A 55,985-nucleotide genomic window follows, 5' to 3' on the forward strand; every position below is an offset into this window, starting at 1 on the left:
CCGAGCGATCGCACGGTTCAGGCGCCCGATCCGGCCGTCGGGTGGCACGAAGCGAGCGATCGCACGGTTCAGGCGCCCGATCCGGCCGTCGGGTGGCACGAAGCGAGCGATCGCACGGTTCAGGCGCCTGATCCGGCCGTCGGGTGGCACGAACCGAGCGATCGCACGGTTCAGGCGCCCGATCCGGCCGTCGGGTGGCACGAACCGAGCGATCGCACGGTTCAGGCGCCTGATCCGACCGTCGGGTGGCACGAACCGAGCGATCGCACGGGTCAGACACCCGATCCGACCGTCGGGCGGCACGAAGCGAGCGATCGCTCGGTACAGGCCCTCCGGCGCTCGGGCGCGTGGCCGATCCGGTCAGTAACATGCCCGGGGTGGGGCGGCTGCTGCTGGTGAGACACGGCCAGGCGTCGTTCGGGGCGGCCGACTACGACGTGCTGTCCGACGTCGGGCACGAGCAGGGACGCCGGCTCGGGGCGTGGCTGGCCGGGCAGGGCGTGCGGCCGACCGCGGTGCTGCGGGGCGGGCTGCGGCGGCACCGCGAGACGCTCGCCGCGATGGTCGAGGGGGCCGGTTGGGGTGACCCGGACGTCGTCGTCGACGAGGGCTGGGACGAGTTCGACCACCTCGCCGTGGTCGAGGGCTACACCGACCTGGCGGCGTCGGGGCTCGACCGCCGCGCCTTCCAGCGGGCCTTCGAGGAGGCGACCGCCCGGTGGGTCGCCGGCGTCGGCGAGCACGCCGAGAGCCACGCCGAGTTCACCGCCCGGATCGACGGCGCCCTCGCCCGCGCCCTCGAGCACGCCGGACCCGACCGCACCGCGGTCGTCGTCACCTCGGGTGGGCCGATCGGCGTCGTCGCGGCGCGGCTGGCCGACCCCGACGCGGACGCCGCCGGGCGTGGCCGCCTGTGGGGCCGGCTCAACGCCACCCTGGTCAACGCCGGCGTCACCCGCGTGCTCGTCGGCTCCACCGGCGCCCGGCTGCTCACCCTCAACGAGCACTCCCACCTCGCCGGCGACCACCTGACGTACCGATGATGGCCCGATGAGGACCGCCCGCGCCGTCGCCCGCGTGCTGCTCGGCGCCTTCCTGCTGTTCGCGGGCGTGGCGCACCTGGTGGTCCTCGACGAGTTCCTCGGCCAGGTGCCGACCTTCCTGCCGTGGCGCGAGGCGATCGTCGTCGTCTCGGGCCTGGTCGAACTGGTGCTCGGCGCCGCGCTGCTGGCGGTGCCGCTCGTCGCACCCCACCGGCTGCGCGCGCTCGGCTGGGTGGTCGCGGCGTTCTTCGTCGCCGTCTTCCCGGGCAACGTGTGGCAGGCCGTGAACGACTCGACGTCGTTCGGTCTCGACACCGACGCCGGCCGCGTCGTCCGGCTGTTCTTCCAGCCCCTGCTGGTGGTCTGGGCGCTCTGGTGCACCCGGCAGCCCGACCGAGAGCGCTAGACCAACAAAGAGTCAGCCTTGACTGTTTGTTGTCGCGTGGGGGAGGGTCGAGGGCGTGACGGCGACCCGCGTGCCGCAGGAGGAGCGCACCCGCGCCATGCGGGCCCGCCTGCTCGAGGCCACCGTCGAGCTGCTGGTCGAGCGTGGCTTCGCCGGGACGTCGACCACGCTGGTCAGCGAGCGGGCGGGCGTCAGCCGCGGCGCCCAGCTGCACCACTTCCCGACCAAGAACGACCTCGTGCTGGCCGCCGTCGAGCACCTCACCGTCGTCCGCGGCGCCGAGCTGAGCGCCGCCGCCGCGGCCCTGCCCGGCGGCCCGCGACGCACCCGCGCCGTGCTGCGGATGCTCGGAGACCACTTCACCTCGCCGGTCTTCACCGCCGCGCTCGAGCTGTGGGTGGCCGCCCGCACCGACGCCACGCTGCTCGCCGCCGTCGCCCCCCTCGAGCAGCGGGTGGGCCGCGAGACCCACCGCCTCACCGTCGACGTGCTCGGCGCCGACGAGTCCCGGCCCGGCGTCCGCGAGCTCGTGCAGGCCACCCTCGACCTCGTCCGCGGCCTCGGCCTGGCCGCCACCATCACCGACGACGCCAGCCGCCGGCGTCGCATCCTCGACCGCTGGGCCGACGTGCTCGACACCCGGCTGCAGGAGGCCTCGTGACCCGACCGACCGACGGCCTGCTGGACGGCCTGCTCGCCGACCTCGACGCCGAGTCGGGCGCGCTCGCCGCCGTCGTCGAGCGCGCCGGCGACCAGGGCTGGACGACGCCCACCCCGGCCGCCGGCTGGACCGTCGCCACCCAGGTCGCCCACCTCGCCTGGACCGACGAGGTCGCCACCCTCGCCGCCACCGACCAGCAGCGCTGGGACGCCGTCGTCCACCAGGCGCTGGCCGACCCCGACGGCTTCGTCGACGCCGGCGCACACGCGATCGCCGCCGAGCCCCGCGAGCTCGTGCTGGCCCGCTGGCGGGAGGGCCGGGCCGCGCTGGCCGCGGCGCTGGCCGCCCGTCCCGCCGGCGAGCGCATGCCGTGGTTCGGCCCGCCGATGTCGGCCACGTCGATGGCCACCGCGCGGCTGATGGAGACCTGGGCGCACTCGGTCGACGTGCACGAGGCGCTCGGCCTCGAGCCGCCCGTCAGCGACCGGCTGCGCCACGTCGCGCACCTCGGTGTGCGCACCCGCGGGCACGCCTTCGTCACCCACGGCCGGACGGTGCCCGACGGCGAGGTGCGCGTCGAGCTCACCGGTCCCGGCGGCACCACCTGGGCGTTCGGCCCGGACGACGCCCCCGAGCGCGTCACCGGCAGCGCGCTCGACTTCTGCCTGCTCGTCACCCAGCGCGTGCACCGCGCCGACACCGACCTCGTCGCCGAGGGCCCCGGTGCCGACGCCTGGCTCGACGTCGCCCAGTGCTTCGCCGGCCCGCCCGGCGAGGGCCGGAGCCCCCGATGACCACGGTTCCCGAGCCTGCCGACGTGCTGCTGGTCGGCAACTGCTCCGGCTTCTACGGCGACCGCCTCTCGGCGATGCGCGAGATGCTCGAGGGCGGCCCGCTCGACGTCCTCACCGGCGACTACCTCGCCGAGCTGACCATGCTCATCCTCGGCCGCGACACCATGAAGGACCCCGCGCTCGGCTACGCGCGCACCCACCTGCGCCAGCTCGAGGACTGCCTCGGCCTGGCGCTCGAGCGCGGCGTCCGCATCGTCAGCAACGCGGGCGGCCTCAACCCCGCCGGGCTCGCCGAGCGGGTGCGGGACGTCGCGCGCGGGCTCGGCCTCGACGTCGCGGTCGCGCACGTCGAGGGCGACGACCTGCGCGACCGGGCGGGCGAGCTCGGCATCGAGGGCGCCCTCACCGCGAACGCCTACCTCGGCGGCCTCGGCGTCGCCGCCGCGCTGCGCGAGGGAGCGCAGGTCGTGGTCGCGGGCCGCGTCACCGACGCCTCGCTGGTGGTCGGCCCGGCCGTGGCCCACCACGGCTGGGCGCCCGACGACCACGACGCCCTGGCCGGCGCCGTCGTCGCCGGGCACGTGCTCGAGTGCGGCACCCAGGCCACCGGCGGCAACTTCAGCGGCTTCACCCGGCTGCCCGCGGGCGCGCTCGACCGCCCGCTCGGCTTCCCGCTCGCCGAGATCGCCGCCGACGGCTCCTGCGTGGTCACCAAGCACCCCGGCACGGGCGGCGCGGTCACCGTCGACACCGTCACCGCGCAGCTGGTCTACGAGATCCAGACCGCGCGCTACCTCGGCCCCGACGTCACCTCCCACCTCGACTCCGTGCGGCTCGAGCCGGCCGGCCCCGACCGCGTGGCCGTGCGCGGCGTCCGCGGCAGCGCCCCGCCGCCGCGGCTGAAGGTGTGCGTCAACACCCTCGGCGGCCACCGCAACCGCGTCGAGCTCGTGCTCACCGGGCTCGACGTCGAGGCCAAGGCCGACTGGGTGCGCGCCCGGGTCGAGCCCCGGCTCACCGCCGCGTCGGTCACCTGGGAGCGCACCGCCGTCGCGCGGGCCGGGGGCGAGACCGAGGAGGCCGCCTCGTGCCTGCTGCGGGTCACCGCCCGCGACGCCGACGCCGACCCGGTCGGCAAGGCGTTCACCGAGCCGTTCGTCGAGCTCGCGCTGGCCTCCTACCCCGGCTTCACGCTCACCGCGCCGCCCGCGCGGCCCACCCCCTACGGCGTCTACCGCGCCGCCCACGTCGACCGGGCCGAGGTGACCCAGACCGTCGTCCACGCCGACGGACGGCGCGAGGTCGTGCCCGACCCGCCGACGTCCGAGCACGCCGCGCCGACCCCGCCCGCCCCGCCCGCCCCGTCCGGCGCCACCAGCGCCACCGACGGCTCGACCCGCGACCTGCCGCTCGGCACGTTCGTGCACGCCCGCTCCGGCGACAAGGGCGGCGACGCCAACCTCGGCCTGTGGGTCGCCCACGACCTCGGCGCCGACCCCGGTCTGCACGCCGCCCGGGTCGCCTGGCTCACCGCCTTCGTCACCCCCGACGCCGTCCGCGACCTGCTGCCCGAGGCGCGCGACCTGCCCGCCGACACCGTCGAGGTGCACCCGCTGCCGCACCTCGGGGCGGTCAACGTGCTGCTGCGCGGGCTGCTCGGCGAGGGCGTCGCGGCCTCGACCCGCTTCGACCCGCAGGCCAAGGGGCTGGGGGAGTGGGCGCGCTCGCGCGTCGTCCCGGTGCCGGAGGCACTGCTGTGAGCGGCATGACCGCCGTCCGCGAGCTCGGCGCCGAGTTCACGCGCCGCGAGGTGGTGCCCCACCTGCAGCGCTGGGAGGACGACGGCGCCGTCCCGCGCGAGCTGCACGCGGCCGCGGCACAGCAGGGCCTGCTCGGCGTCGGCTTCGCGGCCGAGGTCGGCGGCGAGGGCGGCGACCTGCTCGACACGATCGACCTGCAGGAGGGCATGCTCGCCGCGGGGGCGTCGTCCGGGCTGATGGCGGCGCTGTTCACCCACGGCATCGCGCTGCCCCACCTCGCCGTCACCGGCGACGCCGACCTCGTCGACCGATTCGTGCGCCCCACGCTCGCCGGCGAGACCATCGGCTCGCTCGCGGTCACCGAGCCCGGCGGCGGCTCCGACGTCGCCGCGCTGCGCACCACCGCCGTGCGCGACGGCGACCACTACGTCGTCAACGGCGCCAAGGCGTTCATCACCTCCGGCTCGCGCGCCGACTTCGTCACCACCGCGGTACGCACCGGCGGGCCCGGGCACGGGGGCATCTCGCTGCTCGTGGTCGAGAAGGGCACTCCGGGCTTCACCGTCGACCGGGTGCTCGCCAAGACGGGCTGGCACTGCTCCGACACCGCCGACCTCGGCTTCGCCGACGCCCGCGTGCCCGTGGCGAACCTGGTCGGCGCCGAGGGCACGGGGTTCCTCCAGATCGCCGAGCAGTTCGTCGTCGAGCGCCTCGCCCTGGCCGTGCACGCCTACGGCATCGCCGGCCGCTCGCTGGCCCTCACCGCGCAGCACTGCCGCGAGCGGGAGACCTTCGGCAAGCCGCTCGTGGCCAACCAGGTCGTGCGGCACACGCTGGTCGAGATGCACCGCCGGGTCGAGGTGGCCCGCACCTACGTGCGGGAGGTCGCCCGCCGCCACGTGGCCGGCGAGAGCGTGATCGCCGAGGCCTGCCTGGCCAAGCAGACCGCCTGCGAGGCCGCCGACGTGGTCACCGACCGGGCCGTGCAGCTGCACGGCGGCACCGGCTACCTGCACGGCACCGAGGTCGAGCGGCACCACCGCGACGCACGCCTGCTGCCCATCGGCGGCGGGTCGACCGAGGTGCTGACCGACCTGGCCGCGAGACTGCTCGGCTACACGACGTGAACGACTGAGACGGAGGACCCATGGGACTGCTGAAGCCGCTGGGCAGCGAGGTGTCGCTGACCATCGAGGCGCCGGTGCGCGAGGTGTGGTCGCTCGTCAGCGACGTCACCCGCATCGGCGAGTTCTCGCCCGAGACCTTCGAGGCGAAGTGGACGAAGGGCTCGACCGGCCCCGAGGTCGGCGCCACCTTCGCCGGCCACGTCAAGCGCAACGGCGTCGGGCCGACGTACTGGTCGCCGTGCCGGGTCACCCGGTGCGTCGAGGACGAGGTCTTCGAGTTCGCCGTCGGCACCGAGAAGGTGACGGTCAACAACTGGGGCTACCGGCTCGAGGCGCAGGGGCAGCGGACGGTGGTCACCGAGTACTTCCGCATGGAGCCGTCGCTGCCGACCCGGCTCTACTGGCTGGTGCTCGGCCGGCTGCGCGGCCGCACCAACGAGAAGGGCATGCGCACCACGCTGGAGCGCATGAAGAAGGTCCTGGAGTCGTGACCACGACCCACCGCGAGGCGATGCAGACCCGCCTCGCCGAGCTCGACGAGCAGCACGCCGTCGCCGTCGCCGGCGGTGGCGAGCGCAGCGTCCGGCGCCACCACGACCGCGGCAAGCTGCTGCCGCGCGAGCGCATCGAGCTGCTGGTCGACGAGGGCTCGGCCTTCCTCGAGCTGAGCCCGCTGGCCGGGTGGGGCTCCGACTTCACCGTCGGCGCGTCGGTGGTCACCGGCATCGGCGTCATCGAGGGCGTGGAGTGCGTCATCACCGCCAACGACCCCTCGGTCAAGGGCGGCGCCTCCAACCCGTTCACGGTCAAGAAGGTCTTCCGGGCCGCGCAGGTCGCGGAGGAGAACGGGCTGCCCACGGTGGCCCTCGTCGAGTCCGGCGGCGCCGACCTGCCCACGCAGAAGGAGATCTTCATCCCCGGCGGTCGCCTGTTCCGCGACATCACCCGCGCCAGCGCCGCCAAGAACCCGACGATCGCCATCGTCTTCGGCAACTCCACCGCCGGCGGCGCCTACGTGCCCGGCATGAGCGACTACACCGTGATGGTGCGCGAGCGCGCCAAGGTGTTCCTCGGCGGCCCGCCGCTGGTGAAGATGGCCACCGGCGAGGACGCCGACGACGAGGCCCTCGGTGGTGCCGAGATGCACGCCCGCACCAGCGGGCTGGCCGACTACCTCGCCGACGACGAGCACGACGCGCTGCGCATCGGACGCCGCATCGTGGCCCGGCTGAACCACCGCAAGCCGCTGCGACCGGCCCAGGGTCCGTCCGTCGCCTGGGGAGCGACCACGGGCCCTGGGCCTGTCGACGGGTTCGCCGAGCCGGACGCCGACCCCGACGAGCTGCTCGACCTGGTGCCGGCCGACCTCAAGGAGCCCTTCGACCCGCGCGAGGTCATCGCCCGGGTCTGCGACGGCGTCAGCGCCACCAACGGTGCGGTCTTCGACGAGTTCAAGCCGCTCTACGGGCCCTCGCTCGTCACCGGCTGGGCGCGCATCCACGGCCGGCCGATCGGCATCCTGGCCAACGCCCAGGGCGTGCTGTTCAGCCAGGAGGCGCAGAAGGCCACGCAGTTCGTGCAGCTGGCCAACCAGAGCGACACGCCGCTGCTGTTCCTGCACAACACCACCGGCTACATGGTCGGCGAGGAGTACGAGCAGGGCGGCATCATCAAGCACGGCGCGATGATGATCAACGCCATCAGCAACTCCACCGTGCCGCACCTGACGGTGATCATGGGCGCCTCCTACGGGGCCGGCAACTACGGCATGAACGGCCGCGCCTACGACCCGCGGTTCCTGTTCACCTGGCCCAGCGCGAAGTCGGCGGTGATGGGCCCGGCGCAGCTGGCCGGCGTCCTCGAGATCGTCGCGCGCGGCTCGGCCGAGGCGAAGGGCGAGACCTTCGACGCCGAGGGGTTCGCCGCGATCAAGGCCGCCGTCGAGCAGCAGGTCGAGGAGCAGTCGCTGCCGTTCGTGCTCTCGGGGATGCTCTACGACGACGGCGTCATCGACCCCCGCGACACCCGCACCGTGCTGGCGATCTGCCTGTCGGTGATCGAGAACAGGCCCTGGTCCGGGGCCGGCGGCTACGGGGTGTTCCGGCCGTGACGGTGGTCGAGGCGCTCCGACCGAGGAACGAGGGAGGAGCCTCGAGACCTCGCAGGGTGCACGCGAACGTCCGCACCGACGGTGCGTGGTCTCGAGGCTCGTCGCCAGGGCTCCTCGCACCTCGACCAGCGTCGGGCGCACCTCGACCAGCGTCGAGCGCACCTCGACCACCGTTGACAGGAGCCAGCCGATGATCACCCGACTCCTCGTGGCCAACCGGGGCGAGATCGCCAGCCGGGTCTTCCGCACCTGCCGCCGTCTCGGCATCGAGACCGTGGCGGTGCACTCCGACGCCGACGCCGGGCTGCCCTACGTGCGCGAGGCCGACCACGTCGTCCGGCTGCCCGGGGTCAGCCCCACCGAGACCTACCTGCGCGCCGACCTGCTGATCGAGGCGGCGAAGCGGGCCGGGGCCGACGCCGTCCATCCCGGCTACGGGTTCCTCAGCGAGAACGCCGACTTCGCCCGTGCGGTGATGGCGGTGGGGCTCACCTGGGTCGGCCCGCCGCCCGACGCCATCGAGGCGATGGGCTCGAAGGTCGAGGCCAAGCGGATCATGGCCGAGGTCGGCGTCCCGGTGCTGCGCGTGCTGCGCGAGCCGACGGCCGACGACCTGCCGCTGCTGGTCAAGGCCGACGCAGGCGGCGGCGGGCGCGGCATGCGCGTCGTCCGCACGCTCGAGGCGCTGGACGCCGAGCTGGAGCAGGCGCGCGCCGAGGCCGAGTCGGCCTTCGGCAACGGCCGCGTCTTCGTCGAGCACTACGTCGAGAAGGGCCGTCACGTCGAGGTGCAGGTGCTCGGCACCGAGGACGGCGTCATCGTGCTCGGCGAGCGTGACTGCTCGCTGCAGCGACGCCACCAGAAGGTCGTCGAGGAGACCCCGGCGCCGGGCCTGTCCGACCCCACCCGGCAGGCCATGCACGAGGCCGCGCGCCTGGCCGCCGCGGCCATCGACTACCTCGGCGCCGGCACGGTGGAGTTCCTCTACGACGTCGAGCGCGACGTCTTCTCCTTCCTCGAGATGAACACCCGGCTGCAGGTCGAGCACCCCGTCACCGAGGCGGTGCACGGCGTCGACCTCGTCGAGCTGCAGCTCGCCGTGGCCGAGGGCCTGGTGGTCACCGGCCACCCCGACCCGCTCGGGCACGCCATCGAGGTGCGGCTCTACGCCGAGGACCCCACCGCCGACTACGCGCCGCAGAGCGGCCGGCTCACCCGATTCGAGATCCCGGACGACGTCGGCATCCGCGTCGACGCCGGCGTCGAGTCGGGCAGCGAGGTCGGCACCCACTACGACGCCATGCTGGCGAAGGTGATCGCGCACGCCTCGACGCGCGAGCAGGCGGCCCGCAAGCTGGCCGCGACGCTGCGCCGGGCCCGCATCCACGGCCTCGCCACCAACCGCGACCAGCTCGTCGGGCTGCTCACCCACCCCGACTTCGTCGCCGGCCGCGTCGACACCGCCTTCCTCGCCGAGCACCCGCCGGTGGTCGAGGTCGAGCCGCACCCCGAGACCGCCGTGGCCGCCGCGATCGCGCTGGCCGAGCGGGCGCGGGCCGCGCGCGTCGTCCAGCAGGGCGTGCCGGTGGCGTGGCGCAACGTGGTGAGCCAGCCGCAGCGCACCGAGCTCGAGCGCGACGGCCACACCACCGTGGTGGAGTGGTACGGCGGCCGCGACGGCTACCGCCTCGACGGGTTCACCGTCGCCGAGGCCTCGCCGGAGCGGGTCACGCTCGAGATGGACGGCGTCATCACCGCCTACGACGTCTCCCTCGACGCGGACGACGAGCGGCGCGTCGACGTCGACGGCCCCACCGGCCACACCCGGTTCACGGTGGTGCCGCGGTTCGCCGACCCCGCGGCGAGCCACGCCCGCGGCAGCCTGCTCGCCCCGATGCCCGGCACCGTCGTCTCGATCGCGGTCGAGGCGGGCGCCGAGGTGAGCGCCGGCGACGCCGTCCTGGTGCTCGAGGCCATGAAGATGCAGCACACCGTCACCGCGCCGCACGACGGCGTCGTGGCGCAGGTCGGCGTCACCACCGGGGCGCAGGTCGCCGCCGGCGAGGTGCTGGCCGTGGTCGAGGCAGCAGGCACAGGCACGGACACCGACACCGACGCAGCACCGAGCGCAGGGGAGCAGTGATGACCACCTTCACCGAGACCGAGGAGCGGCAGGAGCTGCGCCGTCAGGTCGCCAAGCTGGCGGCGTCCTACGGCCGCGAGTGGTTCACCGAGCGCGCCCGCGCCGGCGAGAAGACCACCGAGCTGTGGCTCGAGATCGGCCGGCTCGGCTACCTCGGCATCAACGTGCCCGAGGAGTACGGCGGCGGCGGGGGCGGCGTCGGCGACATCGCCGCCGTCTGCGAGGAGCTCGCCGCCCAGGGCTGCCCGCTGCTGCTCATGGTCGTCAGCCCGGCGATCTGCGGCACCGTCATCTCCCGCTACGGCACCGAGGAGCAGAAGCGGCGCTGGCTGCCCGGCATCTGCGACGGCACCGGCACCATGGCCTTCGCCATCACCGAGCCCGACGCGGGCACCAACACCCACAACATCACCACCACCGCCCGCCGCGACGGCGACGGCTGGGTGCTCAGCGGCCGCAAGATCTGGATCTCCGGCGTCGACGAGGCCGACCACGTGCTCGTCGTCGCCCGCACCGAGGACGCCCGCACCGGCAAGCTCAAGCCCTGCCTGTTCGTCGTCCCCACGAGCGCCGAGGGCGTCGAGTACACCGCGATCCCGATGGAGATCGTCAGCCCCGAGCGGCAGTTCACCGTCTTCCTGGACGACGTGCGCCTGCCCGGCGACGCGCTCGTCGGCGGCGCCGAGAACATCGACGGCGGCCTCGTGCAGCTGTTCGCCGGCCTCAACCCCGAGCGGATCATGGCGGCGTCCTTCTCGACCGGCCTCGCCCGCTACGCCCTCGAGCGCGCCACCGCCTACGCCAAGGAGCGCACCGTCTTCCAGGGGCCCATCGGCGGCCACCAGGCCATCGCCCACCCGCTTGCCCAGAGCCACATCGAGATCGAGATGGCCCGGCTGATGACCCAGAAGGCCGCCGCCCTCTACGACGCCGGCGACGAGGCCGCCGCCGGAGAGGCCGCCAACATGGCCAAGTACGCCGCCGCCGAGGCCGCCTGCGACGCCGTCGACCGCGCCGTCCAGACCCACGGCGGCTACGGCGCCAGTCAGGAGTACGGCATGGCCGGCCTGCTCGTCGCCGCCCGCGTCGGCCGCATCGCCCCCGTCAGCCGGGAGATGATCCTCAACTACGTGGCCATGCACTCCCTCGGCCTCCCGAAGTCCTACTGAACCCCGTGGTAGCTGCGGGGTCGGCGAGTGCCGGGCTCCTCGGATCCGTGCGCCCTGGGGTCCGGCCCCGCTCGGGTCGGGGCCCCTCCCGGCGGTCCGGTCCATGCGTCAGCTCGGGGCTCCGGGCGGCCTGATCCGCGCGATCGCTCGGTTGGTGCGCGGGATCGGGGCTCCGGGCGGCCTGATCCGTGCGATCGCTCGGTTGGTGCGCGGGATCGGGGCTCCGGGCGGCCTGATCCGTGCGATCGCTCGGTTGGTGCGCGGGATCGGGGCTCCGGGCGGCCTGATCCGTGCGATCGCTCGGTTCGTGCGCGGGAACCGGCCTTCGGGCTACCTGATCCGTGCGATCGCTCGGATCGTGCGCGGGAACCGGCCCCCGGGCTACCTGATCCGTGCGATCGCTCGGATCGTGCGACCGACAGAACCCCCGCCGGCGCGCCACACGGATAACATTTTCCCCATGGGTGCCGCATGGGGGTCGTGAGCGGGGTCGACCGCACCCAGCGACGCTTCTCGGTCTTCGGCTTCCCGCTCGCCGTGATCTACAAGTTCTTCGACGACCAGGGCAACTACCTCGCGGCCGCGATCAGCTATTACGCCTTCATCGCGATCTTCCCGCTGCTGCTGCTGGCGTCGTCCATCTTCGGCTTCATCCTGCAGGGCAACCCCGAGCTGCAGGACCAGGTGCTCAACTCTGCGCTGAGGCAGTTCCCGATCGTCGGCGAGCAGCTCGGCCGGCCCAAGGGGCTGCAGGGCTCCACCGGTGCCGTCGTGCTCGGGGCGACGGCTGCGCTGTACGGCGCGCTCGGGCTCGGCCAGGCCATCCAGAACCTCATGGCCACCGCCTGGGCCATCCCGCGCAACAGCCGGCCCAACCCGTTCCTGCTGCGGCTCAAGAGCCTGCTGCTGCTGTTCTTCGCCGGTCTCGCCGTCATCGGCGTCTCGGTGTTCTCGGCGCTCGGCAGCAACACCGAGGTCTTCGGGGCCGGCATCAACACCACCATCAAGCTGGCCATCTGGGCGGGCACCGTCGTGGTCGTCGGGCTCGTGCTGACCTTCCTGATGCGCTTCGCCGCAGCCGGACGCCTGCGCTACCGCCAGGCCCTCCCCGGCGGGTTCACCGTGGCCGTGCTGTGGCAGGGCCTGCAGTGGCTCGGCACCTACTACGCCACCAACGTGCTCACCGGTCCGACCTCGCTCAACCAGACGTTCGGCTTCGTCCTCGGGCTCATCGGCATCATCTACATCGCCGCGGTCATGGCGGTGCTCGGCGTCGAGGTCAACGTCGTCCGCACCCGCCGGCTCTGGCCGAGAGCACTGCTCACGCCGTTCACCGACTCCGTCGACCTCACCGAGGCCGACCGCCGTGCCTACGCGATGTACGCCCAGATGCAGCGGCACAAGGGCTTCGAGACCGTCACGGTGCGCTTCGACGGCCGCGACGGCGGCACGCACGAGATCGTGCTCGACCCCGGCGCCCGCGAGCCGACGCTGCAGGGGGCGTCGGTCGCCGTCCCCGACCCGGCCGACCGGCCCCGGGACGACGTCCGCCCCACCGCGCCGCGGGCCTTCGACCCCCCGCCCCCGCCGCCGCCGCCGACCGCGCCGTTCGCGGTGCGCCCCGACGACCGCGCGCCCCACTGACCGGTCAGAGTCGTGCCACCCGAGATGACTAGCCCGGTCTAGTCACTTCGGACCGGCCCGACCGGGCCATACCGCGGGCTCGGAGCACCTGACACGCTTGTGCCGGCGGCACTGGGGAGAGTCGCCAACCAGGGAGGAGTTCCGCTCACGCGGACTTCGATGTCCCAGGCCCGCGAGGCGCATCCGGGTCCTGGGGGGTGACGCCGGCTCGGGCCGGGGTCCCTCCTCCTGCGCCCTCTGTGCCGGCGTCCTCGACGACGGCGCGCAGTCGTGCGCCCAGCGCCCGCATCCGGTCCAGGACGTCGGGCGCCTCCGCCTCCGGGCCGTTCCACAGCACGGCGTAGGCGAGGTTCCGCTGCGTCCCGCGCACCAGCCCGACGTCGGCGCGCACGCCGTCGTCCGTGCCGGTCTTGCTCACCAGCCGCGCGTCGGCGACCAGCGGGTCGCGGGCCAGGCCTCCGGCCACCATCGAGTGGTCGACGCCGCCCGCCAGCCACCCGAGCACCCGCGCCGAGACGGCCGCGCCCGACCAGGTGCCGGCGTGCAGCCGCGCCATCACGCCGGCCCAGGCGCGCGCCGTCCCGGTGCTGAGGGTGGCGACGTCGCCGGGGCCGCGCGCGTCGCGCACGAGGTCCCAGAGCTGGGTGTCGTCGAGGCCGGACGACGTGGCGACGGCCTGCACCCGCGCCAGGCCGAGCCGCGCGACGAGCACGTTGGTGGCCCAGTTGTCGCTGACCGTGCCGACGAGCAGCGCGACGTCGTCGACCGGCAGCGTCGTGGTCGTCATCCGGTGCCACAGCCCCGAGTCGGCGACGCGCGGCGTGACCGAGCGGTCGAGCGGCTCGTCGGGCTCGACGTCGCCGGCCTCGACCGCCTCGGCGAGCGCGGTCAGCAGCAGCACCTTCGCGACGCTGGCCGTGCGGCGCACCGCGTCGGCGTCCTCGCTCAGCAGCACCTCGCCGGTGCCGACGTCGACGACGTGCGCCGACCAGCCCGGCGCCGTGGCGGGGGGAGCGTCAGGCACGACGCGGGGGCCGCGGGAAGAACATCGGCACCCGCTCGGCGTACTCGGGGAAGCCCTCGCGCTTCATCATCGTCTTCTCGAGCAGCTTGGCGCCGGTGACGTTGCGCAGGAACAGCGTCATCGCGATCGGGCACAGCACCGTGGCGAGCCCGGCGACCCAGCCCGACGCGAGACCGCCGACCAGCCACAGCCCCCACCAGACCGCGGCGTCGCCGAAGTAGTTGGGGTGGCGGGTCCAGGCCCACAGGCCCTGGTCCATCACCTTCGGGCGGCTCTCGCGCGGCTGCGCCTTGTAGGCGGCGAGCTGGCGGTCGCCGACGGTCTCGAAGAACATGCCGACCGCCCACACCACGACGCCGACGACGACCGCCGGCCACCACGGCGCGTCGAGCACGACGCCCGCGGTCACCGGCAGCGCCACGAACCACTGGGCGAACCCCTGCACCAGGAAGACCCGCTTGACCGCGGTGCCCATGCCGACCTCGGACGGCGCCCCACCCAGCATCTCGGCGTAGCGCGGGTCCTCCTTGCCGCCGTGCTCGCCGATCGCGCGCGAGCGCACGTGCCAGAACAGCCGGCCGCCCCACAGCGCCACCAGGACGACCAGCAGCCAGCGCCGCCACACCTCGCCCTCGTCGACGATCGTGCCGACGACGGCGCCGACCACCGCGACGAGCACGAAGCCCGCGCCCCAGGCGACGTCGACGACGGCGACCTTGTCGAGCTGCTTGGCGCGCACGGCAGCGGCACCCATCGAGACGACGACGGTCAGCAGCGCGACACCCGCGGCGACCAGGCAGACGACGAACGGATCGTTCACGTGCTGAAGTATCTCGGGGCCCGCGTCCGCGGCAGCACACCCCCTGCGGTCAGGGGCGAGGTCTCCGGTCGACGCGGGGTCTGGACGGGCCACGACAGTCGGGACGGCCGAGGTCGTCGGGCGCCAGGCGCCGGGGTCGTGTGGCCCTCGACGACGCGGGGACCGGCCGCAGGCACACGACCCGCCAGCCGACCGAGCACCGCCCCACCGCCCGCCGGTCGGCGCGATGAAACTGCGGGTCCTGCGACGAACCTTCGTCGCAGAACCCGCAGTTTCACCACTTAAGTGGTGAAACTGCCGCCGGTCACCACGACCGCACGAGCGGCAGCGAGTGCGGGCCGCCGGGGCGGACCATGAGGATCTGGTCGACGCCCATGCGGCCGTCGCGGAAGGCCATGGAGCCGCCGACGAGGTAGAGCCGCCAGACCCGCACGACCTCCTCGCCGACCAGCTCGGTGAGGCGGTCGAGGTTCAGCTCGAAGCGCTGCAGCCAGCCGGCGACGGTGAGCACGTAGTGCTCGCGCAGGGCGTGGACGTCGCGGACCTCGAGCCCGGACTCCTCGAGCATGGCGACGGTCTCGCCGACCGGGCGCATGTACATGTCGGGGGCGATGAACGACTCGATGAACGGCCCGCCGCCGGGCCACTTGCCGGTGCGCGACATCTGCTGCACCAGCACGCGGCCGCCGGGCTTGACCGCGCGGCGCAGCGCCTCGGCGTAGGTCGGGTAGTTGCGCTGGCCGACGTGCTCGCCCATCTCGATCGACGACACGGCGTCGAAGTGGTCGCGCTCGGGCACCTCGCGGTAGTCCTGCAGCCGGATCTCGACCCGGTCCTGCAGGCCGCGCTCGGCGATGCGCGCGTCGATGAAGCGCTTCTGCTCCGCCGCGATCGTCACGCCGACCACGCGGGCGCCCCACTTCTCGGCGGCGCGCAGCGACATCGAGCCCCAGCCGCAGCCGACGTCGAGCAGCGTCGAGCCCCCGGTGAGCCCGAGCTTGGTGGCGACCAGGTCGAGCTTGGCCTCCTGGGCCTCCTGCAACGGCTGCTCCGGCGAGGAGTGGTAGCCCGAGGAGTAGGCCATGTTCGGCTCGAGGATCAGCGAGTAGAACTCGTTGGAGAGGTCGTAGTGGTGGCTGATCGCGCGGCGGTCGCGCAGCGCGCTGTGCAGCCGCCCGCGGATGCGCGCCTGCGAGCGCGGGGCGGCCGGCGGGCGGCCGAGCACGCCGATCTCGCGCGCCGTCCTCGCCGCGTTCACCAGGGCGGACGGCGTGGGGCGCGCCCCGCTGAGGCCGCGCTCGCGCGCCACGGCGAAGGCGTAGGTGAGTGCGGTGTCGAGGTCCCAGCGGTCGGTCTCGGGCACGTCGAGCTCACCGGTGACGTAGGCCTGCGCGGCACCGAGCTCGCCCGGGTGCCACAGGAGCCGCCGCACGGCGTCCGGGCTGTTCAGGACGACCAGCGGCCCGTCGACTGAGCCGGCCTCGGAGCCGTCCCAGGCGCGCAGCCGCACCGGCAGCTCGCCGCCGATGAACGGCTCGACGGCCTCGGCCAGCCGGACGGCGACGCCGCTGGCGCCGGCGCCTGTCGCGGGGGCGTCGGTGCGTGTGGTGGTCATGCGTCGTCCCGGGTGAAGGTCAACTGGTGGTCGCCGATGTAGCCCGAGGCGAAGCCGGCGCGGGAGTACTCCAGGTAGAAGTGCCACATCCGCATGAAGGTCTCGTCGAAGCCGAGCGCGAGCACCTGCTCGCGGGCGTCGAGGAAGGACCGGTCCCAGAACCGCAGCGTCGGCACGTAGTGCAGGCCCATCGAGAACGGCTCGTGCATGCGCAGCCGGGTGTGGCTGCGGGTGGTCTCGTCGACCGCCTCGAGCGAGGGCAGCATGCCGCCCGGGAAGATGTACTTGTGGATCCACGTGTAGGTGTTGCGCGTGGCCAGCATCCGGTCGTGCGGCATCGTGATGGCCTGGATGCACACCCGCCCGCCGGGGGCGAGCACGCGGTCGAGGGTCTCGAAGTAGCTGCGCCAGTACTGCCAGCCGACGGCCTCGATCATCTCCACCGACACGATCGCGTCGTAGCTGCCCGCGAGGTCGCGGTAGTCGCAGATCTCGACCGAGATCGACTCCGACAGCCCGGCCGCGGCGATGCGCTGGTCGGCGAGCGCCTTCTGCTCCTCCGAGAGCGTGATGGTGCGGACGACGGCGCCCCGCCGCGCGGCGCGGATGGCGAGCGCCCCCCAGCCCGACCCGATCTCGAGCAGCCGGGTGCCCTCGCCGACCCCGGCCTCGTCGAGCATCCGGTCGATCTTGCGGTACTGCGCCTCCTCGAGGTCCTCGGGCCGCGCCAGCGCCGGGTCGCCGTCGAACAGGGCGGCCGAGTAGCTGAGCGACGGGTCGAGGAACAGCTCGAACAGGTCGTTGGAGAGGTCGTAGTGGTGCGAGATGTTGTTCTTGGAGTTCTTCTTCGAGCTCTTCATCCAGCCCGGCGGCCGCTGGGCGACCACGGTGCGGAAGCGCTGCAGGCTGCGCGGCACGAGGTCGGCCATCTCGGCGGCCAGCACGCCCAGGAAGGCGCCGAGGTCGCCGTCCGGGCCCTCGTCCCACGCGCCGGTGAGGTAGGCCTCGCCGAAACCGATCAGCTGGTGGCGGCCGATGCGGGCGAAGAACTCCTCGGGGCGGTGGACGACGGCGACCGGCCCGCCCTTGCCGAGGGTCTCGCGCCCGCCGGCGTGCGCCGGGTGGTCGAGGTGGACCGTGACGTCGAGCCGGCTCACGGCGGCGGTGAAGAGCCGGCGGGCGATGCGCGCCGAGACGCGGGCGCGCGGCCCCGAGGGGACGACGTCGAGCCCGGGCCAGCGGGAGCGGGTGTCGCGGGCAGGGGTGAGGGTCATCGCACACCTTCCTGTGTGTGGGCCGGGCGCGGACGCACCGGCAGTCGGCGCAGCCACAGCCAGATGCCGTGCGCGCGGATGAGCAGGGAGCCGCGGACGGCGGCAGGGGCGGCCCGCAGCGGGGCCGAGGACGACGGGGCCGCGCGGGTGCCCGTCAGCGAGGCGCTGAAGCGGGCGCGGCCGTCGACGGCGTCGTCGGTGCGCAGCTCGACGACCACGGTGAGCCGGTCGTCGACGGGGGGCGGCACGACGAGGTCGTAGTCACCGCCGACGCCGTGGAACGGCGAGACGTACATCGCCTTCGGGGTCTGCGCCCGACCGTGCTCGTCGGGGTGCACGAGGTAGGCGTGGCGGTCGCCGTAGGTGTTGTGCACCTCGACCACCGTGGCCGCGAGAGCACCGCTCTCGTCGTAGCACCAGAAGACGCTGATGGGGTTGAAGCAGTAGCCCAGCGCCCGGGCCTGCGCGGCCATGAACACCTTGCCGGCGCCGATCTCGACGTCGTGCCGGGCCAGGAACGCCGTCACGTTCTCGCGGATCGAGCGCTCGGGGTCGCCGAGGTGGTCGCGCGCCTCGAAGCGGGCGAGCACGCCGTGGTCGGGCAGGTCGTCGAGGTCGACGACCCACAGGTGCGAGCGCAGCGTGAACCGGCGGCGCCACGGCCTGCGCCGGGTGTGGTTGATCGTCGTGTCGTAGACCCCGGTGCGCACCGGCGGCGCCACGACGGCGGCGGTCTCGGGCCAGGGCAGGCCGAGCCGGGTGGCCGCCGCGAGGCCGGAGCGCGCGCCGTCCTCGTGGAAGCCCCAGCCGTGGTAGGCGCCGGCCAGGACGACCCGGTCGGTGTCGATCTCGGGCAGTCGGGCCTGCGCCGCGACCGAGGTGGGGTTGTAGAGCGGGTGCTCGTAGGCCATGCGGTCGATGACGGTGGCGGGGTCGACGAGGTCGTCGCCGCCCAGGGTCACCAGGTAGCGGACGTCGGTGTCGAGCCGCTGCAGGCGGGTGAGGTCGTAGGTGAGGGCCATGCCCCCCGACGGCAGCCGGCGAGCGTTCCACGACGCCCGGGCGCCCTCGGCCGACGGCAGCAGCGAGGCGTCGGTGTGCAGCAGCGCGGTGTTGGGGGAGTAGGGCATGGCGGCGAGCACCTCGCGCTGCAGCGGCGTCGGCTCGGCGAGCATCGACAGCGCGTGCGAGGGGTGCGTGGCGATGACGACGGCGTCGAAGGACGTCGTGGTGCCGCTGCCGTCGGTGACCTCGACACCGTCGGCGGTCTCGAGCACCGAGGTCACCTTGGTCTCGAGCCGGACGTCGGTGAGGCCGGCGGCGAGGGCGTCGACGTAGGTGCGCGAGCCGCCGGTGACGGTGCGCCACTGCGGCGAGCCGAAGATGCCGAGCATGCCGTGGTGCTGCAGGAACGTGAACAGGTAGCGCGCCGGGTAGTCGAGCGAGACCGCCGGGTCGCACGACCACACGCAGGCCACCAGCGGCTCCATGAAGTGACGCACGAAGTAGGCGGAGAACCGGCCCTCGGCCAGGAACTCGCGCAGGGTGGCGCCGCCGCCGGCGTCGCCGTCGGTCTCGAGCAGGGCCCGGGCGCGGCGGTGGAAGCGCGGGATCTCGGCCAGCATCGCCAGGTAGCGCGGACGACGGAGGTTGTCGGCCCGCGGGAACAGCCCGTGGCGGCCGCGGGCGCCGGCCCACTGCAGGCCGGTCTCGTCGTCGACGATCGACATCGACATCTCCGAGGGCTGCGTGGCGACGTCCAGCTCGGCGAACAGCCGCAGCAGCACCGGGTAGGTGCGCGGGTTGTGCACGATGAAGCCGGTGTCGATGTGCAGCGTGCGGGAGCGGCCGTCGGGGCCGGTCTCGACGACGTTGTGGGTGTCGGCGTGGCCGCCGAGGCGGGCGTCGGCCTCGTAGAGGGTGACCCGGGCGGTGCGCGAGGCCACGTGGGCGGCGACCAGCCCGGCGACGCCGGACCCGACGACCGCGACGGAGCGCGGGGGCATTTAGGCCTGCTCGAGGTCGACGGTGCCGATGACGTTGTCGAGGTCGGGCTCGGGCGGGCCGTCGACGTCCTCGAGCGTGATGCCGACGGCGTTGGCCGTGGCGGCGTCGCCCTCGAGGAGCACCTGGGAGGCGTCGCCGGTCATCTCGCCGGCGTGCACGTAGCGGTCGTCGTGCACCAGCCACAGCTCGTACTTCTTGCCGGCGGGCGCGGCCGGCATGCCCTTGGTCGAGACGGTGGCCTGGTCGCCGGAGCGGACGACGGTGACGGTGGCGCTGCCGACGTCGGCGGTGTAGGTCTGCTCGGTTGCCTGGTCGGAGCCGGGGGCGTCGTCGGTCCAGGGGTGCCACACGGTGGCACCGACCCCGCCGACGACGATCAGCGCAGCAGCCGCTGCGACCAGAGCCGGAAATCGACGTCGGGTCGACCGACCCCGCTCGGCGGCGGCCGCGACGACCGGGGGCAGCGGACGGGTGGTGGCGACCTCGGCGAGGACGGCCTCGCGCAGGGAGGCGGGAGGGGTGGTGGCGCTGGACTCGGCCAGCAGACCGGCGGCGGCACGCAGGGAGGTCACCTCGGCCCGGCACTCGGCGCAGTCGGCCAGGTGCCGCTCGAAGCGGGCGCGCTCGAGGTCGTCGACCGCGTCGACCGCGTACGCGCCCGAGAGGGCATGGATGTCGACGTTCACGACGCGACTCCCATCTTGTCTCGCAGCCTGATCAGGCCGTCTCTGATTCGTGTCTTGGCGGTGCCGACCGGAAGGTCGAGGATGCTGGCGACCTCGGTGTGGGTGTAGCCGCCGAAGTAGGCCAGCTCGATCGCCTCGCGCTGGACGACGGTGAGGCCGTCGAGCGCCTTGCGGACCCGTTGCGCCTCCAGCGAGGCCTGCACGGCGTCGGCGGTGACGTCGTGGTCGACCGGTTGGTTCTGCTGGTGGTAGCTGGTGTCGCGGCGGGTGCTGGCCTCGGCCGAGCGGACCCGGTCGACCGCCTTGCGGTGGCACAGGGTCATCAGCCACGACAGGGCGCTGCCGCGATCGCCGTCGAAGCGGGCCGAGGTGCGCCAGACCTCGAGGAAGGCCTCCTGGGCCACCTCCTCGGCCTGGGCCGGGTCACGCACGACGCGCAGCGCGAGCCCGAAGACCCGCTTGGACGTCGCGTCGTACAGCTCGGCGAACGCGGCCTGGTCGCCCCGGGCCGAGCGCCGCAGCAGCTCGGCCAGGTGCTCGCCCTCGGACGGCGTGGGGCCGCGGTGGCCCGCCGGCACCCCACGTGGGGTGCCGGCGGACTCCGGGGGCAAGGTGCTCACGAGAGTGATTCTCGCGTGTTCCTCGTGGGGACGTCGACCGTGGGCTGGATCAGCCCGCGGCCAGCGGGCCGGTGAGCACGGTGTCGATGACGTAGACCGTGGCGTTGCCGGTCTGGATGCCGCCGCAGAGGATCTTGGCCTCGGCGACGCCGTCCGAGACGGTCACGTTGTCGGGGTCGGTCATCGGGTCGCCGCTGACGGTCAGCGCGTCGCCGGCCAGCGGGGTCTGCTCGCCCACGATGGCGTCGGCGTCGACGCGGGTGCCGAGCACGTGGTGCTGCAGCACGGTGGCCAGCGGGCTGTCCTGCTCCGCGGCGGTGTCGAGCAGGCCCTGCAGGTCCTTCTGCGGGATCTTCTCGAACGCGGTGTCGGCCGGCGCGAAGACGGTGTACTCGGCGCTCTCGTCGTCGAGGGTGCCGGCCAGGCCGGGCACGGCGCCGACGGCGGCGACGAGCGTCTTCAGCAGCGGGTTGGTGCTCGCGGCGGTGGCGACCGGCTGGTCGGTCATCGCGGAGAGCGAGCCGGGCTCGCCCTCGGCCGGGAGGTCACCGCAGGCGGGGCCGAAGGTGGTCATGTCGCCACCCATGTCCTCGCTGGCGTCCTCGCTGGGCGTGTCGGTCATGCCGCCCGTGTCCTCGCTGGGCGTGTCGGTCATGTCGCCACCGGTGTCGGAGGAGGTCTCGCTCCCGCCGGCGTTGGTGTCGTCGCCGTTGTCGTCCTCGCTGCCACACGCGGCGAGCGAGACGGAGAGGGCGAGCACGGCGGCCGCGGCGGTGCCGCGACGGGCGATGGTGAGCTTCATGGTGATGCCCTTTCGGGGGTTGGGGAACTTCATCGGTTGTTCGGACCCGCTGGGCACCCGGATGGGTGAGGGCGGGGTGCAGATGGGTCGCCGGGCGAGAAATCTCAGGTCAGAGATCTGGCCGAGAGCTCAGGCGACGTTGAACAGCAGCGAGTGGATGCCGGACGCGCCACCGGGGAACGGGGCGGCGATGGCGTCGGTCTGCGTCTTGCCGTCGCCGCTCTTCACGCGCGCCGAGACGTTGTGCTGGCCGGACTCGAGGTCGCTGGCCTCGAAGTACCACTGGCGCCAGTAGACGTTGTTGACGTCGGGCCCGAGCTTGGCGTCCTTCCAGGCCCCGCCGTCGATGCTGACCTGCACGGTCTTGGCGCCGTCGTCGTTCTGGGCCCACGCGACGCCGCCGAAGACGACCTTGGCGCCGTCGAGCTTGTCGGAGCCGCGAGGGGTGTCGATGCGGGCGGACGGCTTGATCGGGGCGCGGGTGTCCCACTTGCGCTCGGTCCAGTACGCCTCCTGCTCGGCGTAGGTGGTCAGCGTCAGCTTGGTCAGCCACTTGGTGGCGCTGATGAAGCCGTAGAGGCCGGGGATGACCAGGCGCACGGGGAAGCCGTGGGCACGGGGCAGCGGCTCGCCGTTCATGCCGACGCAGATCATCGCGTCACGGCCGTCGGTGGCGAGGTCGAGCGGGGTGCTGATCGTCATCCCGTCGAAGTCGGTGGAGAGGATCTGGTCGGCCCCGCCGCCGACGCCGGCCATGTCGAGCACCGTCTTCAGCGGGACGCCGAGCCAGCGCGCGCCGCCGACGTACTTGCCGCCGACGGTGTTCGAGACGCAGGTGAGCGTGATGTCGCGCTCGATCATCGGCATCTCGAGCAGCTCGTCGAAGGTGATCGTGAGCTTGTTCTCGACGTCACCGTCGACGGTGAGCGTCCAGTCCTCCGAGCCCACCACGGGCGTGTCGAGCCGGGTGTCGACGCGGTAGAACTCCGAGTTCGCGATCACCAGCGGGGTGATGCCCGGGATCGTCTTGCTCAGGTCGCGCGGCAGCGGCGGCGCCGACTCGCCGGGGGCGGGGTCGGGCAGGGCGACGTCCTCGGGCTCGGCGCGCTTGCCGATGATGAAGCGGCCCAGGCCGCCGAAGACCGCGGCGGCGCCGGCGAGCACGCCGGTGGCGATCAGGACGCCGCGGCGCGACGGCTTGCTCGCGGTCGCGCTGCGGGCGCCCTCGCCCTGGATGACGTACTCGTCGTCGGCGGTGCTGCCGGTGGTGCCGGTGGTGCCGGTGGTCCCGGCTGCGCCCTCGGCCTTGGCGACCTCGACGGTGGAGCGGGCGCGCGGGTCGAGCGAGCGGCCCTGGGCGCTGCAGTGCAGCCACCAGAGGCCGCCCACACCGGCCACGAGCGTCAGCAGCACGGGGACGACGTCCAGCGCGGTGACGGTCGGACGGGTCAGCACGGCGACGCCGGCGACGAGCACCAGGGCGGCGAGCATGCCACCGCCGATCGCGAAGCTGCGCCGGGCCAGCACGCCGGCGATGGCCGCCAGCACGAGGACGCCGACCAGCACCGAGCCGACCAGGACGACCTTGTCGTAGTTGCGGGCGGCGAAGTCGAACGGGCCGATGCTGAACCCGTCGGACTCGAAGTTGCGGATCGCCCACTCCTTCACCGAGACCGGCGTGAGGTCGATGACCGAGGAGCCCACGGCGAGCACGGGGGAGGAGTCGGGGTTGAGCAGGGCGGCCGTCAGGTGCCCCACGGCCATGCCGAACAGGGTGGCGACGAGGCCGAAGAGGGCGTAGAGCCGGCGGGAACGCATGAGGGGTGTTCGTCGCGGTGGGGCCCGGCGGATGGGTGCGGCGGGTGGTCCGCGGGAGCGGTGCGGCCGGTGGGGCAGGATTGACGGCGTGACCGACGCCGCCGCCGCCGCCGAGCTCGTCCACTACGACCTCGACGGTGCCGTGGCCACGGTCACGCTCGACTCGCCGCACAACCGCAACGCCCTCTCGCGGCAGCTGGTCACCGAGCTGGCCGAGCGCCTCGAGCGGGCCGAGGTCGACGCCGACGTGCGGGTCGTGGTGCTGGCGGCCACGGGCACCGTCTTCTGCTCCGGCGCCGACCTCTCCGAGGCCTCCGCCGAGGGGATGTCGGCCGGCGTGCAGGCCATCGTGGGCCTGCAGCGGTTCGTGGTGGGCATGTCGAAGCCGGTCGTGGCGCGGGTGCAGGGGGCGGTGCGCGCCGGCGGCATCGGCCTGGTCGCCGCCAGCGACGTCGCGGTGGCGGTGCGGGGCGCCACCTTCGCCTTCAGCGAGGTCAAGCTGGGCCTCGCGCCGGCTGTGATCTCGCTCACGGTGCTGCCGCGGCTCACCTCGCGCGCCGCCGCCTACACGTTCCTGTCCGGCGAGGTCTTCAACGGCGACGACGCGGTCGCAGCCGGCCTGGTGACGCGCGCGGTGAGCCCCGACGAGCTCGACGAGGCGGTCGGCCAGGTGTGCGCCTCGCTGGCCACCGGCGCGCCGCAGGGGCTGCGCGAGACGAAGGCGCTGCTGGCGCGCGACCTGCTCGACCGCATCGACGCCCGGGCCGACGACATGGCGGCGCTCTCGGCGCGGCTGTTCGCCTCAGACGAGGCCCGCGAGGCGATGACCGCGTTCCTCACCCGGGGCCGCTGACCGGCGCGTTCGTGCCGCGCCGGGGCGCGCGAGGCCCGATGATGCTGCCCGTGCTGCACATGCCCGACCCGCGCGCCCTCTCCACCGGTCTCGCCGGCGTCCTCGTCGTGGGGCTGCTCGCCGCCGGCTGCGGCGGCGGCTCGGAGGAGGCACCCGCCCCCGACCCCCAGGTCGAGCTGTCGTTCACCTTCACCTCCGACGGCGGCGACGGCTTCGTCGACCAGACCCTCGACATCACCAACGAGGGCGACGCCGCGGGAGCGACCGTGCTGGCCTACACCGCGCTGGCCGACGACGGCAGCGAACTGCCCGGGGTGAAGGTGGCCACCGCGTTCGGCAGCGACCGCGGCGGCCTCGTGGTGCCGGCGAGCACGCAGGTCTACGACGTGCTGCGCTTCACCGGCAAGGACGCGCGCCGGGTGAGCGACGTGCGGGTCGAGGTGACCGACCCCGGCACGCTCGAGGACGACGTCCCGCCCGCCAACGACATCGCCCTCAAGCTCTTCGACCCCACCGGACGGCGCACCCAGAACGACGAGCTCGCCCGGCTGAGCGTGCGCAACCCCTTCGACCAGCCGATCACCGTCGACGTCGTCGGGCTCGAGTTCCCCGACGACAGCTCGGGGACGACGGGCAAGGCCCCGGCCGTGGAGCAGTTCACCCGGGCCAGCCTGCTGGTGGGCCCGCTCACCGTCGAGCCCGGCACCACCGCCTCGGCCAAGGTGCCGCGCCGCTACCTGACCCGCTTCTTCGGCAGCGTCGAGACCCACCTCACCGTCGCGGGCTGAGCCCCGCGGGTGCCCGGCACGCGCCACGATCGGGCTCCGGCGGCCCGCGTTCCTTAGGATGGAGAGCTGGCCCGCACGGCGGGCCGCGCACCACCGCTCCACCGCACATCGCTCCACCGCACCTCCCAGGGGACACATCCGGTGACCGACCACACCGCCGAGCGCGAGCTGGCCGCCGAGCAGGCGTTCGTCGACCGCGTGCACCGCCAGCTCGAGCACGCGGGCCGCGCCGCCCAGCAGCTCGCCCGCGAGGGCCACGACCGCGGCCGCCTCGGGCACGAGGGCGGCCTCGTCGAGCGCGACGCGATGGTCTTCCAGGCCGCCAAGCGCATCGCGCAGCTGGACGCCGCCCACGAGGGCCTGGTCTTCGGCCGCCTCGACCTGCGCCCCGACGTCGACGGCGAGCCCCGCTACATCGGCCGCATCGGGCTGCGCGACGCCAACCGCGACTCGTTGCTCGTCGACTGGCGGGCTCCCGCGGCCGCAGTGTTCTACCAGGCCACCGCCGCCGAGCCGAGGGACGTCGTCCGCCGGCGCGTGCTGCGCTCGCAGGGCACGCGCGTGCTCAGCATCGAGGACGAGCTGCTCGACGCCGAGGGCAACGCCGACGACCTCCCGATCGTCGGCGAGGGCGCGCTCATGGCGCAGCTCTCGCGGGCCCGCGACCGCACGATGCACTCGATCGTGGCGACCATCCAGGCCGAGCAGGACCGCGCCATCCGGGCGCCGTCCAAGGGCGTCACCTCGATCTCCGGCGGCCCCGGCGTCGGCAAGACCGTCGTCGCGCTGCACCGCGCCGCCTACCTGCTCTACACCGACCGGCGCCGCTACGAGACCGGTGGCGTGCTCGTCGTCGGGCCCAGCGGCGTCTTCATGCGCTACATCGAGCGGGTGCTGCCCTCGCTCGGCGAGACCGCGGTCGCGCTGCGCTCGCTCGGCGAGGTCGTCGACGGCCTGCGTGCCACGCGGCACGACGAGCCGGCCGTGGCCGCGGTGAAGGGGTCGGCGCGCATGACCGAGCTGATGCGCCGCGTCGCGCGGCAGCAGGCGCCCGGCAGCCCCCGCGAGTTCCGCATCTTCTGGTACGACAACACGATCCTCCTCGACCGCGGGCTGCTCGGCCGGGTGCGCCGCCAGCTGATGTCGGGCGGACGCCGCAACCGCCAGCAGTCGCGCGTGGTCGGCGCGCTGCTCGACGCCATGTGGCGCCAGGTGCGCAGCCCCCGCGGGCGCGACCGGGGCCGCGTGGCCTTCGACGACGACCTGCGCGGCACCGACGAGTTCCTCGAGTTCGCCGACGCCTGGTGGCCGGTGCTCACCGCCACCGAGGTGCTCGGCTGGCTGCGCGACCCCGAGCTGCTGGCCCGGGTCGGGGAGGGCCTCGTCGACGAGGAGGAGCAGCGGCTGCTGCTGAAGTCGTGGGACGCCGCGGGGCCCCGGCCCGACCGCCCCGACCTCGCCATCGACGACGTCCCGCTCGTCGACGAGCTGCGCTACGCCCTCGGCGACCCGCCGGCCGCGCAGGTCGAGGAGCGCGGCGGGCCGGAGGGGGTCTCCGAGCGCATGCGCGAGCTGCTCACCGCCTCCGACCGCGAGTACGCCGGTGGCACCGGCTGGCGGCCGCCCACCTACTCCATCGACGACGACGGCTTCGCGCACGTGCTCATCGACGAGGCGCAGGACCTCTCGCCGATGCAGTGGCGCATGGTCGGACGCCGCGGCCGCGCCGCGTCGTGGACCATCGTCGGCGACCCGGCGCAGTCGGTCTGGCCGGTGCCCGCCGAGGCCGCCGAGGCGCGGGCCGAGGCGCTGGCCGGCAAGGCCGAGCACGCCTTCCACCTCTCGACCAACTACCGCAACTCGGCCGAGATCTACGCCTACGCCGCCGACTACGCCCGCCGGGTCGGCCTCGACGCCGACCTGCCCACCGCCGTCCGCTCCACCGGCGTCGAGCCGCGCGAGGTCGCCGTCCCGACCGGCCCCGACGGCCCCGACCTCGAGGCCGTCGTCCGCGAGGCCGTCGGCGACGTCGCCGGCCGGGTCGCCGGCACGGTGGGCATCGTCGTCCCCGTCGCCCGGCGCGCCGAGGTCGGCGCGTGGCTGGCGTCGTGGCCCGAGCACGCCGAGGCGACCGCCGGCCCCGCCGACGACGCCCGCGTCGTCGTCCTCACCGGCCTCGACACCAAGGGCCTGGAGTTCGACGGCGTCGTCGTCGTGCGCCCGCAGGAGATCGAGGACGAGTCCGCCACCGGCCGCGCCACCCTCTACGTCGTCCTCACCCGCGCCACCCAGCTGCTGACCGTCGTCGGCTGAGGCGGCTCCCGGGCGGGAGTTTCACCACTTAAGTGGTGAAACTGCGGGTTCTGCCACGAACCTTCGTCGCACAACCCGCAGTTTCGTCGGGCGCTCGGGGGTCCACACGCATCGAGGTGACAGTTGAGTGACTCAGGCATCTGTCGTACGGTCGCGTCATGGCCCGGCTCGAGAACCTCCTCGGCGTCCTGTCGCTCGCGGTCGCCGACGCGATGCACGACCACGACGCGGGGGCGGGGCTGAGCCGCTCCGAGCAGGCCGTGCTCGTCAGCGTGCTCGCCCACCCCGGCCGTCCGGTGTCGTGGCTGCGCGAGCTGCTCGGGCTGACGACGTCGGGCGTGACCCGGCTGGTCGACGAGCTCGAGCGCGAGGGGCTGCTCGAGCGGCGTCCGGGGGCCGACGCGCGCACCAAGGCCGTCGTCGTCACCCGCCGCGGCAGCACGCGCGCCCGGCAGGTCCTCCGTCGTCGCGAGGAGGCGGCCGAGGCGATGCTGCGCCCCCTCTCGGACGACGAGCGCGCCACCCTCGAGACGCTCGTGGCCGGCCTCGTCGCCCGCCTCACCGACGACCGCGTGGACGCCGAGCGTCTGTGCCGCATGTGCGACCGCCGCGCCTGCCACGGCGTCCCGGCCACCCCCGACGGCTGCCCGCTCGCCCACACCGTGCCGGCGTGACCCGGCGTGACCCGGCGTGACCCGGCGTGACCCGGCGTGACCCGGCGTGACCCGGCGCGACCCGGCGCGACCCGGCATGCCCGGCGTGATCCCGTGACGACCACCGACGGCCCCGCCGAGGTCGAGGCCACCCACCGCACCGTGCTGCCCGGCGTGGCGATGATCGCGATCACCTTCGGGCTGGCGCGCTACGGCTATGGCCTGCTGCTGCCCGACATGCAGCGCGACCTCGGGCTGGCGCCGTCCGCCGCGGGCCTGATCTCCTCCGGCGGCTACGCGGCCTACCTCGCGGCCAACCTGGGCGTCGTCCCGCTGACCACCCGCCGCGGCGCCCGGGCCGCCGTCCTCGCCGCGGCCGCCAGCGCGGCGGCGGGCATGGCGGTGGTCGCGGTGGCGACCGGACCCGTCGTCCTCGCGCTCGGGGTCGCCCTCGCCGGGGCGGCGTCGGGGTTCGCGTTCCCGCCGTACGCCGAGGTGGTGGCCCGCCGGGTCGAGGCGCCGCGCCGGGACGCCGCGTGGTCGGCCATCAGCTCGGGCACCGGCTGGGGCGTGGCGCTCGCCGGGCCGGTCGCCATCCTCGCCGGTGAGCAGTGGCGCCTCGCGTGGGCCGTCTTCGTGGCGGTCGCGGTGGCCGTCGGCGCGTGGGCCTGGTGGTGGGCGCCCACGGGCCGGTCGGGTCCGGTGCGGCGCCCGCAGCTGAGCCCGTCGTGGTTCCTGTGCCCCCGCTCGGGGCCGCTGCTGGTCTCGTCGGTGCTCGTCGGTCTCGGCAGCGCGGTGTTCTGGTCGTTCTCCGTCGAGGCGCTCGGCCGCGCCGGTCTCGACCCCACCACGGCCCGCGCCCTGTACGCCGTCGGCGGCGCGGCCATGCTGCTGGGCTCGTTCAGCGGCGTCGTGTTCGCGCGGCTCGGTCTGCGCCGCGGCTACCTGGCGGCCTGCCTGCTGCTGGCGGCCTCGCTCGGCGGCTTCGCCGTGGGCCGGGACGCCGTCGTCCCGGCCGTGCTCGCGGTCGTCGGCTTCGCCGCCGCCTACGCCGCGGTCATCGCCGCGCACGGGGTCTGGAGCGCCCGCGTCTTCGCCGAGCACCCCGCCGCCGGGCTCGCGGCCGTGAGCACCGCCCTCACCCTCGGCACCCTGCTCGGACCCACCCTCGCCGGGCTCGTCGTCGCCCCGCTCGGCTACGGCGTCGTCTTCGCGCTCGCGGGCGCGACCGTGCTCGCCGCCGTGCCGTTCTGCCCGCCCACGGCGGCCCGCGCCGCCGTCCTCGAGCGGCACGTGTGCCGGGCCGCGCCGGTGCGCGACGAGCCCTGACGAGGTGACGGGGCGCACGGTCCCGGCGTGACCTGGCGGACGCCGGCTCGTTGCCCCCCACGTCCCCCCCCGGTGCCGTCGTCCCCCAACGAGGAGCAACCTCATGGCTCGTGTCCGCCGTCCGTCCCGCGGTCTGACCGCCCTGTCCGCCGGAGCCGTCGCGCTGCTCGCCGGCGCCGTGCTCGCCGCCCCCGGCGGCGCGAGCGCCAGCAGCCCCGCCGCAGCGTCGTCGGCAGCGAGCGTCGCCGACGTCTCGCCGTTCCTGGCCCGACAGCTCGCCCGCACGACGTCCGGACTGCTGCCGGTGATGGTGCACGGCGAGACCCTCGCCGACGCGAACCGCGCCGTCGCGGCCGCCGGGCTGACCAAGGTCACCAGCTTCGACAAGATCGGCGTGGTCGTCGCCACCGGCAGCGAGGCGGCGGTCGAGCGCGTGCGCCGCGAGCCCGGCGTCACCTACGTCGAGGGCAACCAGCCCATCCGGTTCCTCGACGACACCTCCAACGTCGCGACCCGCGGTGCCGAGGCCATCGAGACCCGCACCGGCGCCGACGGCTCGCCGCTCGACGGCCGGGGCGTCTCGGTCGCCGTCATCGACTCCGGTGTCGACCCGACCCACCCCTACCTGCAGGACGACGACGGCAGCGCCGTCGTGGCCAACCTCAAGACCGTGTGCGACCCGCTCGAGGCGTTCTGCAGCGTGCAGGAGGTGCCGAACATCGTCGACACCGACACGCTGTCGGTCGGCGGCCACGGCACCCACGTCAACGGCATCGTGGCCGGCCGGCCCACGAAGCTGGCCGGCGGCGAGACGGTGCAGGGTGCCGCCCCCGGCGCCAAGCTGGTCTCGCTGTCCACCGGCGCCGGGCTGGTCATCATCGGCGCCGACGCCGCGCTGAACTGGGTGCTGGAGAACCACGAGGCGCCGTGCGGCGCGGGCGTGCCCGTCGCCGAGTGCCCGCCCATCAAGGTCACCAACAACTCCTACGGGCCCACCGGCGGCGGCGAGTTCGACCCGAACTCGGCCACCGTGAAGCTGCAGCGCGCGCTCGTCGACGAGGGCGTGGTCACCGTCTGGGCCGCCGGCAACGACGGCGGCGACGGCTCGACGTCGCTCACCAACCCGCCGGGCCAGGACCCCACCGGCGGCATCCTCTCGGTCGCCTCCTACTTCGACCAGGACACCGGCACCCGCGACGGCGTGGTCTCGGAGTTCTCCTCGCGCGGCCAGGACGGCGCCCAGCAGACCTACCCCGACGTCTCGGCGCCGGGTGAGGCCATCACGTCGTCGTGCCGTCTCTACCTGCCGATCTGCGCCACCGGGCTCGACCCGCGCAACGGCCCCGGCCCGCTCGACCTCGGCACCTTCAACACCATCAGCGGCACCTCGATGGCCGCGCCGCACGTGGCGGGCATCGTCGCCCAGCTCTTCCAGGCCGACCCCACCGCCACCCCGGCCGAGATCGAGGCCGCGCTGAAGCAGACCGCCTACAAGTACACCGACGGCGCCGCCTACGAGGCCGGCGACCTCGGCACCACCTCGTTCGACAAGGGCTACGGCCTCGTCGACGTCGTGGCCGCCACCGACGCCCTCGGCTGAGCCCGCCGACACCCGACGCGGCTGGCCGACCGGACCGCCCGCACCTGGAGGACGACCCCCCACCCTCCAGGTGCGGGCCCGGTCCGTCTGTGCGACGCGCGCGCCGGACGTCGTCCGGCCGCACCTAGAGTGCCGCCATGACCGAGCCGGCCCGACCGGGCGCCCGTGAGGCCATCGCCGCGCTGCAGCAGCACGAGGCGTGGGCGATCATCCGGCGCTCCACCCGGGCCGGCGACCGCGACACCGTCGGCCTCGTCGGCGGACGCCGCTCCGAGGTCGCCTCGCTGCTCGACGTCCCGCTGGCGGACGGCGTCCCCGAGCCCGGGCACATCGCCGATCGGCTGCTCGCCGTCCCGTTCCGGCAGGTGGCCGAGCGTGGGTTCGAGGCGCACGACGACGGGACGCCGCTCGTGGTCGTCGACGTCGAGACCGAGCAGGAGTTCAGCGTCGCCGAGGTGGTCGCGGCGATCGACGACGTGCCGGTCGACTTCGCCGACCGCGGCGGCTTCGAGACCGACGACGCCGAGTACGCCAGGCTGGTCGCCGCGATCATCGACGACGAGATCGGGCAGGGCGAGGGCGCCAACCTCGTCGTCGGCCGCCACTACCGCGCCACCGTCGCCGACTGGGGCGCCGCCACGGCGCTCGCGGTCTTCCGGCGGCTGCTCGAGCGCGAGCGCGGCGCCTACTGGACCTTCGTCTTCTTCACCGGCGACCGCTACCTGATCGGCGCGAGCCCCGAGCGGCACGTCACCGTGCACGGCGGCGACGTGCGCATGAACCCGATCAGCGGCACCTTCCGCATCCCCACCGACGGGGTGCGCGGCCGGCTGCTCGACTTCCTGCGCGACGAGAAGGAGATCTACGAGCTCTTCATGGTCGTCGACGAAGAGCTGAAGATGATGTGCGACGTCTGCTCGGAGGGCGGGCAGGTGCTCGGGCCGTTCCTCAAGCCGATGAGCCGGCTGGTGCACACCGAGTACCTGCTGGCCGGTCGCACCGACCGCGACCCGCGCGAGGTGCTGCGCGACACGATGTTCGCCGCCACGGTCACCGGCTCGCCGGTCGAGAACGCCTGCCGTCTGATCAAGCGCTACGAGACCGGCGGGCGTGGCTACTACGGCGCGGCGCTGGCGATCCTCGGCCGCGACGAGGCCGGCGAGCCCGTCGTCGACAGCCCGATCGTCATCCGCACGGCCGACGTCGACCTCGACGGCCGGCTCACCGTGACCGCCGGCGCCACCCTCGTGCGCGACTCCGACCCCGACTACGAGGTCGCCGAGACCCACGCCAAGGCGGGCGGCATCCTCAGCGCGTTCGGGCTGGTGCCGCCGGCGCCGGTGCCGGACGTCGACCTCGCCGAGCTGGTCGCCGACGAGGACGTGCTGCTGACCCTCGACGCCCGCAACCGCCGGCTCAGCTCGTTCTGGCTGCGCGACCAGCAGGGCTCGCCGCCCGACCCGCGGCTGGCCGGGCGCAGCGTCGTCGTCCTCGACGGCGAGGACGACTTCGTCAACATGCTGCGCCACGTGCTCGGCGTCCTCGGCCTCACCACCACCGTGGTGCGTCACGACGACTACGTGCCGGGCTGCCTCGACGGCTACGACCTCGCCGTCGTCGGCCCCGGGCCGGGCGACCCGCGCGACGACGCCGACCCGAAGATGGCGTCACTGCGGCACGCCGTCGCCTCCCTGCTCGCGCAGGAGCGGCCGTTCCTCGCGGTGTGCCTGGGCCACCAGGCGCTGTGCCACGAGCTCGGCGTCCCGCTGGCCTACAAGGACATCGTCTTCCAGGGCACGCAGTCGGCGGTCACCGTCGACGGCCGGCCCGAGCGGGTCGGGTTCTACAACACCTTCGTCGGCCGGGCCGAGGAGGGCACCGCCCTGCCGGACGGCGTGACGGTCGACGCCGACCCCGAGACCGGCGACGTGCACCACCTGCGCGGCCCGCACTACCGCGGCATCCAGTTCCACGCCGAGTCGATCCTCACCGAGCGCGGCTACGACGTCCTGCACGACCTGGTCGCCGGGCTGCTGCTGGACGACGCGTGAGGCTGCCGCACCCGGGCGAGCCGCTGCCGCCGGTGCTCGAGCTGCGGCAGTCGCCGTGGCGCATGACCGGCATCGCGGTGCTCGCGCTGCTGATGGTGCTCGGGTCGCTGCTGGTGATGGTCGGCGGCGCCGAGGCCTGGCCGCTGCTGCTCGTCGGCGGGTTCGGCGTGCTGTTCTTCGGGGCGGCGCTCGTCTTCGCCGTCTCGCGGGCGGTGCGGCGTCCGGTGGCCGTGCGCCTCGACCACGAGGGCTTCGTCGACCGGACGGCGCTCGGCTCGCCGGGCGCGGTGCCCTGGCGGGAGGTGCTCTCGGTGCGCCCCGCGGGCTTCGGCGGCCAGCCGTTCGTGGGGGTCGCGCTGGTCGAGCCCGGCACGACGCTCGCGCGGCTGCCGGGCGCACGACGCCGGCTGGCCGCGACCAACGCGCGGCTGACCGGCCACCCGGTCAACCTCAACGTGCGCGGGCTCGGCGTCTCGGACGACGAGCTGGCCGCGCTGATGGAGCGCTACCGGCTCGCCTCCGGCGGGCCCGGCGGGCCGGGCGGGCCGGGCGCTCCGGGCCCGCCGCCGGGTCAGCCGGCGATGCCGTAGAGCCGGTCGCCCGCGTCGCCGAGGCCGGGCACGATGTAGCCCTTCTCGTTGAGCCGCTCGTCGAGCGCCGCGGTGACCACGGTGATCGGCACGTCGAGGCCGGCCACGCCCGCCTCGAGGTTGGCGCAGCCCTCCGGCGCGGCCAGCAGGCAGATGCAGGTGATGTCGTCGGCGCCGCGGTCGGTGAGGAAGCGGATGGCGGCCGCCAGCGTGCCGCCGGTGGCCAGCATCGGGTCGAGCACGTAGCACTGGCGGCCCGAGAGGTCGTCGGGCAGCCGCTCGGCGTAGGTGGAGGCCTCGAGGGTCTCCTCGTTGCGCACCATGCCGAGGAAGCCGACCTCGGCGGTGGGCAGCAGCCGCATCATCCCGTCGAGCATGCCGAGACCGGCGCGCAGGATCGGCACCACGAGCGGCTTCGGGGTGGCCAGGCCGACGCCGGTCACCGGCGCGACCGGGGTGGTGACCTCCACCGGCTCGACGCGCACGTCGCGCGTGGCCTCGTAGGCGAGCAGCGTCACCAGCTCGTCGGCCAGGCTGCGGAACGTGGGGGAGTCGGTGCGTTCGTCGCGCAGCACGGTCAGCTTGTGGTGCACCAGCGGGTGGTCGACGACGTGCGTGCGCATGGCCAGAACCCTAGTGCGGGGCGCGGCGGGGCGCCGCGCCGCAACGGGGTTGACCAGCCCCTGGGCGGCGAGGACGCTGGACGCATGGTCGAGCAGCTCGGTGAGGTCGACTTCGCCCTCGCCGCCTTCCGGCGCGACGACCGCTGGGTGGTCGACGAGCTGTCCCACGACCTGCCGGCCGACGTCGAGTCGCTGGGCCGTGCGCTCGGACGGTTCGCCGACGACGGCCCGGTCGGGGCGCTCGGGCTGGTCGCCATCGACGACGACTTCCTCCTCATCCTGCGCGTGGTGGCCGGCCGCACCCGGCTGCTGCTCTCCGACGTCACCGCCGCCGAGGAGTGGGACCTCGCGCAGTCGGCGCTCGAGGCGCTCGGGCTGCCGTCGTCCGACGACGACGAGCAGGTGCCCGCGGGCGACCTCGACCTGCTGGGCGACCTCGGGCTCGGCGAGGTCGAGCTCGGCGTCATGCTCGACGACCCCGACCTCTACCCCGACGAGCTGCTCTCCGACGTCGCGCGGATCGTGGGCTTCGGCGAGCTCTTCGACGACGTCGTCGGCCTCACCTCGGCGTGATCGAGCGGTGGCGGGCGCCGATGACGGCGGCCCTGGCGCAGGCGCGGGCGGCGCTCGACACCGGTGACGTGCCGGTCGGAGCCGTGGTGGTCGACGAGGCGCTCGAGGTGATCGGGGTCGGGCGCAACGTGCGCGAGGCCGACGCCGACCCGACCGGCCACGCGGAGGTCGTGGCGCTGCGGGCGGCCGCGGCCGCGCGGGGGGAGTGGCGTCTTGACGGCTGCACGCTCGTGGTCACGCTCGAGCCGTGCACGATGTGCGCCGGCGCCGCCGTGCTCTCGCGGGTCGACCGCGTCGTCTTCGGTGCCCACGACGACAAGGCGGGGGCCGTCGGGTCGCTGTGGGACGTCGTCCGCGACCGGCGGCTGAACCACCGGCCGGAGGTGCTGGCGGGCGTGCTCGCGGCCGAGTCGACGGCGCTGCTGGAGACGTTCTTCACCGGACGGCGCGGCGCCCCCCGATGAGTCCGGGGCCGCCGCCGGGTCGGTCCTCACATGCAGACCATCGACCTGGCTCCGGCCGCGAGCGCGACCGCGGACGTCGTCCGCGGCCTCACCGACGACGACCTCGCCCGCCCCACCCCGTGCCCGGCCTACACCGTGGCCGACCTCGTCGACCACGTCGGCGGGCTGTGCGTCGCCTTCACGGCGGCCGCCCGTAAGACGCCCCTCGGTGAGGAGGGTGGCGCGCCGAGCGGTGACGGCGCCCGCCTCGAGCCCGGCTTCCGCGACCGCGTCGCCGGCGCGCTCGACGAGCTGGCCGCCGCCTGGACCGACCCCGCCGCCTACGAGGGGATGACGCAGGCCGGCCCGGTGCAGCTGCCGGGGTTCGTGGCCGCGCAGGTCGCGCTCAACGAGGTGGTCGTCCACGGGTGGGACCTCGCCGTCGCCACCGGGCAGCCCTACGCCACCGACCCGACCGCGGTCGCGACGTGCCGTGGGTTCGTGGACTCCTTCGAGCCGCCCGAGGGCGGCGCGGCCGACGACGGCGGCCTCTTCGGCCCACCCGTCGCCGTCCCGGACGACGCACCCCCGCTCCACCGCCTCGTCGGCGCCGCCGGCCGCGACCCCCACTGGACGCCGGCCGGCTGAGCCCCGACTCCCACGATGGTCGAGGTGCGAGGCCGCCCACGGGACCCGGCGAGGTCAACGCCGACTCGGCTCCACGGACCCTGAGCCTGTCGAAGGGACGTCGTCCGCCGTCCACCGGTGGTCGAGCAGGCCGAGCGTCTGCGCGAGGCCGTCGTCGAGACCCCGGACGGTCAACGCGAAGCCGCCCACACGGACCCTGAGCCTGTCGAAGGGGACGACGCCCGCCACCGCTTGCGTGGAGGGCCGGCGGTCTTGAGGCTCGTCGCCAGGGCTCCTCGCACCTCGACCATCGGCGGGGCCTCACGGTGGTCGAGGTGCGAGGCCGGCCACGGCCGAGCCTCGAGACCCGGCAACCGTCAGCGGAAGGCGATGGTGCTCGAGCAGGCGGCCGGGCCGCCGATCTTCTTGACCGTCAGCTTGAACACGTCGCGGCCGGCGGTGTTCGGCCGGGTGCGGTCGACGTCGATGTCGCCGTCGGCGTCGACGCGGCGCACCTGGTTGTAGAAGACGCCGCCGTCCTGGCGGAGCGTGATGCGCCACTGGTCGCCGCGGCGGCCGTCGAGGTCGACGTCGACCTCGTAGCGGCCGTCGTCCTTCTCGACCTCGAAGTCGACCGGCGAGCCGGCGCAGCGGAACTGCCGCTCGGCGGCCGAGGCGGGGGTGGCGGTGGCCAGGGCGAGCGGGGTGGCGAGCAGGGCGGCGGCGCCGAGGCCGGCGGTGACGGTGCGGAGGACGGACATCGGGGAGCTCCTCGGGAGTGGCGGCCCGCCGGGTGCGGGCCGATGCGAGAACCCTCGCGGCCGGGGGTGAGGGGTCGGTGAGCCCGAGGTGAGACCCCTCTCATCAAGCCGTCAGTCGTCTCGCTGTCGGGCCCGGTGGGCCGCCGCCTTGACCCGGTTCTGGCACGCCTCGGAGCAGAACCGCCGCGTGCCGTTGCGGCTGACGTCGACGAAGACCCGGTCGCACGCCGGGGCCGCGCACACCCCGAGCCGCTCGGCGTTCTCGCTGCCCACCACCATCGCCAGCGCCACCCCCATGCCGCCGCCCCAGCCGCTCGGGTCGCGGTCGGCCGGGCCGTGGAAGTGCAGGTGCCACGGCTCCTCGTCGTGGCGCGACAGCTCGGGCGTGGGTCGGTAGGCGGCGAGCAGGCGGTTGGCGGCCCCGGCGGCCGCGTGCAGGTCGCCGACGTCGGCCGCCTCGAAGACGGCCCGGGCCGCCCGCCCCACCTCGAGCAGCGCGGCGCACTCGGCGGGCGCGGGGTCGCGGGCCCGGCGGGAGCCGGCGCGCAGGGCCGCCCCGATGGCGGCCGTCAGCTCGTCGCCCTCGGGCGGTCGGTAGGGCCGGCCGCGCCGCTCGCCGGGGGTCACGACGTCGACGAGCGCCGCCGCGGCCAGGACGACGCCGTCCAGGTGACTGTCGAAGTGCACTTGACCAGTTACTCCTGTCCGCCTACGTTCATGACTGTCGAAACATCATATGACAGTGACGGAGGCTCGAGCATGACCCTGACCGCCGACCAGGCCCGCGACTGGCTCCACCGGTGGGACGCCCAGCAGGAGCACTACATCCCCGACCGCGAGGACCGCTTCGCCGTCATCGCCGACGTCGTCGAGACGGCCGTGACGACCCTCCCGGCCGACCGGCCCGTGACGATCGTCGACCTCGGCGCCGGCCCGGGCTCGCTCTCGGCGCGGCTGCTCGACCGGCTGCCCGGCTCGCGGGTCGTCGCCATGGACGCCGACGCGCTGCTGCTCGGCCTGGCCCGGGCGGCGTACGACGGGCTGACCGTCGTCGAGCGCGACCTGCGCGAGGCGGGCTGGCTGGACGCCGTCGCCGCGGCGGCCGGCGGCGAGGGCACGGTCGACGCCGTCGTCTCGACCACCGCGCTGCACTGGCTCACCCGCCCCGAGCTCGCCGAGGTCTACCGCGGCGCGGCCCGGCTGCTGCGGCCCGGCGGGCTGCTGGTCAACGGCGACCACCTCGACGAGTCCGAGCCGACCCTCGCCGCCCTCACCGCCCACGTCCGCGACCGCCGCCGCGCCCGCCAGGGCGTGCTCGAGCACGAGGACTGGCAGACGTGGTGGGACGCCGTCGCCGCCGCCCCCGAGCTCGCTCCGCTGGCCGCCGAGCGCGGCCCGCGTCCGATCGAGCACCACGTCGACGACGTCCCCACCGCCGCCGACCACCGCGCGCTGCTGCTCGAGGCCGGCTTCGCCGAGGCCGGCACCGTGTGGCAGTACGGCGACGACCGCGTGCTCGTCGGCGTCCGCTGACCTCGATCCGATTCGCACCCCTCCGCGACGGTTCGGTAACCTTCGCGACGGTGGCGTGTCCGAGCGGCCTAAGGAGAACGCCTCGAAAGCGTTTGTGGGCGCAAGTCCACCGAGGGTTCAAATCCCTCCGCCACCGCCAGCCAGTCGACCAGCCCCCGGTCTGCCTCAGCAGACCGGGGGCTGTCGCCGTCCCGGCCGCTTCGGCCAGTCCAGTTCGCCCCCCCGTCAGCCTCGGTCGGCCGCGTCGACGCCACCGGGCCGCACGCCCGCGACCCACATGTCGGCGATCTGGTCGACGCACGACGGGTCGAGCCGGTAGAGCGCGAGGGAGAAGATGACGGCGGTGCCGAGCGCGGTGCGCGCGGTGACGTAGTCGAGGGCGGGGTCGATCTCGCCCCGCGCGACGCCGCGCTCCCAGATGGGCCGCATGTAGGCGTCGCTGCTGCCGCCGATGGTCTCCTGGAAGCGCTGGTTGGCGCCGTCGTCGGCGATCGCGTGCCCGATCTGCGAGCCGAGCGCGGCCCGGGCCGCCCGCGAGTCGATGGTCGGCACCACCGCCTGCACGACCGCCCGGATGTCGCCGCGCAGCGTGCCGGTGTCGACCTGCTCGACCGGGGCCGAGCCCGCCACGTTGAGCGCGACGACGACCTGGTCGCGGTTGGCGAAGCGCCGGTAGACGGTCGGCTTGCCGACGCCGGCCCGCTCGGCGATCGCCTCCATGGTGAGCGACTCGTAGCCGGACTCGTCGATGAGCTCCTGCGCCGCGCCGAGGATGCGCTGCTCGATCGCGGGGTCACGGGGTCGTCCCACGGTGGCTCCTCCCCCCGGGTCCGGACGTGCCTGCCGCGGCCGGGCCCGAGGGCGCCGACCGCGACAGGGTGAAGAGGGTGATGATCTCAGGCCGTCCCGTCAGCCCTTCAGCACCCGACGTCCGAGGGACGTCGCGCTGGCCGGGTTGTGGCCCGCGAGGGTGCCCGTGACGCGCACGCTGACGCGCTTGCCCCGGTCCTTCGGCGTCAGGCGGTACGTCGTCCCGGTGGCGCCGGGGATCGGCGCTCCGGCGCGCAGCCACCGCACCGTCAGCTTCGCGCCCGTCTCCCAGGCACCGACGGTCACCTTGAGCCGCTTGCCGACCTGCGGCGTGCCGCCCTCGACCACCGTGGTCGTCGGCTTCGCCGCGTCGACGGTGAAGTAGCGCTGCACGTCGACGCTGAAGATCGTCGAGCTGCCCTCGACGACGCCGTGGTAGAGCACCGTCGGGCCGGCGGCGACGAACGCCTGCACCTGGGTGTCGCCGGGGCGGACGTCCTTGACGCGGGCGGTGCCGGCGGCGGTGCCGTTGCTGACCCACGGCTCGCGTCCGGTCGTGGGTGTCGTGGCGCCGAAGGCCACGAAGCGTCCGTCGGCCACGAGCGGGCCGAGGATGCCGTCGGCGGCGCCCGGCGCGATGTCGCGCACCAGGCGGGTGCCCGCCGCCGTGCCGTTCGAGCGCCACAGCTCGCGACCGGTGCCCGGCAGGTCGGCGGTGAAGTAGGCGACGCCGGCGACGTCGGTGATCGCGTCGACGAAGCTCGCCTGCGCGCCCGGGGCGAGGTCCTTGACCAGGCCGGTGCCGGCCTTCGTGCCGTTGGTCGCGAACAGCTCGGCGCCCTGGCCCGGGGTGGTCGAGGCGTAGAAGACCCTCGAGCCCACCCGGGTGAGCTCGGAGAGGGACGACGACCCGACGCCGGGGGTGACGTCCTCGACGATCGTGGTGCCGGACGCCGTCCCGTCGCTGCGCCACAGCTCGCGGCCGAGCTCGCCGTCGTCGGCGCTGAAGACGACCGACCCGCTGCCGATCGGGGTGATGTCCTGCGGGGCGCCGCTCCCGCCCGCCTGGATGTTCTCGACGAGGGCGGTGCCGGCGGGGGTGCCGTTCGTCCGGTAGAGCTCGGTACCGCTGCCCAGCGCGAAGGCGGAGAAGAACGCCGTCCCGGACGGGGTGGCGGTGATGTCGACGGCGTTCGAGGAGGCCCCGCCGACCTGGACGTCCTTGAGCAGCGTGCTCGTGGCCTGGGTGCCGGCGCTGCTCCACGGCTCGACGCCGTGGGTGCCGTCGTCGGCGCGGAAGACGACGCGCGAGCCGACCGCGGTCAGCCCGGTCGGGTTCGAGCCGGCGGCGTTCGGCCCGATGTTCGCCGCGAGGCGGGTGCCGGCCGCGGTGCCGTCGGTGAGCCACAGCTCGCGGCCCTCCGACGGCGTGGTGGCGGCGAAGTAGACGCGGTTGCCGACGCGGGTCAGCTCGCCCGGGTTGCTGCTGCCGGCGCCGGGCACGATGTCCTTGAGGCGCTTGGTGCCGGCCGGCGTGCCGTCGGTGACCCACAGCTCGTGGCCGCCCGTCTCGCCCTGGGCGGCGAACAGGACTCGGTCGCCGAGCGCCGCGACGCCGCTCTCGGGGTCCATCGACGCGAACGACCTGGCCAGGACGACGGGGGCGTTGCCGTGCGCCTGGGCGGGGGCGCTGCCGAGGCCGAGGGCCAGGGTCGCGATCCCGAGGGCGACGACGGCGGCGCCTGCGGTGGTGCGCGTGGTGGTGCGGGTGGTGGGGGTGGGGGTGTTTCTCATCGCTGCTTTCCACTCGTCGGGGGCTCGACTTCGAGCCCGTTTCATTACGTGCCGTAACGTAACGAAACGGATGCGATGCTGGCAAGGGACTTCCTCGACCGGGCTAGACCACTGCGGACGACGAACGCCGGGCCGGGCCCGGGGCCCGGCCCGGCGTTCGGGCGGTGTCGTGAGGTGGTGCGGGTCAGCGCGTGACGCGCACCCGCAGCACGTTGCTGATGTCACCGGTGGCGGACTCCGAGGCCTTGGCGACCAGGCGGTAGAGCGAGGTGCCCCGGCGGGTCTCCTTCGGGAACCGGACGACGGCGTCGCCGTCCGCGTCGGCGGTCACGGTGCTGACGGTGCGCCAGTCGCCGGCGGCGTTGCGCTTCTGCAGCACGATCGGGTCCGCGCCGGCCTGCTCGACCGTGACGCGGTCGTTGCCCGCGGCCCTGCCCTGGCGGGTCGTGGCCTGGGTGCGCCAGCCCTCGACGCCGGTGACGGCCCGGACGGCGACGGGTCCGCCGACGACGCAGTCGACCCGGCCCTGCCAGTGGTAGTTGGTGCCGCCCACCTGGGTCCAGACCACGCTGAAGCGGGTGACGCCGGCCGGCCACTGCGGGTGGTCGGCGAACACGAAGCCCACCGTGCCGGTCCAGAAGCCGTTGTCGTAGTGGTAGTTCAGGGTGAACGGCCCCTGGTCGCTGTCGAAGCGCACGTTGACGTCGTTGGCCTGGCCGCTCGGCAGGTCACCGGGGTAGGCCACGGTCAGCTCGGAGCACGACGGGTCGGGGTAGGTCCAGTTCCAGTCGAAGCCGTTCGGGCCGCCGACCGGCGGGTTGGGCGAGGTCACCGGGATCTCGGGCGTCGTCGGGGTGCTCGGCGTCGACGGCGTGCTCGGGCTGGTCGGCGTCTCGGTCGTCGGCGGCGTCGAGGGCACCTCGGTCGTCGGCGGCGTGGTCGGCGGGGTCGGCGGCGTGGTCGGCGGGGTCGACGGCGGGGTCGACGGCGGGGTCGACGGCGGGGTCGACGGCGGGGTCGACGGCGGGGTCGACGGCGGGGTGGACGGCGGGGTCGACGGCGGCGTGGACGTGGGCGCGGTCGACGGCGTCGTGGTCGAGCCGTAGAGCAGCGAGTAGTGCGTCAGGTTGCCGCCGTCGCGGTGCTTGAGCACCAGGCTCGTCACAGGGGCGCTCAGTGCCACCTCGTAGGGAGCGCCGGTGGTGCCGCGCAGGCCGGCGGACTTCAGGCAGTAGCCCACGATCGTCCTGCCCGTGGGGGCGTTGACGACGATCTGGTCCTGGTTGCCGGGGACGACGACGCGCCCGCTGTCGAGGTCGGGGCAGTTGCCGACCGGCGCGGCGGCGGCCGAGGCGGTGGTGCCGCCGCCGGTCACGCCGAGCGTCGTGATCGCCACGGCGGCGACGGCGCCGATCGTGGCGAGTACTGCCTTGTGGGGGGTGCTCATGGGTCGAGGATCGGTCCCGCCCGCACGTCGCGACAGGTCAACGGCAGACTCTTGGGCCTCGCCAGACCGTTTCTTGCAGCCCCCTTGAGACACCGGTCACGAGGTCTGGACCAGCGCCCATCGGGTGGCGCGTATGGCCTTGAGTCTGATCAGCGGCCGAGCGCCAATCAGCTCTCAGTCGCGTCGGCCAATGTCTCGTCCTCAACCACCTCGACTGCCAGGGCGTCGACGGCTTTGACGAGTGCGCGGAGCTGTACCTCGAGGTCTCCTTCCAGAGCACCTTGCTCAACCCCGACCGGTAGAGCGAGAGGAACAAGGACGTCCGGGGCTTCGGAGCGTGCGTGGTGCGCGATTCCTGCAGCCGTTAATGCATCTGAGGTCGTCTTCGTCTCGCCGGGCTTCGTAACCTTGACCTGCGCCCACGCCGGACCGGGCCCATAGCGGTCCCACCAATTGGTCCACAACCCAACCCACAGCCACTTGCCGGACGGCGTCTTGATGTAGCGGCCGAACCCGCCGTCAGCGGTTCCGTTGCGGATCTTGGCGTCGGAGACGCGACCGCAGACTGCGCGTAGGCTGTCGGCAAGAGTCGCGAGTTGCCGTCCGACTCGTTGTGGCAGGTCATCGGGGAGTAGCGGCGTCCACCCGACTGAGGTCCGCCACTCCACAAGACTGCGGAGCTGGTCGACCTCGGCGCGTGCCTGGTTGTCGCCATGATCATCCGCGCTTTGGGCGAGCCTGTTGAGGAGGACCTCCCACGACATGACGGCAAGGACGTGGCCGGTGATCGGTAAAGGCATCGAGGCTCCAACATCGAGGCTGCCGCCGTCCATGCTCAGGGGTTCGAGGCTGCCGCCCGGGGCTACAGACACCGAGCGCCAGAGGTTGAACATGCGATCCCGCGGGACAAGGAAGACGAGCGCCCCCGGGACACCCGGATTGAGCTTTCCGACGTAAGCGGGACCGACCTGCGCGCTTGTTAAGGCCGCATCGAACTTCGCCTCGAGGATCAGACGCACGCCGACGGCGTCCGATGCGACTAGGTCTGGTCGACCCGCCGACGATGCATCGATGTCTTGACCCGTGAAGACCAACCCCTCGGGCGGCGTGCCATCGCAGAGTTCCGCGATCAGATTGGCCATGACAGCGCCGGCTGCCTGCGATCGTGAACAAATGTGAACAAGGGCCTCGGTCGCGACCGGCTCAGGCGGCAGACCACGCGAAGCGACAATCTGGGTTAACAGTGCATCCATGAGCGGCGATGCTGGCACTGCGACAGTCCCGTGACCAGCCACTAGTGAGGGTCGTGACTACTGCGACGGCGTCCCGGCCCGCGCCTCGGCCCGGGCCTTGATCGCGGTGATGACGTCGGTCTTGGCGTCGGAGTAGGCGTTCATGTCGGCCCACTCCCGCTCGAGCAGGTCGCGCTTGGTGCGCTCGTAGAGCGCGCGGTCGTCGGCGTCGGCGCGCAGGTGGTCGCGGAAGACGAGGTAGTCGCGCGCGGCCTGCGCCCCGACCTCGACGACGTGCACGTGGACGTCGAGGGCCGGCGTCCGCACGAGCCGGTGGCCGGGCTCACGCACCCGCAGCACGTAGCCGGCGGCGAGGAGCGGCTCGAGGTAGTCCTCCTCGGCGGTGATGTCGCGGACGGTCACCAGCACGTCGATGATCGGCTTGGCCGCCAGGCCCGGCACCGACGTCGAGCCGACGTGCTCGACCTGCACGGCGTGCGGGCCCAGCGCGTCTCGGATGCGGCGCTCGTGCTCGGCGAACGCCACGGGCCAGGCGGGGTCGGGGTCGCGGATCGTCAGCTCGCGCTGCTCGACGCCGCCGACCAGCTCGACCGTGGTGACGTCGGGACGGCGCGGGGTGCTCACCGGGCCATGATGCCGCGCCGCGGGAGCCGGGCCGTCAGGTCATCAGGTCGAGCAGACCCGTCGACTCCAGGGTGCGTCGCACCTGGCCGGTCGGCTCGCACACCGTCAGCGTGACGTGCTGGGCGCGGGCCCGCCGCCAGCCGTTGACCAGCACTCCGATGCCGCTGGAGTCCATGAAGGTCACGCCGGTGAGGTCGACGTAGACGTGGGACGCCGACCCGATCGCACGCAGCAGGTCGCCGCTGAGCTCGGTGGCGTTGCCGAGGTCGATCTCGCCCCACCAGATGAGCGTGACCTCGGTGCTGACGTCGCGGGTCGGGGCATTGGTCATGGGACGGCTCTCGGTACGAGCGGCGCTGGGGGCGGCCGCTGGCGCTCGATCATGGCACCGACGGGGTGAGGCCGGTCCACCCCACGGAGAAGTTCCCGCGGGGCGCACTGCGTGCGAGGATCGCATCACGAGCCCGACGGCTCGCCGGACGAGGGAGCCGTACCCGGACTGCGACAAGACGGCCTGTCGGAGGGTCGTCGTCATGGCGTGGTTGGTTCTCGTGGTCTCGGGCGTGCTCGAGGCGGTCTGGGCGGTCGCGCTCGGCCGTTCGGAGGGGTTCTCGCGGCTGGTGCCGTCGCTCGTCTTCGGGGTCGGTCTGGCGGTGAGCATGGCCGGCCTGGCCTTCGCGATGCGCACGCTGCCGGTCGGCACGGCGTACGCCGTCTGGGTCGGCATCGGCGCGTCGCTGACCGTCGTGTTCGGCATGGTCACCGGTTCCGAGCCGGTGAGCCTGGTGAAGGTGCTGCTCATCGTGGGCCTGGTCGGCTGCGTCGTCGGGCTCAAGCTGGCCCACTGACTCGACGAGGTGGCGGGGCCAGGGGCCAGACTGCGCGACATGCCCCACGACGCTCTCGAGCCGCACCCCCTCGTCCGCCTGCTCGAGAAGCCGCGAGCCGAGTTCACCTGCAGCGACCTGGTGGAGGCGGTCGAGCGGCTCGGGCTGCGTCAGGTCGACCTGCGCTACGTCGGCGGCGACGGCCGGCTGAAGTCGATCGCGTTCGTGCCCAACTCGCGCCGGCACCTCGTCGAGATCCTCACCCGCGGCGAGCGGGTCGACGGCTCGAGCATCTTCAGCGACACCGACACCGAGGCCAGCGACGTCTACCTCGTGCCGCGCCACCGCACGGCGTTCGTCAACCCCTTCGGCGAGCGGCCCTCGCTCGACGTCCTCTGCTCGCTCTACGACGAGGACGGCGCCCCGCTGGCCCACGCCCGCGAGCAGATCGTGCGGCGCGCGGCCGAGACGCTGACCCGCGAGACGGGCTTCGTGCTCGAGGCCTTCGGCGAGCTGGAGTACTACCTCGTCCAGGCCGCCGACGCGATCTTCCCGGTCGAGGAGGAGCGCGGCTACCAGGAGTCGGGCCCGTTCTCGAAGGGCGAGCGACTGCGCGAGGAGGTGCTCGGCCACCTCAGCGCGATGGGGGTGCAGCTGAAGTACGGGCACGGCGAGGTCGGCAACGTGCTCGACGGCGAGCGCCAGCTGGTGCAGCACGAGATCGAGCTGTGGCCGGTGCCGCTCGAGGAGGCCGCCGACGCGCTCGTGCTGGCCAAGTGGGTCGTGCGACAGGTCGCCTACCAGCACGGCGTCGAGGTCACCTTCGCGCCGTCCATCGGCGAGGAGGGTGCGGGTAGCGGCCTGCACGTGCACAGCCGGCTGGTGCGCGACGGGTCGAACGCGATCGCGGGCGACGTGGGGGCCAACGAGACCGGACGACGCCTCATCGCCGGCTACCTGACCGCGGCGCCGGCCCTCACCGCGTTCGGCAACACGGTGCCGACGTCGTACTTGCGGTTCGTCGAGGGCGACGAGTCGCCCGACGACATCTGCTGGGGCGAGACCGACCGCACCGGCCTCGTGCGCGTCCCGCTGGCGTGGGGCGGCGACGTGCTGCCGGCGATGGTCGCCCACGCCAACCCCGGCCCCCGCGACCCGATCGCCGAGCCCGACGTCGACCCGCAGACGGTCGAGCTGCGCCTGGCCGACGGCTCGGCCGAGGTGCACCTGCTGCTCGCCGGCATGGCGGTCGCGGCCCGCGAGGGGCTCGCCGACCCCGGCGGCCTGGAGGTGGCCGAGCGTCTCAGCACCGACGGCGCCGACGACCACGACGACTTCGAGCAGCTGCCGTCGTCGTGCGGCGAGTCGGCCGACGCCCTCGAGGCGGAGCGGGCGCGGTTCGAGGCCCACGACGTGTTCCCGGCGGTGGTCGTCGACGCCACGATCAGCCGGCTTCGGCGGCTCCACGACGAGGCGCCGGTCAAGAAGCTGGCCAAGGACGACGAGCTGCGCGCCGCGCTGGTCAGGCGCGACTGGCACGTCGGCTAGAGCGACGGCAGGCCGCGGTCGGCGAGCCTCTCGCGCAGCACGTCGCGACCGGCCATCGAGCCCGGGCCGGCCAGCCGCTCGACGACGCGGCCCGACCAGGGCTGCCGGTCGAGACCGTGCTGTGCGCGGTAGCCGTCGAGCACCGCGTCGTACCCCTCGGCCGCGGCGTCGGCCCGGGCGGCGTCGTACCGCTCGTGGTGCAGGACGGCGTCCTGGGGCAGCCGCGGCTTCACACCGGCGTCCTCGTCGGGGTCGGGCCGCCCCACGGCGAGCCCGAACGCGGCCACGGCGCCGTCGGGCAGGTCGAGCTCGGCGGCGACCTCCCTCGGTCGGTTGCGCACCGCGCCGACGTAGGTGGTGCCGAGGCCGAGTGACTGCGCGGCGACGACGGCGTTCTGGGCCGCGAGCGCGGCGTCGACGAAGCCGATGAGGGTGGTCTCGAGGTAGTCGACCGCGTCGACCCGGGCGTCGCGCGCGGCCGCGAGCCGTCGCGCGCGCGACAGGTCGGCGACCCAGACGAGGAAGACCGCCGCCTGCGCCACGAACGCCTGCTCGCCGGCCAGCGCGGCCAGCCGCTCCTTGCGCTCGGTGTCGCGGACGGCGACGACGCTCCACGCCTGCAGGTTCGACGACGTCGGCGCCGACTGCGCCGCGGCGACCAGCGCCCGCACGTGGTCGTCGTCCACCTCGCCGGCGGGTCCGGGCACGAAGCGGCGCGTCGACCGGCGCGCGAGCAGCAGGTCGATCACGTCGGAGCCCACGCCGAGCGCGGCCCCCGCGTCGCCGTAGCGACGCGCCACGGGTCGGGCCGGATCTGTGATCACGTCATTCTCCACTAGAGTCATAGACATAACTTAGTTTCTACTCAACGACGTGCCTCAGGAGGCCCCCATGAGCAGCGAGTTCCTCTGGTACATCCCCAACCAGGTCGAGCCCGGCCACCGCGGCGACGACGCGACGACCGACCACAACACCTTCGACGCCCTCGTCGGCCACGCTCTCACCCTCGAGGAGCGCGGCTGGGACGGCGCCCTCATCGGCACCAGCTGGGGCCGGCCCGACACCTTCACGCTGGCCACGGCGCTGACGGCGCGCACCACGACCTTCGAGCCGCTGATCGCCATCCGGCCCGGCTACTGGCGCCCGGCCAACTTCGCCTCGGCCGCGGCCACGCTCGACCACCTCAGCGGCGGGCGGGTGCGGATCAACATCGTCTCGGGCCAGGATCGGCTCGCGGCCTACGGCGACAGCGAGGGCGACCAGGCCCACCGCTACGCCCGCACCCGCGAGTTCATGCAGCTGGTGCGGCGGCTGTGGACCGAGGAGTCGGTGACCTTCGAGGGCGAGCACTTCTCCGTGACCGACTCGACCGTGCAGCCGCGCATCGTCACGCGCCCCGGCCGGCCGCACCCGCGCCTGTACTTCGGTGGCGCGTCGGAGGCCGCCGAGCGCGTCGCGGCCACCGAGGCCGACGTCCAGCTGTTCTGGGGCGAGCCGCTGGACGGCGTCGCCGAGCGCATCGACCGGCTGCGCGCCCTGAGTGCCGAGCTCGGCCGCGAGCACGCCCCGCTGGAGTTCGGGCTGCGCATCACCACCGTGGTGCGCGAGACCACCGACGAGGCGTGGGCCGACGCCGAGGCGAAGGTCGCGGTGATGGCCGAGCAGGCGCGCGCCGGCGGCGGCGTCGACCAGCGGCCGCACCGTGGCCCGGCCACCGGCCAGCAGCGGCTGCTCGACCTCGCCGCCCGCGGCGACGTCATCGACGACCACCTCTACACCGCCCCGGGTCGCTACGGCGGGGGCGGTGCCGGCACCACGTGGCTGGTCGGCTCGGCCGAGGACGTCGCCAAGTCGCTGCGGCGCTACGCCGACCTCGGCGTCACGACCTTCGTGCTCTCCGACACCCCCTACGTGCGCGAGATGCGACGCCAGGGCGACCACCTCCTGCCGCTGCTGCGCGACTGACGCACCGGTGCGTGGGATGATGCAAAGTAATGTAACTCAGTATGGTTAACTGAGATACGTTGCTTAAGAACCCCCAGGAGGACAGCGTGACACCACTCGTTCGACCCACCCGGCGGCTGCGGGCCGCCGCGAGCGCCGCGGCGCTGCTCACCGCGACGGCCCTGCTCGCCGGCTGCGGCGGCGACGACGCCGGCCCGCGCCTCGGGCTCGACGAACCGATCCCCGACGACGTCCCCTCCGACACCGTGCTGCGCGTCGGCGACCCGACCACGCAGGTCGCCCTCGAGCTCTCGGGCCTCGACGACGACCTGCCGTTCGACATCGAGTGGGCCAACATCAGCGGCGGCCCGAAGACCCTCGAGGCCTTCCGCGGCGACGCGCTCGACGTCGGCTCGGTCGCCGACATCCCGCCGCTGTTCGCGAAGTGGACCGGCACCGACGTCCGCATCATCGCCACCCGCGAGACCGTCGACCCGCTCGACCACCCGACCTACGAGCTGGGCGTGGCGCCGGGCGTCGAGGTCGACGAGCTCACCGACCTCGCCGGCAAGAAGATCGCCTACAGCCCCGGCCAGGCGCAGGGCGCGCTGGTGCTCAAGGTGCTGAAAGAGGCCGGTCTCACCCAGGACGACGTCGAGCTGGTCGAGATGGCCAGCGTCGACGACACCTACGTCAACGCCCTCGGCAGCAACCAGGTCGACGTCGCCCCGCTGGGCCAGACGCTGGTGCCGCCGTTCCTCGCCAAGTACGAGCAGGACGGCGCCCACACCGTCTCGCCCGGCGTGCGCGACGACTACTGGAACCTCTACGTGCCCACCGCGGTGCTCGAGGACGAGCACAAGGCGGCCGCGCTGCGGAAGTACGCCGACCTGTGGGCGCAGGCCCAGACCTGGATCAACGAGCACCCCGACGAGTTCGCGCAGGGCTTCTACGTCGAGCACGAGGGTCTCTCGGAGGAGGACGCCGCCTACCTGGTCGACGCGCTCGGCGAGAAGTCGGTGCCGCAGGACTGGAGCGAGATCATCGCCGGCCACCAGGAGACCGCCGACCTGCTGGCGACCGAGCAGGGCCACGACCAGCTCGACGTCGAGGCGCTCTTCGACCGCCGCTTCGAGCCCGGCAACGACGGCGCGCTCCCCAGTGGGAGCAGCGACGAGAAGGCGGCCGAGCAGTGAGCGCGCCGACCCTCGACACCGGCACCCGGGCCGACGCCCCCGCCACCGGCCCGGTCGTCGACGAGCGCGTCCGGCTGCGCCGGCTCGGGCCCGGGGACGGCGTCCGCGGCGGCATCCTGCTGGGCCCGGTGCTGCTGCTGGCGTTCTGGGTGGTCGGCTCGGCCACCGGGTTCATCGACGAGCGCACCCTCTCGGCGCCGTGGACGGTCCTCGAGGCCGCCCGCGAGCTGTGGGACGACGGCCGGCTGCAGGAGGGCCTGGTCACCTCGGCCACCCGGGCGGGCCTCGGCCTGCTGCTCGGCGTCGCGGTCGGCCTGGTGCTGGCGCTCGTCGCCGGCCTGTCGCGGCTGGGCGAGGCCGTCGTCGACGGCCCCGTGCAGGTCAAGCGCTCGATCCCGAGCCTGGCCCTCATCCCGCTGCTCATCCTGTGGTTCGGCATCGGCGAGGAGATGAAGATCTACACGATCGCCCTCGGCGTGCTGGTCCCGATCTACATCCACACCCACAACGGCCTGCGCAGCATCGACGGCCGCTACGCCGAGCTGGCCGAGACCATCGGCGTCAGCCGCACCCAGTTCGTGCGGCAGGTCGTCGTCCCCGGTGCCATGCCCGGCTTCCTGCTCGGCATGCGCTTCGCGGTCACCGGAGCACTGCTCGCGCTGGTGGTCGTGGAGCAGATCAACGCGACCAGCGGGATCGGCTACATGATCACGCTGGCCTCCAGCTACGGCCAGACCGACGTGATCATCGTCGGCCTCGTCGTCTACGCGGTGCTGGGCCTGGTGGCCGACGGCGCCGTCCGACTCATCGGGAGGAAGGTGCTCACGTGGCGACGCACGCTCGAGAGCTGAGCGCGGCGGTGCGGGTCGAGGGCCTGCACCGCAGCTTCAACGAGGCGGGCGGGGTGCTCAACGGCCTCGACCTGCGCATCGGACGGGGCGAGTTCGTCGCCCTCATCGGCCGCAGCGGCAGCGGCAAGAGCACGCTGCTGCGCGCCCTGGCCGGCCTCGACCGCGGGGTCGCCGGGCACGGCCGGGTGCAGGTGCCGGGCAAGGTCTCGATGGTCTTCCAGGACTCGCGGCTGCTGCCGTGGCGCCGGGTGCTCGACAACGTCGTCTTCGGCCTCGAGGGACGCGACGCGCGCGAGCGCGGCCGCACCGCCCTGGCCGAGGTCGGCCTGGCCGGGCGCGAGAAGGCCTGGCCGCACGAGCTCTCCGGCGGCGAGGCGCAGCGGGCCGCCCTGGCGCGCTCGCTGGTGCGCGACCCCGAGCTGCTGCTGGCCGACGAGCCGTTCGGCGCCCTCGACGCGCTCACCCGGCTCAACATGCACACGCTGCTGCGCGAGCTGTGCGCGCGGCACCGGCCCGCCGTCCTGCTGGTCACCCACGACGTCGACGAGGCCATCACGCTGGCCGACCGGGTCATCGTGCTCGACGGCGGCGTCGTCCACAGCGACGTGCGCATCCTGCTCGACGCGCGCCGCGACCCCGCCGACCCGCGGTTCGCGACGCTGCGGCGCCGGCTGCTCAACGCGCTCGGGGTCGACGTCGACGCCAACGGCATGGTGCACGACCCCGACCCCGACGACCTCGCGCACGACCGGCCCGACCGCAGCCGCGGCGTCGACCGCAAGGAGGCGGTCGGATGACGGGGAAGCGGATGCTGCACCTGAACGCCTTCCTGATGAGCACCGGCCACCACGAGGCGTCGTGGCGGTTGCCCGAGAGCGACCCGGCGGCGAACACCGACGTGCGGCACTACGTCGAGCTGGCCCGCACGGCCGAGCGCGGTCGCCTCGACTCGGTGTTCTTCGCCGACTCGCCGGCCCTGTTCAGCGACGTCGGACGACGTCCCGCCGGCTCGCTCGAGCCCACCGTGCTGCTCGCCGCGATGGCGATGGCCACCGAGCGGGTCGGGCTGATCGCCACGGCGTCCACCACCTACAACGAGCCCTACAACCTGGCCCGGCGGTTCGCCTCGCTCGACCACCTCAGCGGCGGCCGCGCGGGCTGGAACGTCGTCACCACCGCCACCCTCGACGCGGCGCGCAACTTCAACCTCGACGAGCTGCCCGGCCACCGCGAGCGCTACCGCCGCGCCGAGGAGTTCGTCGAGGTGAGCGCGAAGCTCTGGGACAGCTGGGACGACGACGCCGTGCTCGCCGACAAGGACGCCGGCCGCTGGGGCGACGCCGCGCGGGTGCACCCCGTCGAGCACGCCGGCCGCCACTTCAGCGTCGCCGGCGCGCTCAACCTGCCGCGCTCCCCGCAGGGCCGGCCGGTCCTGGTGCAGGCCGGCTCGTCGGAGGACGGCCGCGACTTCGCCGCCCGGCACGCCGAGGCGGTCTTCACCGCCCAGCAGACCCTCGCCGACGCGCAGGACTTCTACGCCGACCTGAAGAACCGCGCCCGCCGGTTCGGCCGCGACCCGGCGCTGGTCAAGGTGCTGCCGGGCATCGTGCCGGTCATCGGCGGCACCGAGGCCGAGGCGCTCGCGCTCGAGCGCGAGCTCGACGAGCTGATCCGGCCCGAGTACGCCCGCGACCAGCTGGCCCGCACGCTGCGGGTGGCGCCGTCCGACCTGCCGCTCGACGGGCAGCTGCCCGCCGACCTGCCCGACGAGGACGAGATCGAGGGCGCCAAGTCGCGCTACACGCTCATCGTCACCCTCGCGCGGCGCGAGCGGCTGACGGTGCGCGAGCTCATCGGCCGTCTCGGCGGCGGCCGCGGCCACCGCACCTTCACCGGCACGCCCGACCAGGTCGCCGCCGCTCTGGAGGAGTGGGCCGACGCCGGCGCCGCCGACGGCTTCAACGTGATGCCGCCGGTGCTGCCGTCCGGGCTCGACGTCTTCGTCGACCAGGTCGTGCCACTGTTGCAGGACCGCGGCCGCTTCCGGCGCGACTACGACGGCACCACCCTGCGCGACCACTACGGGCTGCCCCGGCCCACCCCCGTCCGCGTCCCCCTCGACGGCTCCCTCGACGACTCCCAGGAGATCGCATGACCGACTACTCGACCTACCGCCCGCTCGGCACCACCGGTGTGCGGGTCAGCCCGCTGACCCTCGGCGCCATGATGTTCGGCGCGTGGGGCAACCCCGACCACGACGAGAGCATCCGCATCATCCACCGCGCGCTCGACGCCGGCATCAACGTCATCGACACCGCCGACGTCTACGCCCGCGGCGAGTCGGAGGAGATCGTCGGCAAGGCCCTCAAGGGGCGCCGGGACGACGTCGTCCTGGCCACCAAGTTCCACGGCGCGATGCACGACGACGACCCCAACCAGGGCGGCAACTCGCGCCGTTGGATCGTCCGCGAGGTCGAGGCGTCGCTGCGCCGGCTGCAGACCGACCACATCGACCTCTACCAGGTGCACCGCCCCCGGCCCGAGATCGACGTCGACGAGACCCTCGGCGCGCTCACCGACCTCGTGCGCCAGGGCAAGATCCGCTACGTCGGCACCTCGACGTTCCTGCCCTCGCAGCTGGTCGAGGCGCAGTGGGTCGCCGAGCGGCGCCAGCGCGAGCGGCCGGTCACCGAGCAGCCGCCGTACTCGATCCTCGCCCGCGAGGTCGAGCGCGACGTGCTGCCGCTGGCCCAGAAGCACGGCATCGGCATCCTGCCCTGGAGCCCGCTCGCCGGCGGCTGGCTCTCGGGCCGCTACCGCCGCGGCGAGGAGGCGCCCACCTCGAGCCGCATGAAGCGGCAGCCGGCGCGGCACGACCCGTCGCTGCCCGAGAACGCCGCCAAGCTGGACGCCGTCCACCGGCTCACCGACCTGGCCGACCAGGCCGGGCTGTCGCTGATCCACCTCGCGCTGGCCTTCGTGCTCGAGCACCCGGCGGTCTCCTCGGCCATCATCGGCCCCCGCACCCTCGAGCAGCTCGAGTCGCAGCTGGGCGTCGAGAAGGTGACCCTCTCGGCCGACGTCCTCGACGCCATCGACGAAATCGTGCCCCCGGGCACGACCCTCAACGAGGCCGACCGCGGCTGGGCCCCGCCCGCCCTCGTCGAGTCGCGGCTGCGGCGCGGCGGGGCTCGCTGACCCAGCTCGGACGACGCACCCTGCGTCGGGTCGCACCGCCCGATCCGCCATGACCTGTTGCAGGGTGCGTCGACACCGGACGTCTCCGTGGACGGTGAGGGGTCGCGAGGCTCGGCCGTGGCCGGCCTCGCACCTCGACCACCGTGGGGGTCGCCTGCACGATGGTCGAGGTGCGAGGAGCCCTGGCAACGAGCCTCGAGACCACCGGCCGTGCTGGCGAGTGCTCCCGTCGCCCCTACGAGTCCCCCACCGTCAGGGCAGGTGGTCGCGGGCCCAGAGGGCGGCGCTGGTGCGGTCGGCGACGCCGATGCGGCGGAAGACGCTGCCGACGTGCGCCTTCACGGTGCGCTCGGTGATGCCGAGCCGGCGGGCGATCTGCTTGTTGGCCAGGCCCTGCGCCACCAGCTGCAGCACCTCGCGCTCGCGCGGCGACAGCTCGGCCACGTCGGCGGCGGCCGCGGCGGGGGCGGGGTCGTTCGCGCCCGGCAGCAGGGCCCGCGCCACCCGCGGGTCGAGCGGGACGTCGCCCGCGGCGGCCGAGCGGACGGCGGCCAGCAGCGTGGCCGGCTCGGAGTCCTTGAGCACGTAGCCGATGGCGCCGGCCTGCAGCGCCGCCCGCACCCGCTCGGTCTCGGCGAAGGCGGTGAGCATGACGACGGCGACGTCGGGGTGGTCGGCAGCGATGGCGCGGGTGGCCTCGACCCCGTCGAGCACCGGCATCGAGAGGTCCATGAGGACGACGTCGGGCGGCTCGGCGGCCACCAGGTCGACGGCCTCGCGGCCGTTGGCCGCCTGGCCCACGACGTCGATGTCGGGCTCGGCGCCGAACAGCCCGGCGAGGCCGGCGCGCACCAGCTGGTGGTCGTCGGCGAGGAGCAGTCGCACCGTCACGACAGCAGCACCTCCAGCCGCCACGCCGTGCCCTGGCCCGGCGCCGAGCGCACCCGCAGGCCGCCGCCCGCGCGCTCGGCGGCGTCGGCCATCAGCCGCAGCCCGAAGTGCCCGGTCTCGGGGTCGGCCAGCGCGGCCGCCACGTCGAAGCCGGCGCCGTCGTCCACGACGTCGAGCCGGATGAACCCGTCGGGCCGCACCAGGACGACGTCCACGTGGTCGGCGCCGGAGTGGCGCACGGCGTTGCGCAGGGTCTCCTGCGCGATCTGGAAGATCAGCTGCGCCTGCTCGCGGGTCAGCGCCGCCCCGACGCCGGGCTCGGCCTCGAGACGGATCTCGACGTCGCGCGGCTGCAGGCTCGCGACGAGGTCGGCCAGCGCCTGCTCGACGCCGGTCTCGGTGAGCGAGGCGGGGTAGATGTCGACCAGCAGCGAGCGCAGCCCGCCGATGCTCGAGCGCACGACCCGCGCGGCGTCGTCCAGCGCGCCGGCCAGCTCGGGCTGCCGCCCGGGCTCGACGCGCTGCTTGGCGCCGCTGAGCACGTAGGAGGTGGCGGCCAGCTCCTGCACCGGACCGTCGTGCAGCGTGGCCGCGATCCGGCGTCGCTCGGCGTCGGACGCCGACAGCGCCCGCTGCAGCAGCCGCTCGCGCTGCTCCTGGCCGTGGCGCAGCTGCACGAGCAGCCGCCAGATCACCGGCATCATCAGCAGCAGGAGGGCGAGCAGGCTGACGATCGTGATGACGAGGAAGGCCCGCCAGATGTCGTGGCCGCGCTGCTCGACGGAGTCGTAGCTGGTGTAGGTCTCGAGCAGCACCGAGGTGCCGTCGGGGGTCTGCACGGGCAGGTAGACCTCGAGCAGCTTGCCCTCGCCGCGCTCGTAGACGTTCTCGGGCTCGTCGAGGTCGGAGATCTCGGCGCCGGTCTCGGTGTCGACGCCGCGCTCGGCGTCGCGCAGCAGGTCGAGCTCCTCGTCGTCGAGCTGGTACTGCTGCCCGATCAGCCGCGCCTCGTCGGAGTAGAGGATGCGCCCGTCGGCGGCCCACAGCTTGACCCGCACGACGCTGTTGGGCAGCACGTGCTGGCGCACCTCGAGGTCGAGGGCGGCGAGCGCGTCGGGGTCGCCGGTGAGGACGCCGTCGGTCAGCGCCGGCTGCACGACCACGTCGGCCAGCAGCGTGGTGCGGCGCGCGGCCGACTGCACGCCCTCGCGCTCGGCCTCGCGGTTCGACATCCAGGTGCCGACCCCGATCACCAGCGCCAGCGCCAGCGCGGCGAGCAGCACCACCTGGGCGTAGACGCGGCGCGCGGACGTCGGGCGCGCGCCTCGAGGGGAGCGGGTGG

The 55,985-nt window shown here is 74.0% G+C and carries 53 protein-coding genes, 1 tRNA gene and 1 riboswitch (1 of these 55 only partly in view); of the genes, 32 read left to right on the top strand and 22 right to left on the bottom strand.

Going from position 1 to position 55,985, the window contains the following annotated elements; genetic code table 11:
- Window positions 1-201 (bottom strand): hypothetical protein (locus tag ABEA04_RS02690; protein ID WP_345454270.1); only part of this gene is annotated, 201 nt, incomplete at its 3' end.
- A 167-nt stretch (window positions 202-368) separates the two neighbouring features.
- On the opposite strand from ABEA04_RS02690, the gene ABEA04_RS02695 reads away from it, so the two are divergent.
- The 11 genes from ABEA04_RS02695 to ABEA04_RS02745 all read left to right on the top strand — a co-directional run bounded on the left by ABEA04_RS02695 (window position 369) and on the right by ABEA04_RS02745 (window position 12,857).
- Window positions 369-1,043, top strand: a complete 675-nt coding sequence (locus ABEA04_RS02695; RefSeq protein ID WP_345454272.1) for a histidine phosphatase family protein — start codon at window positions 369-371, stop codon at window positions 1,041-1,043.
- 7 nt (window positions 1,044-1,050) lie between these two features.
- Complete coding sequence (locus ABEA04_RS02700; RefSeq protein WP_345454274.1) at window positions 1,051-1,449, top strand: DoxX family protein; 399 nt, start codon at window positions 1,051-1,053, stop codon at window positions 1,447-1,449.
- A 55-nt stretch (window positions 1,450-1,504) separates the two neighbouring features.
- Complete coding sequence (locus ABEA04_RS02705; protein ID WP_345454276.1) at window positions 1,505-2,110, top strand: TetR/AcrR family transcriptional regulator; 606 nt, start codon at window positions 1,505-1,507, stop codon at window positions 2,108-2,110.
- Window positions 2,107-2,904 (top strand): TIGR03084 family metal-binding protein, encoded by a 798-nt coding sequence (locus ABEA04_RS02710; RefSeq protein WP_345454277.1) that lies wholly within the window; start codon window positions 2,107-2,109, stop codon window positions 2,902-2,904. Before ABEA04_RS02705 ends, ABEA04_RS02710 begins: the two co-directional genes overlap by 4 nt.
- Window positions 2,901-4,664 (top strand): acyclic terpene utilization AtuA family protein, encoded by a 1,764-nt coding sequence (locus ABEA04_RS02715; protein WP_345454278.1) that lies wholly within the window; start codon window positions 2,901-2,903, stop codon window positions 4,662-4,664. Before ABEA04_RS02710 ends, ABEA04_RS02715 begins: the two co-directional genes overlap by 4 nt.
- A gap of 5 nt (window positions 4,665-4,669) precedes the next feature.
- Window positions 4,670-5,791, top strand: a complete 1,122-nt coding sequence (locus ABEA04_RS02720) for an acyl-CoA dehydrogenase family protein (protein WP_345455617.1) — start codon at window positions 4,670-4,672, stop codon at window positions 5,789-5,791.
- A gap of 20 nt (window positions 5,792-5,811) precedes the next feature.
- Complete coding sequence (locus tag ABEA04_RS02725) at window positions 5,812-6,282, top strand: SRPBCC family protein (protein ID WP_345454280.1); 471 nt, start codon at window positions 5,812-5,814, stop codon at window positions 6,280-6,282.
- Between the two features lie 20 nt (window positions 6,283-6,302).
- Window positions 6,303-7,901, top strand: coding sequence for an acyl-CoA carboxylase subunit beta (locus ABEA04_RS02730; protein WP_345455620.1), 1,599 nt, complete (start codon window positions 6,303-6,305; stop codon window positions 7,899-7,901).
- A gap of 190 nt (window positions 7,902-8,091) precedes the next feature.
- Window positions 8,092-10,044: an ATP-binding protein gene (locus tag ABEA04_RS02735; RefSeq protein ID WP_345454282.1), complete on the top strand. Its 1,953-nt coding sequence runs from the start codon at window positions 8,092-8,094 to the stop codon at window positions 10,042-10,044.
- The gene (locus tag ABEA04_RS02740) at window positions 10,044-11,213 is read left to right on the top strand and encodes an acyl-CoA dehydrogenase family protein (protein ID WP_345454283.1); all 1,170 of its coding nucleotides are present in this window, start codon (window positions 10,044-10,046) and stop codon (window positions 11,211-11,213) included. Before ABEA04_RS02735 ends, ABEA04_RS02740 begins: the two co-directional genes overlap by 1 nt.
- Before the next feature lie 471 nt (window positions 11,214-11,684).
- The gene (locus ABEA04_RS02745) at window positions 11,685-12,857 is read left to right on the top strand and encodes a YihY/virulence factor BrkB family protein (RefSeq protein WP_345454285.1); all 1,173 of its coding nucleotides are present in this window, start codon (window positions 11,685-11,687) and stop codon (window positions 12,855-12,857) included.
- Window positions 12,858-13,002: 145 nt separating this feature from the next.
- Here ABEA04_RS02745 and ABEA04_RS02750 read toward each other — a convergent pair whose 3' ends face one another.
- The 9 genes from ABEA04_RS02750 to ABEA04_RS02790 all read right to left on the bottom strand — a co-directional run bounded on the left by ABEA04_RS02750 (window position 13,003) and on the right by ABEA04_RS02790 (window position 23,523).
- The gene (locus ABEA04_RS02750; protein WP_345454287.1) at window positions 13,003-13,881 is read right to left on the bottom strand and encodes a serine hydrolase; all 879 of its coding nucleotides are present in this window, start codon (window positions 13,879-13,881) and stop codon (window positions 13,003-13,005) included.
- The gene (locus ABEA04_RS02755) at window positions 13,874-14,701 is read right to left on the bottom strand and encodes a DUF1295 domain-containing protein (protein ID WP_345454289.1); all 828 of its coding nucleotides are present in this window, start codon (window positions 14,699-14,701) and stop codon (window positions 13,874-13,876) included. The genes ABEA04_RS02750 and ABEA04_RS02755 overlap by 8 nt, the downstream gene beginning before the upstream one ends.
- A gap of 304 nt (window positions 14,702-15,005) precedes the next feature.
- Window positions 15,006-16,316 carry a class I SAM-dependent methyltransferase gene (locus tag ABEA04_RS02760; RefSeq protein WP_345454291.1) on the bottom strand — a complete coding sequence of 437 codons (1,311 nt, stop codon included), beginning with the start codon at window positions 16,314-16,316 and terminating at the stop codon, window positions 15,006-15,008.
- Window positions 16,313-17,590, bottom strand: coding sequence for a class I SAM-dependent methyltransferase (locus ABEA04_RS02765; RefSeq protein WP_345454293.1), 1,278 nt, complete (start codon window positions 17,588-17,590; stop codon window positions 16,313-16,315). Before ABEA04_RS02765 ends, ABEA04_RS02760 begins: the two co-directional genes overlap by 4 nt.
- Window positions 17,587-19,596, bottom strand: a complete 2,010-nt coding sequence (locus ABEA04_RS02770) for an FAD-dependent oxidoreductase (RefSeq protein WP_345454295.1) — start codon at window positions 19,594-19,596, stop codon at window positions 17,587-17,589. The genes ABEA04_RS02765 and ABEA04_RS02770 overlap by 4 nt, the downstream gene beginning before the upstream one ends.
- A complete protein-coding gene (locus tag ABEA04_RS02775) occupies window positions 19,597-20,283 on the bottom strand; it encodes an anti-sigma factor (RefSeq protein ID WP_345454297.1) in 687 nt (228 codons plus the stop codon).
- A complete protein-coding gene (locus tag ABEA04_RS02780; protein WP_345454299.1) occupies window positions 20,280-20,903 on the bottom strand; it encodes a sigma-70 family RNA polymerase sigma factor in 624 nt (207 codons plus the stop codon). Before ABEA04_RS02780 ends, ABEA04_RS02775 begins: the two co-directional genes overlap by 4 nt.
- Before the next feature lie 49 nt (window positions 20,904-20,952).
- Complete coding sequence (locus ABEA04_RS02785) at window positions 20,953-21,705, bottom strand: fasciclin domain-containing protein (RefSeq protein WP_345454301.1); 753 nt, start codon at window positions 21,703-21,705, stop codon at window positions 20,953-20,955.
- A gap of 129 nt (window positions 21,706-21,834) precedes the next feature.
- Complete coding sequence (locus ABEA04_RS02790) at window positions 21,835-23,523, bottom strand: molybdopterin-dependent oxidoreductase (RefSeq protein ID WP_345454303.1); 1,689 nt, start codon at window positions 23,521-23,523, stop codon at window positions 21,835-21,837.
- Window positions 23,524-23,611: 88 nt separating this feature from the next.
- On the opposite strand from ABEA04_RS02790, the gene ABEA04_RS02795 reads away from it, so the two are divergent.
- The 8 genes from ABEA04_RS02795 (at window position 23,612) to ABEA04_RS02830 (ending at window position 33,700) form a co-directional block, all read left to right on the top strand.
- Window positions 23,612-24,376, top strand: coding sequence for an enoyl-CoA hydratase family protein (locus ABEA04_RS02795; RefSeq protein WP_345454305.1), 765 nt, complete (start codon window positions 23,612-23,614; stop codon window positions 24,374-24,376).
- A gap of 50 nt (window positions 24,377-24,426) precedes the next feature.
- Window positions 24,427-25,164 (top strand): hypothetical protein, encoded by a 738-nt coding sequence (locus ABEA04_RS02800; protein ID WP_345454307.1) that lies wholly within the window; start codon window positions 24,427-24,429, stop codon window positions 25,162-25,164.
- Window positions 25,165-25,305: 141 nt separating this feature from the next.
- Window positions 25,306-27,477 carry a HelD family protein gene (locus tag ABEA04_RS02805; RefSeq protein WP_345454309.1) on the top strand — a complete coding sequence of 724 codons (2,172 nt, stop codon included), beginning with the start codon at window positions 25,306-25,308 and terminating at the stop codon, window positions 27,475-27,477.
- Between the two features lie 158 nt (window positions 27,478-27,635).
- Window positions 27,636-28,151, top strand: a complete 516-nt coding sequence (locus ABEA04_RS02810) for a MarR family winged helix-turn-helix transcriptional regulator (RefSeq protein ID WP_345454310.1) — start codon at window positions 27,636-27,638, stop codon at window positions 28,149-28,151.
- Window positions 28,152-28,244: 93 nt separating this feature from the next.
- Window positions 28,245-29,459 carry an MFS transporter gene (locus ABEA04_RS02815; protein ID WP_345454312.1) on the top strand — a complete coding sequence of 405 codons (1,215 nt, stop codon included), beginning with the start codon at window positions 28,245-28,247 and terminating at the stop codon, window positions 29,457-29,459.
- Between the two features lie 103 nt (window positions 29,460-29,562).
- The gene (locus ABEA04_RS02820) at window positions 29,563-31,059 is read left to right on the top strand and encodes a S8 family serine peptidase (RefSeq protein ID WP_345454314.1); all 1,497 of its coding nucleotides are present in this window, start codon (window positions 29,563-29,565) and stop codon (window positions 31,057-31,059) included.
- A 137-nt stretch (window positions 31,060-31,196) separates the two neighbouring features.
- Window positions 31,197-33,110 (top strand): anthranilate synthase family protein, encoded by a 1,914-nt coding sequence (locus tag ABEA04_RS02825; protein WP_345454316.1) that lies wholly within the window; start codon window positions 31,197-31,199, stop codon window positions 33,108-33,110.
- On the top strand, window positions 33,107-33,700 hold the full coding sequence (locus ABEA04_RS02830; protein WP_345454317.1) for an STM3941 family protein: 594 nt from the start codon (window positions 33,107-33,109) through the stop codon (window positions 33,698-33,700). The genes ABEA04_RS02825 and ABEA04_RS02830 overlap by 4 nt, the downstream gene beginning before the upstream one ends.
- Here ABEA04_RS02830 and upp read toward each other — a convergent pair.
- Entirely contained in the window at window positions 33,682-34,323 is a 642-nt protein-coding gene (gene upp, locus ABEA04_RS02835) for a uracil phosphoribosyltransferase (protein WP_345454319.1), read from the bottom strand. The two genes, ABEA04_RS02830 and upp, sit on opposite strands and share 19 nt — an antisense overlap.
- A gap of 84 nt (window positions 34,324-34,407) precedes the next feature.
- On the opposite strand from upp, the gene ABEA04_RS02840 reads away from it, so the two are divergent.
- Genes ABEA04_RS02840 through ABEA04_RS02850 form a run of 3 tightly spaced genes read left to right on the top strand, consistent with a single transcriptional unit; the run spans window position 34,408 to window position 35,987 of the window.
- Complete coding sequence (locus ABEA04_RS02840) at window positions 34,408-34,896, top strand: tRNA adenosine deaminase-associated protein (protein ID WP_345454321.1); 489 nt, start codon at window positions 34,408-34,410, stop codon at window positions 34,894-34,896.
- A gap of 20 nt (window positions 34,897-34,916) precedes the next feature.
- Complete coding sequence (gene tadA, locus ABEA04_RS02845; RefSeq protein ID WP_345454323.1) at window positions 34,917-35,360, top strand: tRNA adenosine(34) deaminase TadA; 444 nt, start codon at window positions 34,917-34,919, stop codon at window positions 35,358-35,360.
- A 30-nt stretch (window positions 35,361-35,390) separates the two neighbouring features.
- A complete protein-coding gene (locus ABEA04_RS02850; protein ID WP_345454325.1) occupies window positions 35,391-35,987 on the top strand; it encodes a TIGR03086 family metal-binding protein in 597 nt (198 codons plus the stop codon).
- Window positions 35,988-36,343: 356 nt separating this feature from the next.
- On the opposite strand, the gene ABEA04_RS02855 is transcribed toward ABEA04_RS02850, so the two are convergent.
- Together ABEA04_RS02855 and ABEA04_RS02860 are read right to left on the bottom strand one after the other, a co-directional pair.
- Complete coding sequence (locus ABEA04_RS02855; protein WP_345454327.1) at window positions 36,344-36,727, bottom strand: hypothetical protein; 384 nt, start codon at window positions 36,725-36,727, stop codon at window positions 36,344-36,346.
- A 111-nt stretch (window positions 36,728-36,838) separates the two neighbouring features.
- Complete coding sequence (locus ABEA04_RS02860) at window positions 36,839-37,414, bottom strand: CGNR zinc finger domain-containing protein (protein ID WP_345454329.1); 576 nt, start codon at window positions 37,412-37,414, stop codon at window positions 36,839-36,841.
- A 72-nt stretch (window positions 37,415-37,486) separates the two neighbouring features.
- Between ABEA04_RS02860 and ABEA04_RS02865 the strand changes: the two genes are divergently transcribed.
- Both ABEA04_RS02865 and ABEA04_RS02870 read left to right on the top strand, forming a co-directional pair.
- Window positions 37,487-38,260: a class I SAM-dependent methyltransferase gene (locus ABEA04_RS02865; RefSeq protein ID WP_345454331.1), complete on the top strand. Its 774-nt coding sequence runs from the start codon at window positions 37,487-37,489 to the stop codon at window positions 38,258-38,260.
- 49 nt (window positions 38,261-38,309) lie between these two features.
- Window positions 38,310-38,399: transfer RNA gene (locus tag ABEA04_RS02870), tRNA-Ser, on the top strand.
- Window positions 38,400-38,485: 86 nt separating this feature from the next.
- Here the strand turns inward: ABEA04_RS02870 and ABEA04_RS02875 are convergent.
- From ABEA04_RS02875 to ABEA04_RS02900, 6 genes are all read right to left on the bottom strand, one after another.
- Window positions 38,486-39,070, bottom strand: coding sequence for a TetR/AcrR family transcriptional regulator (locus ABEA04_RS02875; RefSeq protein ID WP_345454333.1), 585 nt, complete (start codon window positions 39,068-39,070; stop codon window positions 38,486-38,488).
- Window positions 39,071-39,169: 99 nt separating this feature from the next.
- Window positions 39,170-40,864 (bottom strand): ELWxxDGT repeat protein, encoded by a 1,695-nt coding sequence (locus ABEA04_RS02880; RefSeq protein WP_345454335.1) that lies wholly within the window; start codon window positions 40,862-40,864, stop codon window positions 39,170-39,172.
- 184 nt (window positions 40,865-41,048) lie between these two features.
- Window positions 41,049-42,311 carry a hypothetical protein gene (locus ABEA04_RS02885; RefSeq protein ID WP_345454337.1) on the bottom strand — a complete coding sequence of 421 codons (1,263 nt, stop codon included), beginning with the start codon at window positions 42,309-42,311 and terminating at the stop codon, window positions 41,049-41,051.
- Between the two features lie 167 nt (window positions 42,312-42,478).
- Complete coding sequence (locus ABEA04_RS02890) at window positions 42,479-43,564, bottom strand: hypothetical protein (RefSeq protein ID WP_345454339.1); 1,086 nt, start codon at window positions 43,562-43,564, stop codon at window positions 42,479-42,481.
- Window positions 43,565-43,621: 57 nt separating this feature from the next.
- The gene (locus ABEA04_RS02895; RefSeq protein WP_345454341.1) at window positions 43,622-44,188 is read right to left on the bottom strand and encodes a GrpB family protein; all 567 of its coding nucleotides are present in this window, start codon (window positions 44,186-44,188) and stop codon (window positions 43,622-43,624) included.
- A 34-nt stretch (window positions 44,189-44,222) separates the two neighbouring features.
- Window positions 44,223-44,519, bottom strand: a complete 297-nt coding sequence (locus ABEA04_RS02900) for an STAS domain-containing protein (RefSeq protein ID WP_345454343.1) — start codon at window positions 44,517-44,519, stop codon at window positions 44,223-44,225.
- Between the two features lie 124 nt (window positions 44,520-44,643).
- A riboswitch (guanidine-III (ykkC-III) riboswitch) is annotated at window positions 44,644-44,707 on the top strand.
- Between the two features lie 14 nt (window positions 44,708-44,721).
- Between ABEA04_RS02900 and ABEA04_RS02905 the strand changes: the two genes are divergently transcribed.
- Window positions 44,722-45,036, top strand: coding sequence for a DMT family transporter (locus ABEA04_RS02905; protein ID WP_345454345.1), 315 nt, complete (start codon window positions 44,722-44,724; stop codon window positions 45,034-45,036).
- A gap of 39 nt (window positions 45,037-45,075) precedes the next feature.
- Complete coding sequence (locus tag ABEA04_RS02910; RefSeq protein ID WP_345454347.1) at window positions 45,076-46,563, top strand: glutamine synthetase beta-grasp domain-containing protein; 1,488 nt, start codon at window positions 45,076-45,078, stop codon at window positions 46,561-46,563.
- Here the strand turns inward: ABEA04_RS02910 and ABEA04_RS02915 are convergent.
- On the bottom strand, window positions 46,560-47,387 hold the full coding sequence (locus ABEA04_RS02915; RefSeq protein ID WP_345454349.1) for a nitroreductase family protein: 828 nt from the start codon (window positions 47,385-47,387) through the stop codon (window positions 46,560-46,562). The two genes, ABEA04_RS02910 and ABEA04_RS02915, sit on opposite strands and share 4 nt — an antisense overlap.
- 67 nt (window positions 47,388-47,454) lie before the next feature.
- Between ABEA04_RS02915 and ABEA04_RS02920 the strand changes: the two genes are divergently transcribed.
- From ABEA04_RS02920 to ABEA04_RS02945, 6 genes are all read left to right on the top strand, one after another.
- Complete coding sequence (locus ABEA04_RS02920) at window positions 47,455-48,528, top strand: LLM class flavin-dependent oxidoreductase (RefSeq protein WP_345454351.1); 1,074 nt, start codon at window positions 47,455-47,457, stop codon at window positions 48,526-48,528.
- Window positions 48,529-48,614: 86 nt separating this feature from the next.
- Window positions 48,615-49,703: an ABC transporter substrate-binding protein gene (locus ABEA04_RS02925; protein WP_345454353.1), complete on the top strand. Its 1,089-nt coding sequence runs from the start codon at window positions 48,615-48,617 to the stop codon at window positions 49,701-49,703.
- Window positions 49,700-50,554: an ABC transporter permease gene (locus ABEA04_RS02930; protein ID WP_345454355.1), complete on the top strand. Its 855-nt coding sequence runs from the start codon at window positions 49,700-49,702 to the stop codon at window positions 50,552-50,554. Before ABEA04_RS02925 ends, ABEA04_RS02930 begins: the two co-directional genes overlap by 4 nt.
- The gene (locus ABEA04_RS02935) at window positions 50,530-51,351 is read left to right on the top strand and encodes an ABC transporter ATP-binding protein (RefSeq protein WP_345454357.1); all 822 of its coding nucleotides are present in this window, start codon (window positions 50,530-50,532) and stop codon (window positions 51,349-51,351) included. The genes ABEA04_RS02930 and ABEA04_RS02935 overlap by 25 nt, the downstream gene beginning before the upstream one ends.
- A complete protein-coding gene (locus ABEA04_RS02940; protein ID WP_345454359.1) occupies window positions 51,348-52,709 on the top strand; it encodes an LLM class flavin-dependent oxidoreductase in 1,362 nt (453 codons plus the stop codon). The genes ABEA04_RS02935 and ABEA04_RS02940 overlap by 4 nt, the downstream gene beginning before the upstream one ends.
- Complete coding sequence (locus tag ABEA04_RS02945; protein ID WP_345454361.1) at window positions 52,706-53,752, top strand: aldo/keto reductase; 1,047 nt, start codon at window positions 52,706-52,708, stop codon at window positions 53,750-53,752. The genes ABEA04_RS02940 and ABEA04_RS02945 overlap by 4 nt, the downstream gene beginning before the upstream one ends.
- Window positions 53,753-54,004: 252 nt before the next feature.
- On the opposite strand, the gene ABEA04_RS02950 is transcribed toward ABEA04_RS02945, so the two are convergent.
- Together ABEA04_RS02950 and ABEA04_RS02955 are read right to left on the bottom strand one after the other, a co-directional pair.
- On the bottom strand, window positions 54,005-54,643 hold the full coding sequence (locus tag ABEA04_RS02950) for a response regulator (RefSeq protein WP_345454363.1): 639 nt from the start codon (window positions 54,641-54,643) through the stop codon (window positions 54,005-54,007).
- Window positions 54,640-55,985 carry the 3' portion of a sensor histidine kinase gene (locus tag ABEA04_RS02955; protein ID WP_345454365.1) on the bottom strand. Its footprint extends 85 nt past the window's final position, so the window shows 1,346 of its 1,431 coding nt (coding positions 86-1,431); its start codon lies off the right edge, out of view; it ends in the stop codon at window positions 54,640-54,642. Before ABEA04_RS02955 ends, ABEA04_RS02950 begins: the two co-directional genes overlap by 4 nt.

The organism is Nocardioides marinquilinus (genome assembly GCF_039543705.1).
GTDB classification, from domain to species: Bacteria; Actinomycetota; Actinomycetes; order Propionibacteriales; family Nocardioidaceae; genus Nocardioides; species Nocardioides marinquilinus.

Excerpts from the sequence above, each read along its gene's own strand:
- ABEA04_RS02695 (WP_345454272.1), top strand. The coding sequence starts at position 369 with ATGCCCGGGGTGGGGCGGCTGCTGCTGGTGAGACACGGCCAGGCGTCG.
- ABEA04_RS02700 (WP_345454274.1), top strand. The coding sequence starts at position 1,051 with ATGAGGACCGCCCGCGCCGTCGCCCGCGTGCTGCTCGGCGCCTTCCTG.
- ABEA04_RS02715 (WP_345454278.1), top strand. The coding sequence starts at position 2,901 with ATGACCACGGTTCCCGAGCCTGCCGACGTGCTGCTGGTCGGCAACTGC.
- ABEA04_RS02720 (WP_345455617.1), top strand. The coding sequence starts at position 4,670 with ATGACCGCCGTCCGCGAGCTCGGCGCCGAGTTCACGCGCCGCGAGGTG.
- ABEA04_RS02725 (WP_345454280.1), top strand. The coding sequence starts at position 5,812 with ATGGGACTGCTGAAGCCGCTGGGCAGCGAGGTGTCGCTGACCATCGAG.
- ABEA04_RS02730 (WP_345455620.1), top strand. The coding sequence starts at position 6,303 with ATGCAGACCCGCCTCGCCGAGCTCGACGAGCAGCACGCCGTCGCCGTC.
- ABEA04_RS02735 (WP_345454282.1), top strand. The coding sequence starts at position 8,092 with ATGATCACCCGACTCCTCGTGGCCAACCGGGGCGAGATCGCCAGCCGG.
- ABEA04_RS02740 (WP_345454283.1), top strand. The coding sequence starts at position 10,044 with ATGACCACCTTCACCGAGACCGAGGAGCGGCAGGAGCTGCGCCGTCAG.
- ABEA04_RS02745 (WP_345454285.1), top strand. The coding sequence starts at position 11,685 with ATGGGGGTCGTGAGCGGGGTCGACCGCACCCAGCGACGCTTCTCGGTC.
- ABEA04_RS02760 (WP_345454291.1), bottom strand. The coding sequence starts at position 16,316 with ATGACCACCACACGCACCGACGCCCCCGCGACAGGCGCCGGCGCCAGC.
- ABEA04_RS02765 (WP_345454293.1), bottom strand. The coding sequence starts at position 17,590 with ATGACCCTCACCCCTGCCCGCGACACCCGCTCCCGCTGGCCCGGGCTC.
- ABEA04_RS02770 (WP_345454295.1), bottom strand. The coding sequence starts at position 19,596 with ATGCCCCCGCGCTCCGTCGCGGTCGTCGGGTCCGGCGTCGCCGGGCTG.
- ABEA04_RS02785 (WP_345454301.1), bottom strand. The coding sequence starts at position 21,705 with ATGAAGCTCACCATCGCCCGTCGCGGCACCGCCGCGGCCGCCGTGCTC.
- ABEA04_RS02790 (WP_345454303.1), bottom strand. The coding sequence starts at position 23,523 with ATGCGTTCCCGCCGGCTCTACGCCCTCTTCGGCCTCGTCGCCACCCTG.
- ABEA04_RS02810 (WP_345454310.1), top strand. The coding sequence starts at position 27,636 with ATGGCCCGGCTCGAGAACCTCCTCGGCGTCCTGTCGCTCGCGGTCGCC.
- ABEA04_RS02820 (WP_345454314.1), top strand. The coding sequence starts at position 29,563 with ATGGCTCGTGTCCGCCGTCCGTCCCGCGGTCTGACCGCCCTGTCCGCC.
- ABEA04_RS02825 (WP_345454316.1), top strand. The coding sequence starts at position 31,197 with ATGACCGAGCCGGCCCGACCGGGCGCCCGTGAGGCCATCGCCGCGCTG.
- upp (WP_345454319.1), bottom strand. The coding sequence starts at position 34,323 with ATGCGCACGCACGTCGTCGACCACCCGCTGGTGCACCACAAGCTGACC.
- ABEA04_RS02840 (WP_345454321.1), top strand. The coding sequence starts at position 34,408 with ATGGTCGAGCAGCTCGGTGAGGTCGACTTCGCCCTCGCCGCCTTCCGG.
- tadA (WP_345454323.1), top strand. The coding sequence starts at position 34,917 with ATGACGGCGGCCCTGGCGCAGGCGCGGGCGGCGCTCGACACCGGTGAC.
- ABEA04_RS02850 (WP_345454325.1), top strand. The coding sequence starts at position 35,391 with ATGCAGACCATCGACCTGGCTCCGGCCGCGAGCGCGACCGCGGACGTC.
- ABEA04_RS02855 (WP_345454327.1), bottom strand. The coding sequence starts at position 36,727 with ATGTCCGTCCTCCGCACCGTCACCGCCGGCCTCGGCGCCGCCGCCCTG.
- ABEA04_RS02865 (WP_345454331.1), top strand. The coding sequence starts at position 37,487 with ATGACCCTGACCGCCGACCAGGCCCGCGACTGGCTCCACCGGTGGGAC.
- ABEA04_RS02880 (WP_345454335.1), bottom strand. The coding sequence starts at position 40,864 with ATGAGAAACACCCCCACCCCCACCACCCGCACCACCACGCGCACCACC.
- ABEA04_RS02885 (WP_345454337.1), bottom strand. The coding sequence starts at position 42,311 with ATGAGCACCCCCCACAAGGCAGTACTCGCCACGATCGGCGCCGTCGCC.
- ABEA04_RS02890 (WP_345454339.1), bottom strand. The coding sequence starts at position 43,564 with ATGGATGCACTGTTAACCCAGATTGTCGCTTCGCGTGGTCTGCCGCCT.
- ABEA04_RS02900 (WP_345454343.1), bottom strand. The coding sequence starts at position 44,519 with ATGACCAATGCCCCGACCCGCGACGTCAGCACCGAGGTCACGCTCATC.
- ABEA04_RS02905 (WP_345454345.1), top strand. The coding sequence starts at position 44,722 with ATGGCGTGGTTGGTTCTCGTGGTCTCGGGCGTGCTCGAGGCGGTCTGG.
- ABEA04_RS02910 (WP_345454347.1), top strand. The coding sequence starts at position 45,076 with ATGCCCCACGACGCTCTCGAGCCGCACCCCCTCGTCCGCCTGCTCGAG.
- ABEA04_RS02920 (WP_345454351.1), top strand. The coding sequence starts at position 47,455 with ATGAGCAGCGAGTTCCTCTGGTACATCCCCAACCAGGTCGAGCCCGGC.
- ABEA04_RS02940 (WP_345454359.1), top strand. The coding sequence starts at position 51,348 with ATGACGGGGAAGCGGATGCTGCACCTGAACGCCTTCCTGATGAGCACC.
- ABEA04_RS02945 (WP_345454361.1), top strand. The coding sequence starts at position 52,706 with ATGACCGACTACTCGACCTACCGCCCGCTCGGCACCACCGGTGTGCGG.